Source organism: Streptosporangium sp. NPDC050855, from assembly GCF_044456585.1.
Taxonomy (GTDB): domain Bacteria; phylum Actinomycetota; class Actinomycetes; order Streptosporangiales; family Streptosporangiaceae; genus Streptosporangium; species Streptosporangium longisporum.
This window is the reverse complement of sequence record NZ_JBITFY010000003.1, coordinates 398,137-455,520: the sequence shown is the minus strand read 5'-3', so window position 1 is coordinate 455,520 and position 57,384 is coordinate 398,137. Positions and strand designations below refer to the sequence as shown.

The 57,384-nt window shown below is 73.5% G+C and carries 47 protein-coding genes (2 of these 47 cut by a window edge); 18 read left to right on the top strand and 29 right to left on the bottom strand.

What is annotated here, in order from left to right; translation table 11 throughout:
* The 4 genes in view from ACIBCT_RS10045 to ACIBCT_RS10030 are tightly spaced (at most 6 nt apart) and all read left to right on the top strand, a layout consistent with a single transcriptional unit that may run on beyond the window.
* On the top strand, positions 1–843 hold the 3' portion of the coding sequence (locus ACIBCT_RS10045) for an ABC transporter permease (protein ID WP_399187029.1). 141 nt of this gene lie to the left of the window's left edge; 843 of the gene's 984 nt are visible here — the last part of the coding sequence; its start codon lies off the left edge, out of view; the stop codon is at positions 841–843.
* 6 nt (positions 844–849) lie between these two features.
* Positions 850–1,767, top strand: coding sequence for an ABC transporter permease (locus tag ACIBCT_RS10040; protein ID WP_399187028.1), 918 nt, complete (start codon positions 850–852; stop codon positions 1,765–1,767).
* Positions 1,764–4,091: a dipeptide ABC transporter ATP-binding protein gene (locus ACIBCT_RS10035; RefSeq protein WP_399187027.1), complete on the top strand. Its 2,328-nt coding sequence runs from the start codon at positions 1,764–1,766 to the stop codon at positions 4,089–4,091. The genes ACIBCT_RS10040 and ACIBCT_RS10035 overlap by 4 nt, the downstream gene beginning before the upstream one ends.
* Positions 4,088–5,809: an ABC transporter family substrate-binding protein gene (locus ACIBCT_RS10030; RefSeq protein WP_399187026.1), complete on the top strand. Its 1,722-nt coding sequence runs from the start codon at positions 4,088–4,090 to the stop codon at positions 5,807–5,809. The genes ACIBCT_RS10035 and ACIBCT_RS10030 overlap by 4 nt, the downstream gene beginning before the upstream one ends.
* A gap of 4 nt (positions 5,810–5,813) precedes the next feature.
* On the opposite strand, the gene ACIBCT_RS10025 is transcribed toward ACIBCT_RS10030, so the two are convergent.
* From ACIBCT_RS10025 to ACIBCT_RS09995, 7 genes are all read right to left on the bottom strand, one after another.
* Positions 5,814–6,920: an AAA family ATPase gene (locus tag ACIBCT_RS10025; RefSeq protein WP_399187025.1), complete on the bottom strand. Its 1,107-nt coding sequence runs from the start codon at positions 6,918–6,920 to the stop codon at positions 5,814–5,816.
* Positions 6,917–7,594: a nicotinamide riboside transporter PnuC gene (gene pnuC, locus ACIBCT_RS10020; RefSeq protein WP_399187024.1), complete on the bottom strand. Its 678-nt coding sequence runs from the start codon at positions 7,592–7,594 to the stop codon at positions 6,917–6,919. The genes ACIBCT_RS10025 and pnuC overlap by 4 nt, the downstream gene beginning before the upstream one ends.
* Before the next feature lie 217 nt (positions 7,595–7,811).
* Positions 7,812–8,774: a biotin-dependent carboxyltransferase family protein gene (locus ACIBCT_RS10015; protein ID WP_399187023.1), complete on the bottom strand. Its 963-nt coding sequence runs from the start codon at positions 8,772–8,774 to the stop codon at positions 7,812–7,814.
* Positions 8,771–9,394: an allophanate hydrolase subunit 1 gene (locus ACIBCT_RS10010; protein WP_399187022.1), complete on the bottom strand. Its 624-nt coding sequence runs from the start codon at positions 9,392–9,394 to the stop codon at positions 8,771–8,773. The genes ACIBCT_RS10015 and ACIBCT_RS10010 overlap by 4 nt, the downstream gene beginning before the upstream one ends.
* A gap of 108 nt (positions 9,395–9,502) precedes the next feature.
* Positions 9,503–10,258, bottom strand: a complete 756-nt coding sequence (locus tag ACIBCT_RS10005; protein ID WP_399187021.1) for a LamB/YcsF family protein — start codon at positions 10,256–10,258, stop codon at positions 9,503–9,505.
* Between the two features lie 7 nt (positions 10,259–10,265).
* Positions 10,266–11,777, bottom strand: a complete 1,512-nt coding sequence (locus tag ACIBCT_RS10000) for a hypothetical protein (protein WP_399187170.1) — start codon at positions 11,775–11,777, stop codon at positions 10,266–10,268.
* A 208-nt stretch (positions 11,778–11,985) separates the two neighbouring features.
* Positions 11,986–12,228, bottom strand: a complete 243-nt coding sequence (locus tag ACIBCT_RS09995; protein WP_399187020.1) for a hypothetical protein — start codon at positions 12,226–12,228, stop codon at positions 11,986–11,988.
* A 544-nt stretch (positions 12,229–12,772) separates the two neighbouring features.
* Between ACIBCT_RS09995 and ACIBCT_RS09990 the strand changes: the two genes are divergently transcribed.
* Together ACIBCT_RS09990 and ACIBCT_RS09985 are read left to right on the top strand one after the other, a co-directional pair.
* Positions 12,773–14,866 carry a SpoIIE family protein phosphatase gene (locus ACIBCT_RS09990; RefSeq protein ID WP_399187019.1) on the top strand — a complete coding sequence of 698 codons (2,094 nt, stop codon included), beginning with the start codon at positions 12,773–12,775 and terminating at the stop codon, positions 14,864–14,866.
* Between the two features lie 243 nt (positions 14,867–15,109).
* The gene (locus tag ACIBCT_RS09985) at positions 15,110–16,783 is read left to right on the top strand and encodes an RNA polymerase sigma factor (protein WP_399187018.1); all 1,674 of its coding nucleotides are present in this window, start codon (positions 15,110–15,112) and stop codon (positions 16,781–16,783) included.
* A gap of 197 nt (positions 16,784–16,980) precedes the next feature.
* On the opposite strand, the gene ACIBCT_RS09980 is transcribed toward ACIBCT_RS09985, so the two are convergent.
* A complete protein-coding gene (locus ACIBCT_RS09980) occupies positions 16,981–17,724 on the bottom strand; it encodes a YaaA family protein (protein ID WP_399187017.1) in 744 nt (247 codons plus the stop codon).
* 46 nt (positions 17,725–17,770) lie between these two features.
* Here ACIBCT_RS09980 and ACIBCT_RS09975 point away from each other — a divergent pair, with 46 nt between their 5' ends.
* Positions 17,771–18,550 (top strand): GNAT family N-acetyltransferase, encoded by a 780-nt coding sequence (locus ACIBCT_RS09975; protein WP_399187016.1) that lies wholly within the window; start codon positions 17,771–17,773, stop codon positions 18,548–18,550.
* A 17-nt stretch (positions 18,551–18,567) separates the two neighbouring features.
* Here the strand turns inward: ACIBCT_RS09975 and ACIBCT_RS09970 are convergent, their stop codons facing one another.
* Positions 18,568–18,798, bottom strand: coding sequence for a hypothetical protein (locus ACIBCT_RS09970; protein ID WP_344896189.1), 231 nt, complete (start codon positions 18,796–18,798; stop codon positions 18,568–18,570).
* A 240-nt stretch (positions 18,799–19,038) separates the two neighbouring features.
* On the opposite strand from ACIBCT_RS09970, the gene ACIBCT_RS09965 reads away from it, so the two are divergent.
* On the top strand, positions 19,039–21,108 hold the full coding sequence (locus ACIBCT_RS09965; protein ID WP_399187015.1) for a type IIA DNA topoisomerase subunit B: 2,070 nt from the start codon (positions 19,039–19,041) through the stop codon (positions 21,106–21,108).
* Between the two features lie 290 nt (positions 21,109–21,398).
* Here the strand turns inward: ACIBCT_RS09965 and ACIBCT_RS09960 are convergent, their stop codons facing one another.
* Entirely contained in the window at positions 21,399–21,893 is a 495-nt protein-coding gene (locus ACIBCT_RS09960) for a beta-class carbonic anhydrase (protein ID WP_399187014.1), read from the bottom strand.
* A 167-nt stretch (positions 21,894–22,060) separates the two neighbouring features.
* On the opposite strand from ACIBCT_RS09960, the gene ACIBCT_RS09955 reads away from it, so the two are divergent.
* Both ACIBCT_RS09955 and ACIBCT_RS09950 read left to right on the top strand, forming a co-directional pair.
* The gene (locus ACIBCT_RS09955; RefSeq protein WP_399187013.1) at positions 22,061–22,378 is read left to right on the top strand and encodes a hypothetical protein; all 318 of its coding nucleotides are present in this window, start codon (positions 22,061–22,063) and stop codon (positions 22,376–22,378) included.
* A gap of 400 nt (positions 22,379–22,778) precedes the next feature.
* Positions 22,779–23,156 (top strand): VOC family protein, encoded by a 378-nt coding sequence (locus tag ACIBCT_RS09950; RefSeq protein WP_399187012.1) that lies wholly within the window; start codon positions 22,779–22,781, stop codon positions 23,154–23,156.
* A gap of 565 nt (positions 23,157–23,721) precedes the next feature.
* On the opposite strand, the gene ACIBCT_RS09945 is transcribed toward ACIBCT_RS09950, so the two are convergent.
* Positions 23,722–26,238 (bottom strand): DNA topoisomerase (ATP-hydrolyzing) subunit A, encoded by a 2,517-nt coding sequence (locus ACIBCT_RS09945; protein WP_399187011.1) that lies wholly within the window; start codon positions 26,236–26,238, stop codon positions 23,722–23,724.
* A gap of 328 nt (positions 26,239–26,566) precedes the next feature.
* Positions 26,567–27,175, bottom strand: a complete 609-nt coding sequence (locus tag ACIBCT_RS09940) for a GNAT family N-acetyltransferase (RefSeq protein WP_399187010.1) — start codon at positions 27,173–27,175, stop codon at positions 26,567–26,569.
* Between the two features lie 129 nt (positions 27,176–27,304).
* Here ACIBCT_RS09940 and ACIBCT_RS09935 point away from each other — a divergent pair, with 129 nt between their 5' ends.
* A complete protein-coding gene (locus ACIBCT_RS09935) occupies positions 27,305–29,374 on the top strand; it encodes a RecQ family ATP-dependent DNA helicase (protein WP_399187169.1) in 2,070 nt (689 codons plus the stop codon).
* A 17-nt stretch (positions 29,375–29,391) separates the two neighbouring features.
* Here ACIBCT_RS09935 and ACIBCT_RS09930 read toward each other — a convergent pair whose 3' ends face one another.
* Both ACIBCT_RS09930 and ACIBCT_RS09925 read right to left on the bottom strand, forming a co-directional pair.
* Positions 29,392–32,193: an ABC transporter substrate-binding protein gene (locus ACIBCT_RS09930; RefSeq protein WP_399187009.1), complete on the bottom strand. Its 2,802-nt coding sequence runs from the start codon at positions 32,191–32,193 to the stop codon at positions 29,392–29,394.
* 189 nt (positions 32,194–32,382) lie between these two features.
* A complete protein-coding gene (locus tag ACIBCT_RS09925; RefSeq protein WP_399187008.1) occupies positions 32,383–33,276 on the bottom strand; it encodes a carbohydrate kinase family protein in 894 nt (297 codons plus the stop codon).
* Between the two features lie 211 nt (positions 33,277–33,487).
* On the opposite strand from ACIBCT_RS09925, the gene ACIBCT_RS09920 reads away from it, so the two are divergent.
* A complete protein-coding gene (locus ACIBCT_RS09920; RefSeq protein WP_399187007.1) occupies positions 33,488–36,106 on the top strand; it encodes a GNAT family N-acetyltransferase in 2,619 nt (872 codons plus the stop codon).
* A gap of 19 nt (positions 36,107–36,125) precedes the next feature.
* On the opposite strand, the gene ACIBCT_RS09915 is transcribed toward ACIBCT_RS09920, so the two are convergent.
* Complete coding sequence (locus ACIBCT_RS09915) at positions 36,126–37,043, bottom strand: hypothetical protein (protein ID WP_399187006.1); 918 nt, start codon at positions 37,041–37,043, stop codon at positions 36,126–36,128.
* A 349-nt stretch (positions 37,044–37,392) separates the two neighbouring features.
* On the opposite strand from ACIBCT_RS09915, the gene ACIBCT_RS09910 reads away from it, so the two are divergent.
* From ACIBCT_RS09910 to ACIBCT_RS09900, 3 genes are read left to right on the top strand one after another with little or no spacing between them, the layout of a single operon-like run.
* Entirely contained in the window at positions 37,393–37,983 is a 591-nt protein-coding gene (locus tag ACIBCT_RS09910; protein ID WP_344896154.1) for a DUF5998 family protein, read from the top strand.
* Positions 37,980–39,095 (top strand): alkaline phosphatase family protein, encoded by a 1,116-nt coding sequence (locus ACIBCT_RS09905; protein ID WP_399187005.1) that lies wholly within the window; start codon positions 37,980–37,982, stop codon positions 39,093–39,095. The genes ACIBCT_RS09910 and ACIBCT_RS09905 overlap by 4 nt, the downstream gene beginning before the upstream one ends.
* A complete protein-coding gene (locus tag ACIBCT_RS09900) occupies positions 39,092–39,928 on the top strand; it encodes a sulfurtransferase (RefSeq protein ID WP_399187004.1) in 837 nt (278 codons plus the stop codon). The genes ACIBCT_RS09905 and ACIBCT_RS09900 overlap by 4 nt, the downstream gene beginning before the upstream one ends.
* On the opposite strand, the gene ACIBCT_RS09895 is transcribed toward ACIBCT_RS09900, so the two are convergent.
* From ACIBCT_RS09895 to ACIBCT_RS09880, 4 genes are read right to left on the bottom strand one after another with little or no spacing between them, the layout of a single operon-like run.
* Complete coding sequence (locus ACIBCT_RS09895) at positions 39,868–42,645, bottom strand: CHAT domain-containing protein (protein WP_399187003.1); 2,778 nt, start codon at positions 42,643–42,645, stop codon at positions 39,868–39,870. The genes ACIBCT_RS09900 and ACIBCT_RS09895 overlap by 61 nt on opposite strands.
* Positions 42,646–43,110 carry a hypothetical protein gene (locus tag ACIBCT_RS09890; RefSeq protein ID WP_399187002.1) on the bottom strand — a complete coding sequence of 155 codons (465 nt, stop codon included), beginning with the start codon at positions 43,108–43,110 and terminating at the stop codon, positions 42,646–42,648.
* Positions 43,107–43,700 (bottom strand): RNA polymerase sigma factor, encoded by a 594-nt coding sequence (locus ACIBCT_RS09885; protein ID WP_399187001.1) that lies wholly within the window; start codon positions 43,698–43,700, stop codon positions 43,107–43,109. Before ACIBCT_RS09885 ends, ACIBCT_RS09890 begins: the two co-directional genes overlap by 4 nt.
* A 34-nt stretch (positions 43,701–43,734) precedes the next feature.
* Positions 43,735–44,814 (bottom strand): S8 family peptidase, encoded by a 1,080-nt coding sequence (locus ACIBCT_RS09880; protein WP_399187000.1) that lies wholly within the window; start codon positions 44,812–44,814, stop codon positions 43,735–43,737.
* 206 nt (positions 44,815–45,020) lie between these two features.
* Between ACIBCT_RS09880 and ACIBCT_RS09875 the strand changes: the two genes are divergently transcribed.
* Positions 45,021–45,515 carry a DUF3145 domain-containing protein gene (locus tag ACIBCT_RS09875; RefSeq protein WP_344896133.1) on the top strand — a complete coding sequence of 165 codons (495 nt, stop codon included), beginning with the start codon at positions 45,021–45,023 and terminating at the stop codon, positions 45,513–45,515.
* Between the two features lie 218 nt (positions 45,516–45,733).
* Here ACIBCT_RS09875 and ACIBCT_RS09870 read toward each other — a convergent pair whose 3' ends face one another.
* From ACIBCT_RS09870 to ACIBCT_RS09825, 10 genes are all read right to left on the bottom strand, one after another.
* Positions 45,734–47,155, bottom strand: coding sequence for an acyl-CoA carboxylase subunit beta (locus ACIBCT_RS09870; protein ID WP_399186999.1), 1,422 nt, complete (start codon positions 47,153–47,155; stop codon positions 45,734–45,736).
* Positions 47,156–47,563: 408 nt separating this feature from the next.
* Positions 47,564–48,796, bottom strand: a complete 1,233-nt coding sequence (gene fabF, locus ACIBCT_RS09865) for a beta-ketoacyl-ACP synthase II (protein ID WP_399186997.1) — start codon at positions 48,794–48,796, stop codon at positions 47,564–47,566.
* A gap of 49 nt (positions 48,797–48,845) precedes the next feature.
* On the bottom strand, positions 48,846–49,085 hold the full coding sequence (locus ACIBCT_RS09860) for an acyl carrier protein (protein ID WP_344896124.1): 240 nt from the start codon (positions 49,083–49,085) through the stop codon (positions 48,846–48,848).
* Between the two features lie 63 nt (positions 49,086–49,148).
* The gene (locus ACIBCT_RS09855; RefSeq protein WP_344896121.1) at positions 49,149–50,105 is read right to left on the bottom strand and encodes a beta-ketoacyl-ACP synthase III; all 957 of its coding nucleotides are present in this window, start codon (positions 50,103–50,105) and stop codon (positions 49,149–49,151) included.
* 7 nt (positions 50,106–50,112) lie between these two features.
* Complete coding sequence (locus tag ACIBCT_RS09850) at positions 50,113–51,024, bottom strand: ACP S-malonyltransferase (protein ID WP_399186996.1); 912 nt, start codon at positions 51,022–51,024, stop codon at positions 50,113–50,115.
* A gap of 117 nt (positions 51,025–51,141) precedes the next feature.
* The gene (locus ACIBCT_RS09845) at positions 51,142–52,359 is read right to left on the bottom strand and encodes a PucR family transcriptional regulator (protein WP_399187168.1); all 1,218 of its coding nucleotides are present in this window, start codon (positions 52,357–52,359) and stop codon (positions 51,142–51,144) included.
* A 193-nt stretch (positions 52,360–52,552) separates the two neighbouring features.
* Positions 52,553–53,041 (bottom strand): DUF350 domain-containing protein, encoded by a 489-nt coding sequence (locus tag ACIBCT_RS09840; RefSeq protein WP_399186995.1) that lies wholly within the window; start codon positions 53,039–53,041, stop codon positions 52,553–52,555.
* A gap of 23 nt (positions 53,042–53,064) precedes the next feature.
* Complete coding sequence (locus tag ACIBCT_RS09835) at positions 53,065–54,225, bottom strand: glutathionylspermidine synthase family protein (protein ID WP_399186994.1); 1,161 nt, start codon at positions 54,223–54,225, stop codon at positions 53,065–53,067.
* 20 nt (positions 54,226–54,245) lie between these two features.
* Positions 54,246–54,593, bottom strand: a complete 348-nt coding sequence (locus ACIBCT_RS09830; protein ID WP_399186993.1) for a hypothetical protein — start codon at positions 54,591–54,593, stop codon at positions 54,246–54,248.
* Positions 54,594–54,878: 285 nt separating this feature from the next.
* Positions 54,879–55,412: a MarR family winged helix-turn-helix transcriptional regulator gene (locus tag ACIBCT_RS09825; RefSeq protein ID WP_399186992.1), complete on the bottom strand. Its 534-nt coding sequence runs from the start codon at positions 55,410–55,412 to the stop codon at positions 54,879–54,881.
* Positions 55,413–55,494: 82 nt separating this feature from the next.
* Between ACIBCT_RS09825 and ACIBCT_RS09820 the strand changes: the two genes are divergently transcribed.
* Both ACIBCT_RS09820 and ACIBCT_RS09815 read left to right on the top strand, forming a co-directional pair.
* On the top strand, positions 55,495–56,775 hold the full coding sequence (locus ACIBCT_RS09820; RefSeq protein WP_399187167.1) for an amidohydrolase family protein: 1,281 nt from the start codon (positions 55,495–55,497) through the stop codon (positions 56,773–56,775).
* Positions 56,776–56,850: 75 nt separating this feature from the next.
* Positions 56,851–57,384, top strand: partial view of a serine/threonine-protein kinase gene (locus tag ACIBCT_RS09815; protein WP_399186991.1) — the beginning only. It continues 1,347 nt past the right edge of the window; only the first 534 of its 1,881 coding nucleotides appear in the window; it begins with the start codon at positions 56,851–56,853; its stop codon lies off the right edge, out of view.

Genomic DNA, 57,384 nt, shown 5'->3' with positions numbered 1-57,384 from the left:
GTCGTCGACGCGCGCCTGTCCGACCTCAACCTGAACGACCGCGTCCCGCTCCTGGAGCGCTACCTGACCTGGGGCGGCGGTGTCGTCCGCGGCGACCTCGGCCGCAGCGTCACCGGCGGCTCGGTCGGGGAGGACCTCGGCCGCCGGATCGGCGTCACCCTGCGCCTGATCACGATAGGGCTGGTCCTCGGTAGCGTCACCGGCATCGCGATCGGCGCCTACGCCGCGGTCAGGCAGTACGGCGCCTTCGACCGGCTCTCGACCGGCCTGTCCTTCGGCGTGCTGGCGATCCCCACCGTGGTGCTCGCCAACATCCTGATCATCGCCGCGGTCCGGTTCAACGAGGCGGTCGGCGCCCAGGTCTTCCTGGTCAGCGGCGAGGCGACCCCCGGCCTGCAGGGCGGCCCGGCCGCGGCCCTGCTCGACCGGGCGCAGCACCTGGTGCTGCCCACCCTGTCGCTCTCGCTGAGCCTGGTCGCGATCTACAGCCGCTACCAGCGCAACATGATGCTGGACGTGCTCGGCGCCGACTTCGTCCGCACGGCCATGGCCAAGGGGCTCAGCCGCCGCGCCGCGCTGACCCGGCACGCGCTGCGCACCGCGCTCGTCCCCGCGGTCACCTACTTCGCCTTCACCTTCGGGACGCTGCTGGTCGGCACCACCTTCACCGAGAAGATCTTCGGCTGGCACGGCATGGGGGAGCGGCTGGTCGACTCGATCTCCACCAACGACGTCAACACCGTGGCCGCGATCAGCTGCCTCGCCGCGCTGGCCGTGCTGCTGGCCGCGCTGGCCTCCGACGTGCTGCACGCCGTCCTCGACCCGCGCGTCCGGGCGGGGTGAGCAGGGATGACCGTCGCCGACGAGGAGCTCGCCGAGCAGCGGGCCCGTGACACCGTCCGGGCGCCCGCGACCAGGCCGCGCCGGGTCGCCGGCCGCCTGCTGGCGAGGGGCCGGGGCCGGGCGGGCTGCGCGCTGCTCACGCTGATCTTCCTGCTGGCCTTCGCCGGCCCGTACCTCACCCGGTGGGGTTACACCGACAAGGACTTCACGGCCTTCCTCGCCCCGCCGTCGGCCGATCACTGGTGGGGGACCCTGCAGACCGGCGCCGACGTGTACGCGGTCACGCTCCGCGGCATGCAGAGGTCGCTGATCGTCGGCCTGCTCGCCGCGGTGGTCGGCACCGCGCTCGCCGCGGTGGTCGGCGCCTTCGCCGGGTACTTCGGCGGCTGGACCGACCGCTCGCTGACCTGGTTCACCGACCTGCTGCTGGTGCTGCCGGCCTTCCTGATCCTGGCGATCATGTCCCCGCTCTTCGCCGGGGGCCAGTGGCCGGTGTTCGTGCTGGTGCTCGCGCTCTTCCTGTGGATGGTCACCTCGAAGATCGTCCGGAGCATGACCGTCTCGCTCAGGGAACGGGAGTTCATCCAGGCGGCCAGGTTCATGGGCGTGCCGCCGACGACGATCATCTTCCGGCACGTCCTGCCCAACATGTCCTCACTGCTGGTCGTCGACGCCACGCTGAACGTCAGCGCCGCGATCCTCACCGAGACCTCCCTGTCCTACTTCGGCTTCGGCATCCAGCCCCCCGACGTCTCGCTGGGCGGCCTCATCGCCGACGGCGCCCGCACGGCCGTCTACGCGCCCTGGACGTTCTGGTTCTGCGCGGGCCTGCTGATCCTCACGGTGCTCGCGGTGAACCTGGTCGGCGACGCCCTGCGGGACGCGCTGGACCCGGCCTCGCACCGGGACGGGGGAACGCGATGACGACCGAACGCTCCGCGGGCTCCGCGGGCTCTACGGGCTCCGCGGGCTCCGCGCCCCCGTCGGGCCCCGCGAGCCCGGCGAACCCCGCGGGCTCCGCGGGCGCGCGGCCGTGGGCCGGGCCGATCGGCCACCGCGACCCCGGCTCCCTGCCCGGCTCCCTGCCCGGCCCGCTGCCCGGTCACGGCGGCCCGCCGCAGGCCCTGCCCGACCCCGTGCTGGAGGTGCGCGACCTGCACGTCACCTTCGGCACCGGCCCGGCCGCGGTGCGCGCCGTCCGGGGGATGGGGTACGCGGTCCGCCCGGGCGAGGTGCTGGGCGTCGTGGGCGAGTCCGGCTCCGGCAAGTCGGTCACCTCGCTGGCCGTGATGGGCCTGCTCCCGCGGCACGCCCGCGTCACCGGCTCGGTGCGGCTGCACGGCCGGGAGATCCTGGGCGCCCCGGAGCGGACGCTCACCGCCTTCCGGGGCCGGACGGTCTCGATGGTCTTCCAGGACCCGCTCTCCGCGCTCACCCCGGTCTACCGGGTCGGCGACCAGATCGCCGAGGCGATCCGCGTGCACCGGAGGGTCGGCGCCGCGCAGGCCGCCAGGCGCGCGGTCGAGCTGCTGGACCTGGTCGGCATCCCGGACGCCGCGCGCCGCTCCAGGGCGTTCCCGCACGAGTTCTCCGGCGGCATGCGCCAGCGCGTGGTGATCGCGATGGCGATCGCCAACGACCCCGACGTGATCCTCTGCGACGAGCCCACCACCGCGCTCGACGTGACCATCCAGGCGCAGGTGCTCGAGGTGCTCAGGACGGCGCAGCGGGAGACCGGCGCGGCGATCGTCGTCATCACCCACGACCTCGGGGTGGTGGCCGGGTTCGCCGACCGGGTCCTGGTCATGTACGCCGGGCGCCCGGTCGAGGTCGGCTCCGTGGAGGAGGTCTACCACCGCCCCCGCATGCCGTACACCATGGGCCTGCTCGGTTCGATCCCGCGCCTGGACGAGGGCCGGGAGCGGCCGCTGGTGCCCATCGCGGGAAGCCCCCCGTCACCGGCCGCGCTGCCCCCGGGCTGCCCGTTCGAGCCGCGCTGCCCGATCGCCGTGGCCGCCTGCGCCGAGGGCGAGCCCGAGGCGGTGCCGGTCGGTTCGCCGGATCACCTCGCCGCCTGCCTGCGCGCCGGCGAGATCGAGGAGACCGGCCGGACCCCGGCCCAGGTGTACGGTGTGCGCGACCCGGCGCGGCCCGCCGGGGAACGGCGGCGCCCGCGCGGCGAGCGCGAGGTGGTCCTGGCCGTCGAGGACCTGGTCAGGCACCACCCCCTGATGAAGGGGACGTTCCTGCGGCGCCGGGTCGGCACGGTCCGCGCGGTGGACGGCGTCGGCTTCGACGTCCGCGAGGGCGAGACCCTCGGCCTGGTCGGGGAGTCCGGCTGCGGCAAGACGACCACCCTGATGGAGATCCTGGAACTGGCCGCCCCGCAGCGGGGCCGGATCACGGTGCTGGGCCACGACACCTCCCGGATGACCGCCCGCGACCGGATGGCCGTCCGGCGCGACGTGCAGGTGGTCTTCCAGGACCCGATGGCCTCCCTCGACCCCAGGATGAGCGTGTACGACATCCTCGCCGAACCGCTGCGCACGCACGGGCGCCGCGACCCCGGGCCGAGGATCCGCGAGCTGCTCGACCTGGTCGGCCTGGAACCCTCCCACGCCGCCCGCTACCCGCAGGATCTGTCCGGAGGGCAGCGCCAGCGGGTGGGCATCGCCCGCGCCCTCGCGCTGGAGCCCCGGCTGGTCGTGCTGGACGAGCCGGTCTCGGCGCTGGACGTCTCGATCCAGGCGGGGGTGCTCAACCTGCTGGAGGAGCTGCGGGCCCGGCTGGGGCTGTCGTACCTGTTCGTGGCGCACGACCTGGCCGTGGTGCGGCACATCGCGGACCGGGTCGCGGTCATGTACCTGGGCGCGATCGTCGAGATCGGGCGGGTGGAGCGGGTCTACGACACGCCGCTGCATCCCTACACGCGGGCCCTGCTGTCGGCGATCCCGCTGCCGGACCCGCTTCTGGAACGTTCCAGGAGGAGGATCGTGCTCGACGGCGACCTTCCCGGCCCGGCCGATCCCCCCTCGGGCTGCCGCTTCCGCACCCGCTGCCCCCTGTTCCGGACCCTCGACGAGGCCGGCCGGGGACGCTGCGCGGGCGAGGAGCCGCCGATCCGGTCGCTGGGGGAGGACCACGGCGTCGCCTGCCACTTCGCCGAGAGGTCCGGTGACCTGCCCGCAGGGCCGGTCGCCCGGTCCCGCCCGTCCGCCCAGCCACAGGTCCCGGGAGGAACACAGTGACATCGATCCGGCGGCCGGACGCGTTCCCGGTGCCGCTGTCCCGCGCGGTCCTGGTCCTGGTCCTGCTGCTCCCGCCGATCCTGGCCGGCTGCGGCGACCGGGACGGAGCGCAGGGACGGCCCGCCTCCGCGGTCCGCGCCTACGACGTCAACCCGGTCGCCCGCGACCGGGTCGCCGACGGCGGCGTGCTCCGCTGGGGCCTGAACGAGTATCCGTCCAACTGGAACCTCAACCACGTCGACGGCAACCTGGCCACGGTCAAGAAGGTCGTGGACGCCCTAATGCCCTCGCCCTTCCGCTCGGACGCCAAGGGGCAGATCTCCCCGGACACCGACTACCTGACCCGGGCGAGGGTCACCTCCGCCGGGTCCCGGCAGGTCGTCACGCTGACCCTGGACCCGCGCGCCCGATGGTCCGACGGCACCCCCATCACCTGGGAGGACTACCGGGCCCAGTGGCAGGCGATGAGCGGCCGCGACGGCGAGTACCGGGTGGCGAGCACCACCGGCTACCAGGACATCGAGAAGGTGACCAGGGGCGAGGACGACCACCAGGTGGTGGTGACCTTCGCCAAGCCCTTCGGCGACTGGCAGTCGCTGTTCACCCCGCTCTACCCCCGCACCACCAACGCCACCCCGGGGGCGTTCAACGGCGCCTGGCTGAACCGGATCCCGGTGACGGCGGGCCCGTTCAGGTTCGTCTCGTTCGACCCGACCGCCAAGACCGTCACCCTGGCCAGGGACGACCGCTGGTGGGGGGACCGCGCCAAGCTGGACCGGATCATCTACCGCTCCCTGGAGAGCGACGCCCTGGTCGGCGCGTTCAGCAACGGCGAGCTCGACACCTTCGACATCGCACCGTCCGCCCCCGACTACGCCCGCGCCAAGGCCACCCCGGGCGCGATCGTCCGGCAGGCGGCCGGGCCGGACTTCCGGCACATCACGATGAACGGGGAGAGCGCCCTCCTGTCCGATGTCAGGGTCCGCCGGGCCGTCGCCATGGGCATCGACCGCCAGGCCATCGCCCAGTCCGACCTGCAGGGGCTCGACTGGCCGATCGTCCTGCTGAACAACCACTTCTTCATGAACACCCAGGAGGGCTACCGGGACAACGCCGGGGAGATCGGCCGCTACGACCCCGCCAGGGCGGCGCGGGAGCTGGACGCCGCGGGATGGCGGCTGGAGGGCCGGACCCGCAGGAAGGACGGCAGGGAGCTGACCCTGCGCTTCGTGCTGCCGTCCGGCCTGCAGCTCACCAAGTCCGAGGCCGAGCTCGTCCAGGACATGCTCGCCCGGATCGGCGTCGGGGTCACCCTGCAGTCGGTGCCCACCGACGACTACTTCACCAGGTACATCATCCCCGGCAACTACGACATCACCGCGTTCGCGTACGCGGGCACGCCCTTCCCCGTCTCCAGCGCCTACGGCCAGTACGCCGACGCCGTCCGGCGCGCCGACGGCACCCGACAGTGGAACGCCAACCTCGGCCGCATCGGCTCCCCGCGTATCGACGCCGCCATGAACAGGGCGACCGCGGACCTGGACGACGCCGAGGCCGTCGCCGACACCAACGCCGCCGACAGGCTCATCTGGCAGGCGGTCAACGTGGTGACGCTCTACCAGCGCCCGCAGAACGTCGCGGTCAAGGACACCCTGGCCAACTTCGGGGCCCGCGGGTTCCACAACCTGCGCTACCAGGACATCGGCTACCTCCGGTGAGGGGTCACGGTCCGAGGTCTCGGCCCCGCTCCAGCAGGGCGTCCACCGCCTCGACGGCCCGGGCCAGCCGGGCGGCGGGCGGGCCGGTGACGACCAGGTGCGGCATCCCTCCCGCGGCCAGCTCCTCGCGGAAACGGGCGTCCATCCGGTGCCGGATCGCCTCCCCGTCGCGCCAGCCGTCCTGCTCGAAGGGCACGTCCCGCACCGAGGTGAGGATCCACAGGTCGTGCCGGGCGCGGCGGTGCACGGCGATCACCTCGGGGGAGGGGACGCCGAGGTAGCGCTCGTGCCACAGGGCGGTGGTGAAGGCATCGGTGTCGCAGACCAGCAGCGGCGACCCCGTCCGGGCCGCGGCCTCCTCCCAGGCGAGCTGGCGCTCGGCGATGAGGGTGAACTCGGCCGGCTCCCAGCGCAGGTCGTCCAGCCACGGTTCGGGCAGCCCGCGGTCCTTGGCGCGGCGGCGGGCGCGGGCGAGCTTCTCCTCGGAGTACGTCCTGCCGTACTCGGGCACCCAGCGGGTCGCCGCCCACGGTCCGCCCCGGGCCGCGTAGTGGGCGGCCAGGGACCTGGCCAGCGTGGTGGTGCCGCTGGACTCCGCGCCGACGACCACGACGCGCCGTGCCAGGTGGGCGCGCACCGGCGCCGACAGATGCTCCCAGCAGGAGACCGGGTCGTTCCTGACCATCGTCCCGCTGACCGGGAACCGTTCCCGTCCGGCGTCGACGTCGACGGCCACGGCGCCGAACCGGCGGGCCAGCTCCGGCCCGTACGCCTCCGAGGAGAGGACCGCGTCGATCTGCGGCACCCGCCCGTGCGCCAGGGCCAGGGCGTGCCGGAACACCTCGACGTGCGCCGACCAGATCTCCGGGTCGTCGTAGTCGATCTCGACGTCGTCGACCACCGGGGCGATCGTCACGTGGGCCTGCGGGTGCGCCTCGCGCAGCCAGGCGGCGCGCAGCGCCAGCGGCAGGGTCTCCTCGGTCGAGGCGGCGACCACCACGCTCACCGACGCGCACCGCGCGGCGGCGGTGTCGATCAGGTGGTGGTGGCCGGCGTGCGGGGGGTAGAACTTGCCGATCACCAGCCCGTGGGCGAACTCCGGGCCGCTCACGGCCGCGCCACCCGCTCGTCCGGCGGCGCGGCGGGGGGCGTCGCCGACAGGGAGCGGGCCGCCAGGTCCGCGCGCCAGGCCAGCAGCCCGGCGACGCAGAGCCCCAGGAAGATCACGTACAGGGCCGCGGTCAGGTGCAGGCCCTTGTAGAGGTAGAGGGGGATGTAGATCACGTCGGCGGCGATCCACAGCCACCACGACTCGACCAGCTTGCGGCTCTGCCCGTAGGTGGCCAGCAGCGACAGGGCGGTGGTCAGGGCGTCCCAGAACGGCACGTCCGAGTCGGTCCTCGTGGACAGGACGGCGGTGAGCGCCGCGGTGAGCGCGATCCCGCACCCGGCCAGCACCGCCCATTCGCCGCGCCCGGTGCGGCGGACCGGGAGCGGGGTCCGCCCGGCCCCGCCGTAGAGCCACTGCCACCATCCGTACAGGCCGAGGACGACGTAGACGACCTGCAGGGCCGCGTCGGCGTAGAGTTCGACGGTCAGGAACACCGCGCCGAACAGGGTCACGCTGGCGACGCCGATCGGCCAGTTCCAGACGTTCTGGCGGACGACCAGCCAGACCGTGAGGACGCCGGTGACGAACCCCAGGAGCTCGGCCCAGCTGGTCGGGGTGGTGCCCAGGGTGAACGCCGGCCGCATCAGGGGGGCCAGTATCTCGGCGAGTGACATGCGATCTCCTCAATCGTCATAGTGACGATAACCGGTCCCGGAGCGGCCGGTGCCCCCGGGGTCCTGTGATTCCGGGGGGCCGGTGATTCCGGGTTCCGGTGATTCCGAGGCCCGGTGAGAACGCCCCGTCGCCACCCCGTCGTCACCCCGTCGCCGTCCCGTCACGGTGGCGTCGCCGGTCGCCCCCGGGCCGGGTCACGCGGGCGGGCCGGGCCGGTCAGACGAGGCGGAAGCGTACCCGGTCGCCGGGGCGGAGCTGGGCGGCCACGGCGAGATCGGCCGAGGTCAGGACCGCTATGACCGGGTAACCACCGGTGGGCGGGTGGTCGGCGAGGAAGACGATCGGCTGTCCGCTGGGCGGTACCTGGACCGACCCGGCCACCATGCCCTCACTGGGCAGCTCGCCCTGCCGGGCCCGTTCCAGCGGGGCCCCGCGCATCCGCACGCCGACCCTGTTGCTGTCCTGGCTGACCTCGTACGGCTCCGCGCAGAGGGCGGCCGTCGCGCCGGGGGCGAACCAGTCGTCCCGGGGACCCGGCAGGACCCGCAGGACGCCCGTGCCCGGCGGGGGCGAGGGCGGCGGGGGCGCGGCGTCCACGGTGATCGCGGCCAGGCCGGAGGCCGGTCCCAGCGGCAGGACGGTCCCGGCGCGGAGCGGGCCGGGGCCGAGCCCGGACAGGGAGTCGGTCGAGCGGCTCCCCATCGTGACGGGCGCGTCGATGCCGCCCCGGACGGCGACGTAGCTGCGCAGGCCGCTCTCGGGCGGCCCCACCCGCAGCCGCGCGCCCGCCGGGACCCAGAAGGGCGCGTACATCCCCTGCGGCACGACCCCGCCCGGCTCGCGCGTGAACCGGTTCGAGGGCTCGTGCCGGGGCTCGTGCGAGGACTCACGCGGGGGTTCGTGCGGGGGTTCGCGCGGGGGTTCGTGCGGGGAGAGGACCTCCAGCGGGCAGGGGGCGCCGGTCACGACGGCCCAGGCTCCGGTGACGAAGCGCAGCTCGGTCCCGCCGAAGGTCAGCTCGATCCCGGCCGCGTCCTCGGGGTTGCCGACCAGGCGGTTGGCCAGCCGCAGGGCCGGCCCGTCCGCGGCACCCGAGCGCGGCACCCCGAGATGGGCGTACCCGGGCCGCCCCAGATCCTGCACGGTGGCGTACGGCCCCGGCGCGATCACCTCGATCATGGTCCGTGAACCGCCTGGAAGCGCACCCGCGTCCCCGGCGTGAGCAGCGCGGGCGGGTCGGCGTCCACGTCCCACACGGCCGTGGCCGAGCGGCCCAGCAGCCGCCACCCGCCGGGGGAGGCCGAGGGGTAGACCGCCGAGTAGGGGCCGGCGATCGCCACCGACCCGGCGGGCACCGACGTGCGCGGGGTGTCCAGCCGGGACACGTGCAGCGCGGGGTCCAGCCCGGTGAGGTAGGCGAACCCCGGGGCGAAGCCCAGCCAGCCCACGGTCAGCTCCCGGCCGGTGTGCCGCTCGACCACCTCCCGCCGGGAGAGCCCGCTCAGCGCGGCCACCTCGTCGAGGTCGGCGCCGTCGTACACCACCGGAAGGGTCACGGCCGCCGGGCGGGCGGCGTCGCCCGCGTCCGCCCCGGCCGCCGCCTCCAGCAGACGGGCGAGCTCGTCGCGCAGCCGCGCCGGGTCGCCCCCCGGGGCGACGACCAGGACCGTGGCCGGGCCCGGCACGATCTCCGCCACCCGGGCCGGCCGGTCGGCGCGCAGCAGGGCGTCGAGGCGGTGGGAGACCTCCAGCGAGCCGGTCTCCACCAGCAGCGCGTGCTCCCCGGCCCGCCGGATCACCGGGCGTCCCCCGCCCCGGGCCCGCTCACGCGGGTCCCCGCACGTCCGCGTCTGTCGCGTCTGCCGCGCCTTCCGTGCCTTCCGTGCGACGGCCCCTCCGCGGGCCCCTCACGCGAAGGACCTCAACGTCACCCCGGCGTCCACCAGGCCGTCCCGTACGGCCCGGGCCAGCAGCACGGCGCCGGGGGTGTCGCCGTGCACGCAGATCGAGCGCGCCTGCACGGCGACCCGCGTGCCGTCCACCGCGTCGACCACCCCCTCGGTGGCCATCCGCACCGCCCGGCGGGCGACCGTGGCGGGGTCGTGCAGCACAGCGCCGGGGGAGCGGCGGGAGACCAGCGTGCCGGCCCCGGTGTAGGCGCGGTCGGCGAACGCCTCCACGACGGTGGTGACGCCCTCGCGGGCGGCGATCTCGTGGACGGCCGAGCCGGGCAGGGTCAGCACCGGCAGGCTCGCGTCGTGGTCGGCGACCGCGGCCACCACCGCCTCGGCCTGCTCGGGGTCGCGGCAGATCCGGTTGTACAGGGCGCCGTGCGGCTTGACGTAGGAGACCCGGCCGCCCATCGCCCTGGCGATGCCGTCGACCGCCGCGAGCTGGTACAGCACCTCGGCGCAGAGCTCCTCGGGGTCGACGTCCATCTCGCGGCGGCCGAACCCGGCCAGGTCCCGGTAGGAGACCTGGGCGCCGATCGCCACCCCCCGGTCGACCGCGGCCGCGCACGTGCGGCGGATGGTCAGCGGGTCACCGGCGTGGAAGCCGCAGGCCACGTTGGCGCTGGTCACCACCTCCAGCAGGGCCGCGTCGTCGCCCAGCCGCCAGATGCCGAAACCCTCGCCCAGGTCGGCGTTCAGATCGATGACCATGGTCCACCTACACCGGGGGCTCGTCGGGAATGTCGGCGATGTCGTCGAGGGCGATGGCCAGCTCCTCGGGGTCGTCGCCGATGCGCTCGGCGATCTCGATCAGCACGTGCAGCACGTCGTGCCGGTCGTGGCCCAGGTCGAGCAGCCGCTGCGCGGCCTCCCACAGCTGGGGCGGGTCGCCCTCCCACAGGCGGGCGGCGATCTCCTCGTGCCAGGCCAGGTGCTCGTCGTAGTCGTGCCTGTTGAGCTCGCCGGCGTGGTCGATGCCCAGCAGGATCCGCCGGTCGCCCTCGTCGGCCGGGTTGAGCAGGCCGAGCTTGATCTCGCCGTGCGTGCCCTGCAGGAAGGGGAACGCGAACACCCTCCTGGCCAGCGCCGACAGGTCGCCGTCGGGCAGCAGCCGCTCCAGCAGGTCGCGGTCGAGCCCGAAGGTCGTCGGGTCGCGGTAGGCCTCGGCGAACTTGCCGGTCGCCTCCCAGACCGCGTCGAGCGTGGCCCGCAGCCCCTCGTCGGGCAGGCCGGTCCTGGCGGCGGCGAACCGCGCCCAGGCCCCCAGCACGTGCGGCACCGCCTCCTGCTCGGCGCCGTTCAGCATCACCTTGCGCGGCAGCCAGTCGAGCAGGAACGTCTCGCACTTGGTCGGGCTCACCCGCAGCGGGCGGCCGAAGTCCTGGTCGCAGCCGTAGTCGATGATGTGGTCGGCACACCGGGAGGCCGCCGACGGGTCGGACAGGTGCTCGGCCGCGTCCGAGGAGAGGAACTCCGCGGCCAGCATGGCCCGGCGGTCGCGGCTGTAGGGGGCCTCGCTGTGCAGCGGGGCCGGCCGCTTGCGGCCGGGCGGCAGCGCCTTGATCCGGGCCCGCGCGAAGGCGTGGTAGGCGCTGTAGCTGTCGCTGACCGGCACCGCCGCCCTGCGGTGGCCGTACTCGGCGGTGGCCTTCATCGCCGACTCCAGCAGCGCCCTGGCCTGCTGTGGCTCGATCTCCTCGAACCTGAGCATCGGGTTGCCCTCGGACTCGGCCCGTACCTGCTCCAGCAGCTTGTCGACGTGTGAGGAGACCCAGGCGTCGCGGGCCATGCCGCGCATGTTGTAGTCGACGATCATCACCAGTGCGTGCCGGTCCTCGGCGCTGTCGGACCCCCGGTAGCCGAAGGTGCACACCACGGTGTCCTGGTCGCCGTAGGCGTCGCGGGAGACGAAGCAGCCGGTGGGCTTGACCACGCCCAGCCGGTCGGCCCAGCGCGGCCTGGCCACGTCGCGCTCCATGAGCGCCAGCGCGGCGCCCTCGGCCTTGGCGGCCTGGCGGGCCGTGCCGAGGTAGGCCAGCGTGATCAGCAGGGTGAGGGCGGCCGGTGAGCCCGCCTTGGCCGCGTAGTCGACCAGCCCCTCGCCGAGCACCTGCTCGGCGTCCCCGCGCTTCAGCCGCCGGCCCCACCAGGCCCCGACCATGTCGGAGACCATGAGCTCGGCGTCCAGCGGGCTGCGCACCGCGAGCAGCTCGCGGGCGGCGAGCAGCATCTCGGAGAAGACCGCTTCGGGGGACCGGCTCTCGCGAGGGTCTCGACGGTGTCGCCGGATCAAGCGGTCTCAGCCTCCCCCGTCGGCCAGGTGGGCCGGTGACGGACGCCGCCGCCCTGACCGACCCGCTCGCCTCGCTCGCTCACGCCCCGACCTTCTCGCATTCCCGGTCCAAACGGTGCGTAGAAGACGGCCGGGTCCCCCGATGCTACCGGGGACCGCGGGGCGGCGGCGCGGAGTTGACGAGGGCGAGCAGATGCTCGCGGGCGACGCGCTCGACGACCTCGGGGGTCGCCTCGATGCCCAGATGCTCGGCACAGGCGCGGACGTCGGCCACGCACCTGCCGATGGTCTCGGCGGGAACGGTCAGGAACTCGGCGGCCAGGTGAGAGGTCACCGGCTCGTGAGCGGGCATGGGCGACCCGGCGAAGCGGGCGGTGAGAACGGGCATGGCTGTCGCATTCCTCCCGGTTTCCGGGGGTCATCCCCCGGATGCGTCGGCGGGGACGTGCGTTCTCATTCCACAACTTATCTCGGCGGTGTCAACCCTCGCGGGCGTGATATGGAAAGCTTGCCCCGTGTCTTGACTGAATTCTGCAACAACGGAGTAAACGAGTCTCCCCGAAGGGGGAGCCGGATTGACGGCGAGTCAGTAGCCTGAACTCGCCCGTGAGGCCGACGGAGATGAGGTGGGGAGTTGCCGGGACGGTCCGGCCCGATCCTGCTAGGGTCCTGGCCGCAAACGTTCGACGTCGCAGCGGCGGCCGGCCGGCGCCCGCGCGGAGGCCCCCGCGCACGGGTGCGGGGATTCCGGTCGTCCCGGGGACGGCGTTCAGGGGGTGTGCCGACCGCATCCGGGGCGGGGCTTCCGTCCGCACCTGCCCATCGCCGATGATGTACTCCAGGATCCGGTCCCCCGGAGCCGCGCTACGCCAATTCGCAAGTTTGGAGATGTGCCTCGTGGGAGACCCTGGCACGCGACGGAGGTGCCGACCATGAGCGCCGAAACCTCCGTGCCCCGTTCCCGGGAGTCGGGTGTGGACATCTCAGACTCCGGCCTGTTGCAGGGCCTGCTGTCGCAGTCGCCGTTCGCCTTCGCGTTCTTCGACCCGGACGGCCGCTTCGAGCGCGTCGACGAGGTCTTCGCCGACGTGGTCGGCCTGCCCGCGGAACGGCTGGTCGGCCGGGCCCCGGCCGAGCTGCTCTCGGCCGACCTGACCGCCCTGATCGAGGCCTCGGTACGGGCCATCGTGGCCAAGGCCGAGGTCAGGCAGGACCAGCGGATCCGCGTCCGCAGCGCCGACGGCGAGCCCCGGCACTGGTCATTGACCTTCTCCCCGATCCACGACGGCTCCGGCGCGCTCCGGGCGATCTGCCTGGTCGGCGTCGACATCACCCGCAGCAGGCAGGTCGAGGAGGACCTCAGGCGCAGCGAGGAGCGCTACCGCTCGCTGGTCGAGGCCCAGTCCCAGCTGGTGTGGATCACCGCCCCCAACGGGACGGTGCGGGAGGACGCGCCGCAGTGGCGGGCGATCACCGGCCAGGGCCTGGAGGAGTACCTCACCCACGGCTGGCTGGAGGCCGTCCACCCCGACGACCGCCCGCAGACCGAGGAGGCGTGGCGCGAGGCCCTGCGCGGCCGGAGCATGTTCGAGTGGAGCTACCGGGTCCGCACCCGGGCCAGCGGCTACCGCTACTTCGAGGTGCGCGCCGTCCCGATCATCCGCCACAACCGGGTCGTCGAATGGGTGGGCGCCAACACCGACGTCACCCCGCAGCGCGAGGCCGAGGAGATGCGCGGCCGCCTGACCGACCAGCTCGGCGCCGCCGCGCTGCGGACCGCGCGCCTGCAGGGCGCCACGGCCATACTGGCCGAGGCGCTCACCGTCGAGCAGGTGGTCCAGGTCATCATCGACGTCGGGCGCACGGCTCTGGCGGCCGACCGGTCCGCGGTGGCGCTGCTCGACGTGGACCGGGCCGCGCTCAAGCTGGTCAACAGCGGGGGCATCCCCGAGGTCCCCGGCGCGCCCGGCGAGGAGATCCCGCTCTCCCACTCCAGCGTGATGACCATGGCGGTCAACAGCCGGCGGCCGGTCTTCGCCGAGTCGCCCGAGAGCCTGCGCTCCCAGTTGGTGGACGCGGGAGGCGACGACGAGGCCATCACGGGCTTCCTCGCCCACAGCGACGAGCGGGCCTGGGTGGGCCTGCCGCTGCTGGCGGCGGGCCGGGCGCTGGGCGCGCTGCGGTTCTCCTTCACCCGCCCGCAGAAGATCTCCCAGGAGGACGGCGTCTTCCTGGAGGCCCTCGCCGGGCAGTGCGCCCTGGCCGTGGAGCGGGCGACGCTGTTCGAGCGCGAGCACCGCACCGCCGAGACCCTCCAGCGCAGCCTGCTGCCCGACCGCCTGCCGGTGATCCCGGGGCTGGTCCTGGCCCAGCGGTTCCGCTCCGGCAGCCGCCACGTGCAGGTCGGCGGTGACTGGTACGACGCGTTCGTGCTCCAGGACGGCCGGGTCGCGGCCGTGGTCGGCGACGTCATGGGCAAGGGCGTCAAGGCCGCCGCAGGGATGGGCCGGATCCGCAACGCCATGCGGGCCCTGGCGCTGACCAATCCGCCGCCCGCGGCGGTCCTCACCGGCCTGGACCGGGTCTTCGAGGCGACCGAGGAGGAGGAGCAGGTCACGACCCTGGCCTACATGGTCGTCGAGCCCGGCACCGGGGAGGGCACGCTGGCGCTCGCCGGTCACCCGCCGCCCCTGCTGGTCTCCCCTCAGGGCGTTCCGCTGCTCTGCGACGGCGAGCCGGGCACGCCGCTGGGCTGGCCCACCAGCCGCAGGCAGTTCCGGTTCTGCGTCCCGCCGGGGCACACCGCCGTCCTGTACTCGGACGGCCTGGTGGAGAACCGCAAGCGCGGGCTGGATGCCGGGCTCGCTGATCTTTGCTCTGTTGTGACCGAAGCGCCACCCGAAGTCGTGGGAAGCCCCCACATGTTGCTGGATTTCCTCGTCGATCGCATGCTGTCTGGATATGAGCAGGATGACGACGTCACGGTGCTCGCGATCCACGTTCCCCCAGCCACGAAGAGTGACTGAATGAAACAGTCATAACGGTTGCTTTCGGGTATCGGTGCCTCGCTTCCGTACGCACTACTCTCTTGGTCGGCCTAGGGTGGAGGGCAACCGCCAGGAGGCGGCCGTATGGATCACGGTGTCATGCCACAATGCTGGACAGGTGCGTCGCGGCTCGCGCGGCCTCGGTAACCACGGCCAGGGGTGAAAAACCACTGGCCGGACATCTGGATCCATTCTCGTCACGCTTTCCTTCGAGAGGTGTTCGTGTCGCCTGCAAGTTCGACTCGCTCGAAGCCATCCGAGCTGAACGAGCCCGTCATTCAGCAGCTGATGGAGCGGGGGCGCTCGCAGGGGTTCCTCGAGTCCGAGGATGTCCGCAAGGCCGTCGAGGAAGCGGACATTCCGATGGCGCAGGTCGCTGGAATCCTGCGAAGCCTCAGCAAAGAGGGCATCACCGTACGGTTGACCGCCGAGGATTCCGCGGGTCCCAAGAAGCCCCGCACTCCCGCCAAGCGCCGCACCGCCCCTGCCGCCCCGGCCGTCAACAAGAAGACCAAGACCGCCGCGGCGGCGGCCAAGGAGCAGCCGGAGACCGTCACCGCGGTCGTCAGCGGCTCCGAGCCCGCGCCCGCCGCCAAGAGGCCGGTCCCCGCCCCGCCCAAGAAGGCCGCTCCCGCGGCCAAGAAGCCGGTGCCAGCCCCGCCGCCGAGGAAGGCCGCGTCCGCGGCCGCCGCCCCGGCGACCCCGGCGACCGCCGCTCCCAAGCCGCCCGCCGGTGACGACGACGAGGTCATCGACCTCGAGGACGTCGAGATCGAGGACTTCGACCTGGAGGCCGTGGCCGAGGTCGAGGTCGAGGTCGAGGTGGAAGCCGAGGCGGAGGTCGAGGTGGAAGCCGAGGCCGAGGCCGAGGCCGAGGTCGAGGAGGAGCCCAAGGTCGAGGCCGTCCAGGTGAACGAGGACGAGGTCCTCATCCTCACCGACGACGACGACGACGCCCCGGTTCCCCAGGTCGCGGCCGCCGGCGCCACCGCCGACCCGGTCAAGGACTACCTGAAGCAGATCGGCAAGGTCCCCCTGCTCAACGCCGAGCAGGAGGTCGAGCTCGCCAAGCGCATCGAGGCCGGCCTGTTCGCCGAGGAGCAGCTCGGCACCGACGGCGAGAAGCTGCCGGTGGACGTCCGGGCCGAGCTGGAGTGGATCGCCGAGGACGGCCGCCGGGCCAAGAACCACCTGCTGGAGGCCAACCTCCGCCTGGTGGTCTCGCTGGCCAAGCGCTACACCGGCCGCGGAATGCTCTTCCTGGACCTGATCCAGGAGGGCAACCTGGGCCTGATCCGCGCGGTCGAGAAGTTCGACTACACCAAGGGCTACAAGTTCTCCACGTACGCCACCTGGTGGATCCGGCAGGCGATCACCCGGGCCATGGCGGACCAGGCGCGGACCATCCGCATCCCGGTCCACATGGTCGAAGTGATCAACAAGCTGGCCCGCGTCCAGCGGCAGATGCTCCAGGACCTCGGGCGCGAGCCCACCCCGGAGGAGCTGGCCCGCGAGCTCGACATGACCCCCGAGAAGGTCGTCGAGGTCCAGAAGTACGGGCGTGAGCCGATCTCCCTGCACACCCCGCTGGGCGAGGAGGGCGACAGCGAGTTCGGAGACCTCATCGAGGACTCCGAGGCGATCGTCCCGGCAGACGCGGTCAGCTTCACGCTCCTGCAGGAGCAGCTCCACTCCGTTCTGGACACGCTGTCCGAGCGCGAGGCGGGCGTGGTCTCGATGCGCTTCGGCCTGACCGACGGTCAGCCGAAGACGCTGGACGAGATCGGCAAGGTCTACGGGGTGACGCGCGAGCGCATCCGGCAGATCGAGTCCAAGACCATGTCCAAGCTCCGCCACCCGTCCCGGTCGCAGGTCCTGCGCGACTACCTCGACTGAGGATCCGCCCGGCCACAGCAGGCCCGCGCCGTCCGGCGCGGGCCTTGCCGGTGTCGACGGGGGCTTGACGGTTCACCGGAACGACCCGGACTCCCGTCCCGCAGATGCGGCGGAGGCCGGGGGAGATCGTCCGGTGTCGAGGGATCGGGTCCACCGGGGGCGGGGGCCGGGGCGGGACGATCACACCATGACGACCGTCACACCATGACGTCGAGCGTCCACGACGACCGTCCGCCCGCGGGCGCCGCGCCCAGGGCGACGGAGTGCCCCAGATGGTCCAGCACCTTCGCGAGTTCCTGCGGGCTCTGCGGGTCGACGTCCCCCTCCAGCAGCGAGCGGGCGATCACGCCCCTGGTGGCCTTGGCCATGTGGCTGACCACCTTGCCCTGCCGGAGCACCCGTACCGCCACCGCCCTGGCACCGGGCCGCCAGGCCGTCACGTAGGTGCTGGACCGCAGATCCACCACCAGGCCGGGCTCGGCGTCGAGCAGCGGGGTGATCCGCGGGCGCCAGAAGGCGCCCAGCCCGCCGAGCGGGGGAAGCCGCACCCCCATGGAGAGCCGGTACGGCGGGACGCGGTCACCGATCCGCAGCACCCCCCACAGGCCGGAGAAGATCAGCAGGCTCTCCGACGCCCGGCCCGCCGCCTCGGGGGAGAGCGAGGCCAGGCCGAGGTTGTCGTAGAGCACCCCGGTGTAAAGGTCGGCCGCGGCCAGCGTGGGCGCGGTCCGCAGAAGCAGGTTCCTGCCGATCTCGGCGGCCGTCCCCGGAGACAGCCCGAGCACCTCAGCGGCCGAGTCCCTTTCGCACAGGGCGCCGAGCGCCTCCAGGACGTCCTCCCTGGCCGGGGTGAGAGCGGGGAAGCTCAGCCGGGACAACTCGAGGGCCGGGCCGTCGCCGTGCGAGGCCTTTCCCTCGGACGGAGGCAGCAGAATCAGCACGGTTGCCGAGCATAGTGCGGCGACCGGGGAGTTAGGATCCTTCATCATGATCGATGTGGGCTTCGACCGGCTGGTCGACCAGGCCTGGCCGGCGATCCACCGGGTGGACGCGGACGGCTGGGTGCTGCGCGCCTCGGGCGGGGTGACCAAGCGGGCGAACTCCGTGCTGCCGCTCGGTGAGCAGGACGATCTCCAGGCCGCCGTGGAGCGGGCCGAGGGGTTCTACGCCGACCGCGGCCTGCCGAGCGTCTTCTCGATCGGGGGCGGTGCCACACCGGGCCTGGACGCATTGCTCGGGGCACGCGGCTACCGGGTGGTGGACCCGACTCTGATCATGACGGCCGACCTGTCGGAGGAGGCGGGCGTGCCCGGCGGGAACGGGGTGTCCGAGGGGGCCGGGGCGGCCGCGGAGAAGACCGGCCCGTCCGCGGACGGGGTCGAGCTCACCGGGGAGCCCTCACGGGCCTGGCTGGACACCTGGTGGAGCGTGGACGGCAGGATCGGCGCCGACGGCCTGGAGACGGCCGCGCGCATCCTCACCGGGGTGCCCGCCACGTACGCCTCGCTGGGCCCGGGGGCCGTGGGGCGGGGCGTCGGGCAGGGCGGGTGGTTCGGGATCTACGCCATGGCCGTGCTGCCGGACGAGCGGCGCCGCGGACATGGGACGAGAGTGTTGCGTGCCCTGCTCTCGCACGCGCGAGGGCGGCGAGGGCAGGGCACACAGCGGGCATATTTAGTCGTGGTGGAGTCCAACACCGCTGCCAGGGCGCTGTACGAGCGTCATGGCTTCACGGTGACGGGCCGGTATCACTACCGGGTCCGATGATGACCCCATCCGTTGGATTATCGTTCGTCGTTGCCTGCCGGTGCCGGAGTGTCGCTGAGACGCGCGGACTCATCCTGGATGCTGGCGCCCTTGTCTCTCAGCACCGCCACGTGCTGACGCCCGTGGTGGGCGCAGAACAGCAGCTCCCCCCCTACGGGCAGGGTTGCGCGGATGTAAGCCTGGGCGCCACACCGGTCACAGCGGTCCGCAGCGGTCAGCTGCTTGGCGGGGGCGAGGGTTCCAGTCACGTATCGCCTTTCAGGTCATCCCCTGAGGTGGAGGATCTGGCGCAGTCACTTGAGAGAACATCTAACCCGATACGAACGTTCCCAACCGACCCCCTGCTACGCCCAGAGCAGAAAGTGACCGACAGTGACGATGATCACGCCGGATGTGACGACGGCGCCCTCCGGGAGGCGGACCTGTACCCGCTCCGGCGCGAAGAACGGTAAGCTGCGCACACGTGTTCGACAGACGGGGAGTGGGGCGTGACCGCAGTTAGCGCGGAGACGGGTTATACGGCCCGTCACCTGTCGGTGCTGGAGGGTCTGGAAGCCGTCCGCAAGCGTCCGGGCATGTACATCGGCTCCACCGACAGCCGCGGCCTCATGCACTGTCTCTGGGAGATCGTGGACAACGGGGTCGACGAGGCCCTGGCGGGTCACTGCACCCGCATCGAGGTCGAGCTGCACGCCGACGGCTCCATCGAGGTCCGTGACAACGGCCGTGGCATCCCCGTGGACGTCGAGCCCAAGAGCGGCCTGGCGGGCGTCGAGCTCGTCTACACGAAACTGCACGCGGGCGGGAAGTTCGGCGGCGGCTCCTACGGCGCCTCGGGCGGGCTGCACGGTGTCGGCGCCTCCGTCGTCAACGCCCTGTCCTCGCGGCTGGACGTCGAGGTCGACCGGGGCGGCAGGATCCACGAGATCAGCTTCCGCAGGGGCGTTCCCGGCGTCTTCGACGGCGACGGGCCCAAGGCCAAGTTCAAGAAGAAGTCCGGGCTCCGTGACGGCGGGCCCGCCGCCAGGAACGTCACCGGGACCCGGGTGCGCTTCTGGGTGGACCACCAGATCTTCCTCCCCGAGGCCGAGGTCTCCCTCGACGAGATCCACGTCCGCCTCCGCCAGACCGCCTTCCTGGTGCCGGGCCTGACCCTGTCCGTGCGCGACAGCCGCGGTGAGGAGCCCGTCGAGGAGGAGTTCCGCTTCGACGGCGGGATCTCGGAGTTCACCGAGTTCCTCGCCCGCGACGAGGCCGTCTGCGACGTGCTCCGCCTGCAGGGGACCGGTCACTTCCACGAGACCGTCCCGGTCCTCGACGACCTGGGGCACATGACCCCGACCGAGGTCCAGCGCGAGCTGACCGTGGACGTGGCGGTGCGCTGGGGCAAGGGCTACGACAGCACCGTCCGCTCCTTCGTCAACGTGATCGCCACCCCCAAGGGCGGCACCCACGTCAACGGTTTCGAGCGCGCGCTCGTCCGTACCCTGAACGAGCAGCTGCGTGAGACCCGGCTGCTCAAGAACGGCGACGCCCCGGTCACCCGGGAGGACATCATGGAGGGGCTCACCGCGGTGGTGACCGTCCGGGTGCCCGAGCCGCAGTTCGAGGGCCAGACCAAGGAGGTCCTGGGCACCTCGGCGGCCTCCCGGATCGTGGCCCACGTCGTCTCGCGCGAGCTCAAGGAACTGCTCACCAACCCCTCGCGCACCGCCAAGCCGCAGCTCCGCGCGGTCCTGGAGAAGATCGTCGCGGCGGCCAAGGCCCGCATCGCCGCCCGCGAGCACCGTGACAACCAGCGCCGCAAGACCGCCCTGGAGAACTCGGCGCTCCCGGCCAAGCTGGTCGACTGCCGCAGCGACGAGGTGGACCGCAGCGAGCTGTTCATCGTGGAGGGCGACTCGGCCCTGGGCACCGCCCGGGCGGCCCGTGACTCGGAGTTCCAGGCGCTGCTGCCGATCCGGGGCAAGATCCTGAACGTGCAGAAGGCCTCCGTCGCGGACATGCTCAAGAACGCCGAGTGCGCCGCGATCATCCAGGTCATCGGCGCGGGATCCGGCCGCTCCTTCGACATCGAGGCCGCCCGGTACGGCAAGGTCATCCTGATGGCCGACGCCGACGTCGACGGCGCGCACATCCGCTGCCTGCTGCTGACCCTGTTCCACCGCTACATGAGGCCGATGGTCGAGGCCGGACGGGTCTTCGCGGCCGTGCCGCCGCTGCACCGGATCGAGGTCACCAACCCCGGCCGCGGGGACAAGTACGTCTACTGCTACTCCGACGCCGAACTGCACCGGGTGCTGCGCGGCCTGGAGAAGCGGGGCAAGCGCTGGAAGGACCCGGTCCAGCGGTACAAGGGCCTGGGCGAGATGGACGCCGACCAGCTGGCCGAGACGACCATGGAGCCGCGTCACCGCACGCTGCGCCGGGTGCGCATCGAGGACATCGAGGAGGCCGAGCGCATCTTCGCGCTCCTCATGGGCAGCGACGTGGCCCCGCGCCGGGAGTTCATCGTGAGCAGTGCCGCCGAGGTCGACCGCGACCACATCGACGCCTAGTTCCCGGCGCCCCCGGGCGCGGTGATCCGTTACCCGGCCCGTACGGCCGTGGCACCGCTCGCGACGGTGCGGGCCGCGACGTCCTCGATCGGACGGCGCACGGCCCGGACCGCCGTGCCGTGCCGTGCCATGGCGTGGCGTGGCGCCGGCTCATGTCACGCACGGGGGCGTTGCAGTGAGGGCCCGGCGCCTCGTGCCAGGGGCCGGTGCCTTGTCCCGTGGTTCGGTGCCTTGTCCCAGGGCCCGGTGTCTCGTCCCGGGGTCCGGGACGAGACACCGGGCCCTGAGGCTCAGATGTCGACCGGAAGCAGCTTCCCGGTGCGCACGTCGTAGACCGCGCCGCCCACCGGCATGCCCGGCGGGAGGAACGGGCTGGTCCTGATCCGGGTCAGGTCGTGACGCAGCGCGGCGTCCTGGTCGGGGACGGTGTGGAAGTCCAGGCTGCGGGTGTCGACCCCGCGCCGGGCGGCGATCGCGTGCACCTCCTCGTCGGTGACCTTGGTCATGCCGCAGTCGGTGTGCGGCATGACCAGCACCCGCTCCACTGCGAGCAGGTTGACGGCCAGGACGAGCGTGCGCAGGACGTCGTCGGTCACCCGGGCCCCGGCGTTACGGAGGATCTTGGCGTCGCCGCGCTTGAGGCCGAACACGCCCAGCGGGTCGATCCGAGAGTCCATGCAGGTGACCACGGCAAGGCCGCGCGCGGCCCTGCCGGTCAGCTCGGAGTCGGTGAACGTGGCGGAGAAATCCTCGTTGGCGGCCAGCAGGTCGTCGAAGGCACTCACGTACGCATCCCTCGGTCGGTGGAAGTCAGTAGATCAATGATGCTTCATGCCCGTTTCAGGATTGTTTCCGGGCCTGTATCGAGTGAGGACTTGACCAAGATCCTGCCATGCTCCGTCGCTTTCGGTGATGATGTCGTCACCCGACGTCCGACAGGTGTGGAGAGGCAATGAGCAGGACCGAATCGCTGGCCGACTATCTCCGTGACCAGGGCAGGCGCAAGCTGGACCGGGTCGAGGCCAGGGACGGGGGGCGCAACGCACGCTCGGCGCTGGCCCTGCTCGACGCGGCCGTCTACACCCGTTCCCTGCAGGAGGACGATCCGTTCGTACGGCTTCTGGCGGAGGCGGGGTGCTTCGGCCCCGATGGGGACGGTGACTTCAGCCCGACGGACCGGGTCGCCAAGGTCGTCCGCTTCTGGGAGTCGGGGGAGCCATGGCAGCTGCTGATGGCGATCCGGTTCGCGCTCCAGGGCGCGCTGACCTGAGGCCGGCGCCGTGCCCGGGCCGACGTCGCCCCCTGGGCCCGCACCGGTCACGGGGACGCGCCACCGGTCACGAGGTGCGATGCCGGTCATGAGGGTGCGGTGCCGGTCATGAGGGTGCGGTGCCGGTTTCACGGGGACGCGGTGCCGGTTACGAGGGTGTGGCACCGGTCACGGAGACACGGCGTCGGTCACGGAGGCACGGCACCGCTCATGGGGGTGCGACACCGGGTTTGAGGCGGCGCGCCGGGGAAACACGGATCGAGGTCACGGCCCTGACGTGCCGGAGCGCCCGGTGCCTGTCGGGGCCGGCCGGGGTCCGCCGGAGCCGGGGGCGAACATCGGCCGGGGTCCTCCGGTGGCACCATCGGACACCCCGTCGATGCCGAGATCAGGAGGAAGAGTGAGCATCGCGCAATTCAGGTCGATCGTTCTGGACTGCCCGGACCCCAAGCGGCTGGCCGACTTCTACGTCGCCCTGCTGGGCTGGAAGGTCGACAGCAGCAGGGACGACTGGGTGGTGGCCACCGGCGACGGCCCCGGACGGCTCTGCTTCCAGCTCGCCCCCGACCACCGGCCGCCCGACTGGCCGGGCAACGAGAGGCCGCAGCAGTTCCACCTTGACCTGACCGTCGAGGACCTCGACGAGGCCGAGAAGGTCGCCCTGGAGCTGGGAGCGGTCAAGCACTCGCACCAGCCGGCCGAGGAGGAGGGCGGGGAGGGGGATTTCCGGGTCTTTCTCGACCCCGCCGGGCATCCGTTCTGCTTCTGCGTGGACTGACCGTCCTGGGGGATCTCAGGGCCTCCCAGGGCGGTCCTGTGCCGCCCCCGGGGCCTTTCCGGCGCCGATTTCCGCTCGAGACCCGCACCGGGCGGCGGGTCCTGAACGGGCACGGATCGAAGGGGCCTTCCGACGTGACCCGGAAGGCTCGTCCTTCGGCGGGACCGGAAGGCTCGTTCCTCGGTGACCCGGCCGAGCAGGTCTGGCTCGAACAGGCCGGAAGGCCCGTCCTTCGGAGGCACCGAGGTCTGTCCCCGGGACGTCCTGGAACCGGCACGTACCGGGAAAGGTCCTCGGTGGCCCGGCCGAGCAGGTCTGGCTCGAACAGGTGGGGAGGTCCGCTTCGGCAGGGCCGGAAGGCCCGCCCTCCGCCAGGACCGGGAGGTGACCTCCCGGCAAGAGCCGGGAGGTCGCCTTCGGCGAGGTCTCCCACAGGGCCGGAGGATCACTCCCCGGCCGGAGTGGGCGGGGCGCCGGGCCGGATCGGCCCGTACCCGTGAACCGGGTCACACCCCGCCCGGAGCGGGCGGCGCCGGACCAGGTCGGTCCGGACCTGCCGGTCGGGTCACTCCCCGGGCGGAGCGGGCGGGACGGAGTGCCTCCCGCCGGACTCCCGGGACGCCCGGGGCCCGCCGGCGCCCAGGGCACCGCCCACGGCCGAGACGGTATGGGTGAGCCGGAGCCCGGAACCGTCGCGGCGGCCGAGCTCCTCGGGAAGCGGCACGGGCTTGCCCACGGCCGACGCGGCGCGGACCGGGGCCGGGCCCGCCCAGGCGAGCAGCAGCACGTCCTCGCCCTTGAGGAAGCGCTGGACGCGGACGCCGCCGGTGCCCCGGCCCTTGGCCGGGTACTCGGCGAAGTCGGAGATCTTGGCGCCGCCGACCTGGGTGCCGGGCAGCGCGGTCGACGAACCGGCGATCGTCACCACCCGTGACTCGCGGGTGGGGTCGACCGCTCCGAACCAGATCACCGTGGCGCCGCCGTCCAGCCGGACCCCGGCCATGCCGCCCGCCGGACGGCCCTGCGGCCGGACGACCGAGGCGGGATAACGCAGCAGCTGGGCGTCGGAGGTGATGAAGACCAGGTCGTCCTCCTCGCTGGTCAGCTCCACCGCCCCGACGACGCTGTCGCCCTCCTTGAGGCCGATGACCTCGAAGTCGTCGCGGTTGGCCGGATAGTCGGGCACGACCCTCTTCACCACGCCCTGAGCCGTGCCCAGCGCCAGGCCGGGCCCGTCGGGGTCGAGCGAGCCGAGACCGACGACCGTCTCACCGGGGTTGAAGGTGACGTACTCCGCGACCGGGTGACCGCCCGACAGCGAGGGCGGGTTGTCCGAGCGGGGCAGGGTGGGCAGGTCGACCACCTGGACCCGGATCATCCGCCCCTGGTTGGTGACCACGCCCACCTCGCCCCTGACCGTGCTCCGCACGACGGAGAGCAGCACGTCGTGGGCCGAGCGGTCGCCGTCGGCCGCCAGCGGGGAGGCGTCGTGCGTGCGGGCCAGCAGGCCGGTGGAGGAGAACAGCACCAGGCACGGGTCGTCGGCCACCTCCAGCGGGGCCGAGACGTTCCTGGCCATCCCCGACGCCTCCAGCAGCACCGTGCGGCGGGGGGTGCCGTAGGTCTTGGAGACCTGGGCCAGCTCGTCGGAGACCACCTTGCGCAGCCTGTCGTCGGAGGACAGGATCGCGGTCAGCTCGGCGATCTCGTCGCGCAGCGTCTCGCTCTCCCGGTCCAGCTCCAGCTTGTCGTAGCGGGTCAGCCGGCGCAGCGGGGTGTCCAGGATGTAGTTGGCCTGGATCTCGGAGAGGTCGAAGACCTCCCGCAGGCGCTCGCGGGCCTGGGCGGAGTCGTCGGAGGAGCGGATGACCTGGATGACCTCGTCGATGTTGAGCAGGGCCACGATGAGGCCCTCGACGAGGTGCAGGCGCTCCTCGCGCCGGCGCCTGCGGTACAGCGAGCGGCGGCGGACCACGTCGATGCGGTGGTCGACGTAGACCTGCAGCAGCTCGCGCAGGCCCAGCGTGCGCGGCTGGCCGTCCACCAGCGCGACGTTGTTGATGCCGAAGGTCTCCTCCATCGGCGTGAGCCGGTAGAGCTCCTCCAGCACGGCCTCGGGGATGAAGCCGTTCTTGATCTCGATGACCAGGCTCAGGCCCTTGTGGCGGTCGCTGAGGTCCTTGAGGTCGGAGATGCCCTGGAGCTTCTTGGCGGTGACCAGCTCCCGGATCTTGGTGACCACCCGCTCGGGGCCGACGTTGAAGGGCAGCTCGGTGACGACGATGCCCTTGCGCCGGGCGCTGACCTGCTCGACGGAGCACTTGGCGCGCATCCGGAACGTGCCCCGGCCCTTGGCGTACGCGTCCCGGACGCCGTCCAGGCCGATGATCGTGCCGCCGGTGGGCAGGTCGGGGCCTGGTACGAAGCGCATCAGGTCGTCGAGCGTCGCCTCCGGCTTCTTGATCAGGTGCCGGGCGGCGGCGATCACCTCGACGAGGTTGTGCGGCGCCATGTTGGTGGCCATCCCGACCGCGATGCCGGTCGCCCCGTTGACCAGCAGGTTGGGGAAGGCCGAGGGCATGACCGTGGGCTCGGTCTCCTGGCCGTCGTAGTTGGGCTTGAAGTCGACGGTGTCCTCGTCGATCGACTGCACCATGGCCATGGCCGCCGAGGCCAGCCGGGCCTCGGTGTAGCGCATCGCGGCGGGCAGGTCGTCCGGGGAGCCGAAGTTGCCGTGGCCGTCGATGAGCGGCAGGCGCATCGAGAAGGGCTGGGCCATCCGGACCAGCGCGTCGTAGATGGCGGTGTCGCCGTGCGGGTGGAGCTTGCCCATCACGTCGCCGACGACGCGGGAGGACTTCACGTGACCCCGGTCGGGCCGCAGGCCCATCTCGCTCATCGAGTAGAGGATGCGCCGCTGGACCGGCTTGAGGCCGTCCCTGGCATCGGGCAGCGCACGCTGGTAGATGACCGAATATGCGTATTCGAGGAAGCTGGTGCGCATCTCGGTGGAAACGTCGATGTCGACGATCCGCTCCTCGAAGCCCTCGTCGGTCGGGGGTGTGGTCGTCCGTCGAGCCATCTGTTTTCCTGCGCGTGCGCCCCGGCGGTCAGGCCGAGGGGGAGGCGCATCCTCCTTCTGTCATCGTGGGCGAAGCGTTGGCGCCGGGTCCCGGGGAACACCGGGCCGGAGTGTCCGGCGGAGGACCGGCGACGGGGGCGACCGGACATCGTACCGAGACTCGATACCATACCCACGCCGTCCGACACTTCCGGGCCCCGTCCGGCCCGTGGCGCGGCCCGTCGCCCTCCCGCGCGGCCCGGGGACGCTCGGGGATCACCGTGATCATGGGTACGGGCGCGGGCCCCGGGGCCGCGGACCGTCGTCGTTCCGCCCGCTCCCGCGCACCTCAGGGACCGCCCGGAGCACAAGAGGCGCCGGGGACGCCGGAGCGGGGCCCCGCCCCGGGCCAGGGACCGGGCGGCGGGGCGCCCTCGTACTCGTCCCCGGGCACGTTCACCCGCGTGTCGTAGAGCCTGAAACCGCGGGCGAGGTAGTTGGCGAGCGCCGCGGGGCCGTCGAGCGAGCAGGTGTGCAGCCACACCCTGCGGGTCGGCTCCCGCCCCGGCCACCGGTCGGCCAGGTCCCAGGCGCGGGCCGTGCCGGCCGCCAGCAGGTGCCCGCCGAGACCCTTGCCGATCGCCCAGGGCAGCAGCCCGAAGCAGGTGATCTCGACGGTGGCGTCGTCCTGCGCGGCGAGTTCGACGTAGCCCGCGGGGGAGCCGCGGTGGTGGGCCACCCAGATCTCCACGCCCTCCAGCCAGCGCGCCCACTCCGCCCAGGTCCAGGGCAGCCGCTCGGTCCAGTGCCAGTCCCCGCCGACCGCCGTGTAGAGGAACCGGCCGAACTCGGGGGAGGGCGACTCGGCGCGTACGACGTCGACCTCGATCGACGGCGGTCTCGCGGGCCGCAGGTCCGACGGCGAGGTCTGCTCGAGGTAGCGGGTGGTGACGTCCATGGTGGATGCATCAAACCATGACGGGGAACCGGCCGGGTCCCGTGCCCTCCCCGCCTTCCCCGCCGCGCCGGAGCCGGGAGAAAACAGTCGGTCGGACCTGGTACCAATGACCGGGTGAGCGAAGAGCTGATGCTGCGCGAAGAGGCCGAGGAGCGGCTGCGGGCGCTCGCCGGGGAGCACGCCCGGCTGCGCGAGGACCAGTGGGCGGCCATCAAGGCCCTGGTCATGGATCGTCGGCGGGTCCTCGTGGTGCAGCGCACCGGCTGGGGCAAGTCGGCGGTCTACTTCATCGCGACCGCGCTCCTGCGCGAGCTGGGCGAGGGACCGACCGTGATCGTGTCACCGCTGCTGGCCCTGATGCGCAACCAGATCGCCGCGGCCGAACGCGCCGGGATCAACGCGGTCACGGTCAACTCGGCCAACCCCGAGGAGTGGGAGCAGGTCTACACCCAGGTCGCCGAGGGCGAGGTGGACGTGCTGCTGGTCAGTCCCGAGCGGCTCAACAACCCCGACTTCCGCGACCACGTGCTGCCCGAGCTGGCCGAGAGCGCGGGCCTGATCGTGGTCGACGAGGCGCACTGCATCTCCGACTGGGGTCACGACTTCCGCCCCGACTACCGGCGGCTGCGCACCCTGTTCGAGGAGCTCACCGAGGGCGTGCCGATCCTGGCGACCACCGCCACCGCCAACGCCAGGGTGACCCGCGACGTCGCCGAGCAGATGGGCGAGGAGACGCTCGTGCTGCGCGGTGCGCTGGAGCGCGACAGCCTGCACCTGGGGGTCGTGCGCCTGCGCGGCGCCGAGCAGCGCCTGGCCTGGCTGGCCCACACCCTGCACGAGCTGCCCGGCTCCGGCATCGTCTACACGCTCACCGTGGCCGCCGCCCAGGAGATCGCCGCCTACCTGCGCGAGCAGGGCCACGAGGTGATCGCCTACTCCGGGCAGACCGAGCAGGCCGAGCGGCTCGCCGCCGAGCAGGCGCTGCTCGACAACAAGATCAAGGCCCTGGTCGCCACCTCCGCCCTGGGCATGGGCTACGACAAGCCCGACCTCGGCTTCGTCGTCCACGTCGGCGCCCCCCAGTCCCCGGTCGCCTACTACCAGCAGGTCGGGCGCGCCGGGCGCGGGGTCGAGCGGGCCGAGGTGATCCTGCTGCCCGGCGCGGAGGACCGCGACATCTGGGCCTACTTCGCCTCGCTGGCCTTCCCGCCCGAGCCGGTCGTCCGGTCCGTGCTGGCCGCGCTGGAGGAGGGCGGCGTGATGTCCACCGCGGCCCTGGAGAACCGGGTGGACCTCAGCCGGAGCCGCCTGGAGACCATGCTGAAGGTCCTCGACGTCGACGGCGCGGTCCGCCGGGTCAAGGGCGGCTGGGAGTCGACCGGCGAACCCTGGGGGTACGACGCCCCGCGTTACGCCCGGGTCGCGGCCGAGCGCGAGGCCGAGCAGCGGGCCATGCTGGAGTACATCGAGACCACCGGCTGCCGCGAGGAGTTCCTGCGCCGCCGCCTGGACGACGACACCGCCTCCCCGTGCGGGCGCTGCGACAACTGCACCGGCGCGCACCGCAGCGCCGAGGTCGACGAGCAGGCCGTACGGGCCGCCGCCGACCGGCTGCAGCGGCCCGGGGTGGAGGTCGAGGCCCGCAGGCAGTGGCCGACCGGCCTGACCGACCTCAAGGGCAGGATCAAGCCGGAGCTGGGCGCCGAACCCGGCCGGGCGCTGGGCAGGCTCACCGACATCGGCTGGGGCAACCGGCTGCGCGCCCTGCTCGCCGAGGGAGCCCCGGACGGGCCGGTCCCCGACGACGTCTTCGCGGCCGTGGTCACGGTGCTCTCCTCCTGGCAGTGGGAGTCGCGCCCGGTCGGCGTGGTCGCGGTGCCCTCGTCGAGCCGTCCGCTGCTCGTGCGGAGCCTGGCCGAGCGGGTGGCGCAGGTGGGACGGCTGACCTACCTGGGAGACCTCGGCTACCGGTCGGGCCCGCCCGGACGGCAGTTCAACAGCGCCCAGCGCGTCCAGGCCGTCCGGGGCACCCTGGCGATGCCCGCGGCGCTGGGCGCGGCCGTCGCCTCGGCGGGCGGCCCCGTCCTGCTCGTCGACGACCTGGTCGACACCGGCTGGACGATGACCCTGGGCGCCGCGATGCTCCGCCACGCCGGGGCCCCGGCCGTGCTGCCCCTGGCCCTGGCGGTCACCAGCTAACGCCCCGCCCCCGAGGGCTAGGAGACGCCCATGTTCAGGTAGTCGTAGTCCTGGAAGATGTCGCTGACGTGCACGTTGGTCAGGCGGCCGCTGCGCAGCAGGACGTGCGTCTCCCACTGGACGGGCAGGATGACGGCCTGTTCCATCACGGCCCGGTCGACCTGGGACCACAGGTCCTCGCGGCGGGCGGCGTCGGTCTCGACGTAGGCGCGGTCCAGCAGGCGGTCCACCTCGGGCAGCCGCACGCTCACGTTGAACGACCCCCCGTCTTCGATCTCGCGGCTGTCCACGATGTACGACAGGTAGTCGCGTCCCTCGGGCCAGTCGGGGTTCCAGCGCATCATCACCAGGCCGATCGCCTCCCTTCTCAGCTCGGCCGGGTTGCCGCCGTGGTCGTCGAGGTAGTCCTCCTCTGGGAACCCCCGCAGGGCCAGCCGGATGCCGACCCGCTCCAGCGACCGCCTGAGCCGGTCGGCGGCCTCGGGCTCACCCAGCCGGTCCGTCCGGTAGCCGATCCTGGCCGTGAAGCCTCCGGGCCTGCCGCACGCGGCCAGGTGCCCCCGGGCGCTCTCCAGGTCGCCGCCACCGGTCTGGTAGAGGTTCAGCGGCCGGTACCCGGAGACGCCGGGGGCGAGCAGGCCGGTGGCGATCCTGCCGGAGCGCAGCCCGGTGCCGAAGGCGTCGCGCAGCGACACCCGGTCGGCCGCCGCGAACACCGCCCTGCGGCACGACACGTTGTCGAAGGGGGGCACCTCGGGGTTGAGCGCGATGAACCGCAGCTGGTTCACCGTGGCCACGTCGGAGCGTGCCCGCAGGTCGGGCCGTGCGGCGATCCGGTCGGCCAGCCCCACATCGGCCCTGGCGGCGAGGTCCAGGTCCACGTCCTCGGAGACGAGCCTGCTGTCGATGGTGTCCTGGTCCAGGCCGAAGTCGATCTCGTAGCGGTCGGGGAGCGCCCGGCGGTGCGGATCGGTCGCGGCCGACCAGCGCGGGTTGCGGACCAGGACGAGCCGCCTGCCCTCGCGAAGGGTGCCGAACCGGTACGGGCCCGAGGAGAGCACCCGGCTCCCGTACTTCTGGCGGGTGTCCTTGGAGGGCGGGACCGGCATGGTCTGCGGGCTCTGGACGACGTGGTCGAAGGTGGGGTACGGCCTGAGCAGGTGGAAGACGATCGTCCTGTCGTCGGGTGTCTCGATCGCGGATGAGGTGTCGGCGCCGGGCGACCGGTAGGGGCCGCGGTAGCCCTCCGGCAGGTCGAGCAGGGACCTGAAGTGGTGCGGCCCCTCGTCGAGGACGTCCCTGTCCAGGGTGCGGAGCACCGCGTGCTTGACGTCCGCCGAGACGATCGGCGTCCCGTCCTCGTACCTGAGGCCCTCGCGGAGCCGGTAGGTCCACGTGCGGGAGTCGTCGGCGGGGACGCCCGGCCCCTCGGCCAGGTCGCCCACCGGCTCCCGGCCCGCACGGCCGGGAGCGGGCCGGTACATCGTCAGCGACCGTCCGTAGAGCCGCATGACGTTCCACAGCGAGACGTAGTAGCTGTTGCCCGGGTCCAGGGAGTCGGGGGTGAACGAGGCCGCCATCCGGATCGTCCCGCCCCGTTTCGCCGAGGGGGCGGCGATGGACGTCAGGGCCGCGTCGGGCCCGGTCCGCGCGGCCCCCGCGACGGCCTGTCCCGAGGGCGGCCCGGAGCCGGAGCCGCCGGTGGTCCTCGGCCAGAGCGCGACGACCAGCGCGCACGCCGTCACGACCGCCGCGCCCGCGGTCAGGACGCGACGGTGGCGTCTCAGCCCGCCGAGGGGAGAGGTCCTGAACCCCCAGGACGGCGCCGGCGACGACGGTAACGACGGGGACGGTGACGGTGACGGTGACGGCAGGAACGGTGACGACGGGGACGGTGACGGGGGCACCGGGGACGGCGGCACGGAGGACGACGGCACGGGGGACGACGGTGACGAAGGCGGCGGGGCGTCACGGACCTCGGGCCGGGACGCCGGGCCGGGCACGGAGGCGCCGCCCGGGTTCAGCAGCGCGTCCAGCACCTCGCCGGAGGTCGGACGCTCCCGGGGGTCCTTGGCGAAGGCGGCGTGCAGCAACGGGCGCAGCGACTCCGGCACCCCGGACAGATCAGGGGTGCCGGACAGGATCGCGTGCATCACCACCGGCAGGTCGCCCGAACCGAACGGTGACCGTCCGGTCGCCGCGAACACCATGGTCCCGGCCCAGGCGAACACGTCGCCCGCCATGCCCACGTCCTGGCCGTGGAAGTGCTCGGGGGCCATGTAGGCCGGTGTGCCGATCACGCCGCTGGTCACGCTCTGCCCGGCGTCCAGCGCCCTGGCTATGCCGAAGTCGATGACGCGCGGGCCGTCGGGCCCCAGCAGGACGTTGCTCGGCTTGAGGTCGCGGTGCACGATCCCGGCACGGTGGATCGCGACCAGCGCGGTGGCGGTGGCGACGGCCAGCCTGAGCAGCGCGTGCTCCGCGCGCGGGCCGTCCCGCAGCACCGCCTGATGCAGCGACTCGCCGTCCACGTACTCGCTGAGGATGTACGGCCGGGCGCCGACGGTGTCGACCTCCAGCACGCGGGCGGTGCAGAACTGGGCGACCCTGCGGGTGGCCTCGGCCTCCCGCCGGAAACGCCGCTGGGCCGCGGGGTCGTCGGCGAGCTTGGCGTGCAGCACCTTGAGGGCGACGCGCTCTCCCGAGGGCGTCAGCGCGAGGTAGACGACGCCCTGGCCGCCCTCCCCGAGGAAGCCGACCAGCCGATGCTCGCCGATCCGCTCGGGGTCACCCTGCCGCAGGGGGAGCGGCTCCGGCATGCCGTCACTCCAGGGGTCGCGATGAACGTGACCCGACCACGATATTGAATCGATCCGCTCACAGGGAGGGCTTGGCGATCCTCGCGACGCCCGAACGCCTCATGCCCCCCGTACCGCGGGACGGGGTGTCCACGCCCTGGGGACCCGACGACCGCATCGGCCCGGCCGGACGGGACGGACGCAGCCGGCTCAGAGGCGGGGACGGGCGCCCAGGTGCGAGATGGCCCGGGAGGCCAGGTGACACCCGTCGGCCAGCGCCTCGGCCGGGGGCTTGCCACCGAGCCAGGCGGGCAGGAAACCCGCGGTGAAGGCGTCGCCCGCGCCGGTGCCGTCGACCACGCGCTCGACGGCCTCGGCCGGAGCCGTGACCGGGTCGGGACGGTTGTTGCCGAACCACAGGGCGCCCTCGTCGTTGAGCTTGACGACCACCTGCGGGAACCACGCGGTGAGCACCTTGGCGGCGGCGGCCGGGTCGTCGCGGCCGGTGAGGACCTTGGCCTGGTCGGCGTTGGCGAACAGCAGCTTGGCGTTCTGCGTCCACTCCAGGAACGGCTCGGCGCCGGTGCGCTCCAGCGGCGCCGACGAGGAGCAGTCCACCGAGACGGACATCCCCGCGCGGCGGGCCAGCTCCAGGGCCGCGAGACCGGCCTCGCGCGACCCCTCGTTGATGAGGGTGTAGCCCGACAGGTGCAGGTGACCGCCCTGGGAGAACAGGTCGCGGGGCAGGTCCTCGGGGGACAGGGCCGCGTTCGCACCGGGGTCGGAGAGCATGGTGCGCTCGCCCTTGTGGGTGACGAGCACCACGCAGGTGCCGGTGGGACGCTCGGGATCCATGACGAGGCGGGCGTCGACGCCGTACCCCATCAGCTCCATGTCGCGGTTGCGGCCCGTGATGTCGGCGCCGCGCCGTCCGATGAAGGCGACCTCGGTGCCCTCGACGGCGAGCCAGGAGGCGATGTTGGCACCCGACCCGCCACCGTGCATGGTGACGATCGCCGGTGTGTCACTCGCCCTGGCCAGCGGGTAGCGAGCCCGGGCGACCGCGTCGGTCATGAGATCGCCCACCACGACCACCCGCGTCATGATGTCACCACCTTGCTGCCTTCGATGCCGACATGCCTCTATACGTGCCTTGAGCCGTACCGCTGGCCGTGCCTCCGGCCGCCAAAAACCTAACAGCTTCCGGCCAGCGTGTGGGGCCTTGACCGAACACCGGACCAGAGTCGATGCACAAGCGTTGCGTGAATCCCCCCGGCCGGTCCGATGCGTGGGATGCACGTCTACTCTCGGGACTGTGGAGGCTGCTCAGTATCCCGCTCACTGGGAGGCGGACGTCGTCCTGTCGGACGGCGGCACCGCCCACGTACGCCCGATTCGGCCCGCCGACGCCGACCGGTTGCGTTCCTTCTACGGCCGGCTGTCCGACGAGTCGATCTACTTCCGCTTCTTCGGTCCCCGGCCGCGGTTGTCGGACCGGGAGATCACCTGGTTCACCAACGTCGACTACGTGGACCGGGTGGCGCTGATCGCCACGATCGGCACCGAGATGGTGGCGGTCATCCGCTACGACCGGATCGAACCCGGCGAGGCCGAGGTCGCCTTCCTCGTCGAGGACGCCCATCAGGGTCGCGGGGTCGCCTCGGTGCTCCTGGAGCACCTGGCCGCGACCGCCAGGGAACACGGGATCGGCCGCTTCGTCGCCGACGTGCTGCCCGCCAACCAGAAGATGATGGGGGTGCTCAAGCAGGCCGGCTACACCGCGCAGAGCCGCTTCGCCGACGGCGTGGTCCGGATGACCCTCGACCTCACCCCGACCGAGACCGCCCAGGAGGTGACCGCCTCCCGCGAGCACCGCGCCGAGTCCCGCTCGATCGAGCGGCTGCTCTCGCCGGGCTCGGTGGCCGTCGTGGGAGCCGGGCGCGAACCGGGCGGCGTCGGCCAGACCGTGCTGCGCAACCTGCTCGGCGCCGACTTCACCGGGCCGGTCTACCCCGTGCACCGCGAGGCACGGGCCGTGGCGGGGGTGCGCGCCTACCCGAGCGTGACGGCCATCGACGGGGAGGTGGACCTCGCCGTGCTCGCCGTACCCGCCGACGGGGTCATCGACGTGGTCAAGGAGTGCGCGGAGAAGGGCGTGCGCGGGCTGATCGTGGTCTCCTCCGGGTTCGGCGAGACCGGCCCGGAGGGACGGGAACGGCAGGACGAGCTGGTGCGCATCGCCCGCGCCTACGGCCTGCGGGTCGTCGGCCCCAACTGCCTGGGCATCGCCAACACCGATCCGGCCGTACGGCTGAACGCCACCCTGGCCGCCACCGTCCCCGGGCGGGGCCGGGTCGGTTTCTTCAGCCAGTCGGGCGCCCTGGGCACCGCGCTGCTGCAGCGGGTGGCGCAGCGGGGCATGGGCATCTCCTCGTTCGTCTCCGCGGGCAACCGGGCCGACGTGTCCGGCAACGACCTGCTGCAGTACTGGGAGGAGGACCCGAACACCGACGTGATCCTGCTCTACCTGGAGTCGCTGGGAAACCCCCGCAAGTTCGCGCGCCTGGCACGGCGCATCTCGCGCCGCAAGCCGATCGTCGTCGTCAAGAGCGGCGGCACCACCCAGGGCGTCCCCTCCGGCCACGCGGCCCCCGTCCTCGGCCTGCCCGACACCGCGCTCAGCGCCCTGTTCGAGCAGGCGGGCGTGATCAGGGTCGACGACCTGATCCAGCAGTTCGACGTGGCGCAGCTGCTGGCCTACCAGCCGCTGCCCACCGGGCCCAGGGTCGGCCTGGTCAGCAACTCCGACGCGATGGCCCTGCTGGCGGCCGACGCCTGCGTCCGGATGGGCCTGGAACCGCTGCCCCCGGTCAACCTGGGCGCGCGGGGCTGCGCCGCGGAGTTCGGCGAGGCCCTGGCCTCGGTGCTTCCCGAGGTGGACGCGGTGGTCGCGATCTACATGCCGCCCATCCCCGGCAACGCCGCGCAGGTCGCGGCCGAGCTGCTGCGGGTCTCGCGCGGCTCCGGCAAGCCGGTGCTGGCCACGTTCGAGGGCAAGATCGGCATGCTCGAGGGGCTGCGGGTCGGCACCGTCCCCGAGCGGGGCTCGATCCCCTCGTACGCGGCACCGGAGGAGGCGGTGCGCGCGCTCGCCCACGCGGTGCGGCACGCGCGCTGGCTGGAGCAGCCGGCGGGGGTGTTCGAGGAGCCCGAGGGCGTCGACACCGCCGCGGCCCGGGAACTCGTGCACGCCGCGCTGGGCGAGGCCCCGGCCGAGATCGACGCCTCGGAGCTGCTGGCGTGCTACGGGGTGGAGGTATGGCCGTCACAGACGGTGGGGTCGCCGCAGGAGGCCGTCGACGCCGCCGAGAGGCTCGGCTGGCCGGTCGTGCTGAAGGCCGCCGGTCCCGAGGCGGCCAAACGCGCCGGGACCGTACGCCTGGGGCTGGCCGGTCCCGACGGGGTGCGCGACGCCTACGCCGACCTGACGCGCCAGCTCGAACCCGAGTCGGTGCTCGCGGTGCAGCGGATGGCGCCCCAGCCCGCGGTACCGACCGTGGCCGGTGTGATGGAGGACCCCGCCTTCGGCGCGGTGGTCTCCTTCGGGCTCGGCGAGGTCACCGCCCGGCTGCTCCACGACGAGGCGTACCGGCTGGCCCCGCTGACCCGCGAGGACGCGGCGGCCCTGGTGCGGTCGCCGCGCGCCGCGCCCCTGCTGCTCGGCGAGTACGGCTACCCGCCGGTCGCGGTGGAGGCCCTGGAGGAGCTGCTGATCCGCCTCGGGCGGCTGGCGGACGACCTCCCGGAGGTGGCGCGGCTGACCCTGGACCCGGTGCTGGTGGGGGAGAGCGAGGTGATCGTGCTGGGCGCCCGCGCCGTGCTCCGCAGCCACCGGGGCCCGCGTCCCGACGACGGCCCCCGCAGACTGGGCTGACCCGGCCGCCGGGACCGCGTCACGACGTCCCGGCGGGCAGGACCTGGACGCTGCAGGCCACCGTGCCGGACACATTGCCGGCCGGGCCGATGGACGCGGTGCCGGACACGCCGGTGGACACGGCGCCGGACAAGGCGCCGGACGCGGTGCCGGGCAAGGCGCCGGACGCGGGGGTGAGGCCGGTCCCCGGGGGCGGCCCGCTCTGGACGGCCCTGCCGGTGGCGGTCAGCGTGCCCGAGGCGTCCGGTGCCACGGCCACCTCGACCGTGATCCGGGGAAGCTGGAACCCCGGCCCGGCCCGGCCGGTCGTGCCGCAGCCCAGGCGCCGGTCCGTGATGCGGCACGTCCAGCCCGTGCCCCGCGCCCGCACCGGGGTCAGGCCCTCCGGGAAGTGGTAGGTGACCCCGGTCGGTCGGGTGATGCCCGGGGAGAGGCGCCCCGCCGTGACGTCGATGGAGAAGACCCCGGCGCCGCCCGCCTCGAACGGGCCGTCGTGGACGGTGGTCAGGACCAGGTCCCCGAACAGGCCCTCCACGGAGACGGGGGACACGGCGCCCGTCACCCCGGCCGCGCCCGTCGCGCCCGTCGCGCCCGTCGCACCTGCCCTCCCCGCCACGACGCCCGTCGCTCCTGTCGCTCCCGTCGTGCCCATCGCCATCGCCGGGCTCACCGCTCCGGCCACGCCCACCACGCCCACCACGCCCGCCACGCCCGCCACGCCCGCCACGCCCGTCGCGGCGAGCACCAGCCCGGCCAGCCGCAGGGCACCCGTGAGCCACGGCGCCCCGGAAGGACGCGCGGACCCGGCGGGACCCGTGGCGCCACCGGGACGCGGGAGGCGCACGGGACGCGTGAGGCCGCCTCGCGGTGTCGTACCGGGCGTGCTCCCGGGCCTGCTCCCGGAGCGGTGGCGCGGACCCGGACGGTCATCGGTCATCTCTCGTCCTCTGGTTCAGGGACACCGTCACCTCGGGGCGGCCAGAGGGACCTCCCACGGGGGACAGGCGTTCCGCGGATGAAGCGGGCGAACGCGCCGGGCCGGCCGTCGCCGGGCCCGGGACGGCACGCGGCGCCGCCACCGCTCCCGGTAACCGTTAAAAGATCACGTCAAACCGGCCGGATGGAAAAGTCACGGCAGGGACGGGCCACGGCGGCACCGGCCCCGTCGGGACGGGGATCTCCACGGCCCCGGGGAGGCCGGCCGGACCGGATCACGATTTGCACCACCCGGTGAAGGTCACCCGCTCCCGGTGAAAGCGCCGCCCCGGACAGGGCAGGATGGACCCATGAGGGAAACCCGACTCCCGTCCGCCGGCCTGCGAGACGCCATCGACCGCAGTGGCTACTATCCCGACCTGGTCACCGACGCGGTCGAGTCCGCGCTCGGCAAGGAGCAGGTGGACGCCTACGTCGTGCACCACGAGGCCACCTTCGACCCGGCCATGGAGGTGCGCAGGCACGTCACCGTTCTGGTGCTCTCACCCACCCGGCTGCTCGTCTGCCACACCGACGAGCACCCGCCCGTGGAGGGGGTGTCGGCGTCCCACGCCTCCACCACCACCGAGGCCGTGCGCCTCAGCCGGATCCAGTCGGTCGCGGTCACCCGGGTCGTCCCCGACCCCGCCTCCTACGTGCCGGGCGTACCGCCCACCGAGGTCACGCTGACCATCGGCTGGGGGGCCATCTCCCACGTCGACCTGGAGCCGGCGACCTGCGGCGACGACAACTGCGAGGCCGATCACGGATACACCGGCGCCATCACGGCCGACGACCTCTCCCTGCGGGTGAGCGAGGCGGCCGACGGACCAGAGGCCGTCTCCCACGTGCTGGCATTCGCCAAGGCACTGTCGGAGGCCACGGCCCGTACCGCCTCGTGAACCCGCTCATCCCGGCGTACGGGACGGCCTCGCTCGCGGACCTGTCCCGCTCGCTGCTCGCCGTGGTCGGGATGGACGACGACAACCCGCTGGAGCTCGCCCCGGCCGAGCGGGTCCTGCTCTTCCTGGTGGACGGCATGGGCGCCGAGCTGCTCCGCGCCCACCCGCAGGTCGCGCCGTTCCTGTCGTCCCGGGCGGGCAGGACGATCACCGCGGGCTTTCCCTCCACGACCGTGACCAGCCTGAGCAGCCTCGGCACCGGCCTGTCGCCGGGCGAGCACGGCATGCTCGGCTGCCAGCTGGCCGTCCCCGGCACCGGTCACCTGTTCAACTGCCTGCGCTGGACCGCCCCGGGCCCCCCGATCGATCCCGGCGAGTGGCAGCCGGCCCCGACGGTCTACCAGCGCGCCGCCGCCGCGGGCGTCTCGGTCGGCTACGTCGGCCCGGCCAAGTTCGAGACCACCGGCCTGAACCGGGCGGTCTACCGCGGGGTCCGCTTCACCGGGGCCGACGAGGTCGACGAGCGGATCGCCGGGGTGCGCCGCGCGCTGGCCGAGCCCCGCGCCCACGTCACGGTCTACTACGGCGACCTCGACTCCACCGGCCACCTGACCGGCTGGGGCTCCGCGGAATGGCTCGACCAGCTCGCCCTGGTGGACCGGATGGCCGAGCGGCTCGCCGAGACGCTCCCGCCCGGCTCGGCGATGTACGTCACCGCCGACCACGGCATGGTCAACATCGACGAGCGGATCGACGTCGACGCCCTGCCCGCGCTGCGCGAGGGCGTCGCCCTGCTCGGCGGTGAGGCCAGGGCCCGCCACGTCTACACCGCTCCCGGCGCGTCCTCGGCGGTCCTGGACGCCTGGCGTGAGACCCTCGCCGGGAAGGCGTGGGTGGCCTCCCGGACCGAGGCGGTCGACTCGGGCTGGTTCGGCCCGAGGATCCGTCCCGAGTGGCTGCCCAGGATCGGCGACGTGCTGGCCGTCCCGTACACGGACTGCGCCATCGTCTCCACGGCGACCGAGCCGAAGGAGGCGTCCTTCGTCGGCTGCCACGGCTCGCTGACCCCCGCCGAACAGCACGTCCCCCTCCTGGAGGTGAGCACCCGATGAGCCCGCTGATCACCGCCGCGGAGCTGGCCGGCCTGTCCGGCGCGACCGTCCTCGACGTGCGCTGGAGACTCGGCGGCGCGCCCGGTGCCGCCGGCGTCGACGACTACCGCGCCGGGCACATCCCCGGCGCGGTCTTCTGCGACCTGGAGACCGACCTCGCCGGCCCGCCCGTGCTGGAGGCCGGGACGCCCGGGGGCCGCCACCCGCTGCCCTCGGCCGCCTCCTTCCAGGAGGCGATGCGGCGGCTCGGCGTGTCCGGCTCCCGTCCCGTCGTCGTCTACGACGAGGCCGACTCCACCGCCGCGGCCCGCGCCTGGTGGACGCTGCGCCACTTCGGCCACCCCGACGTCCGCGTCCTCGACGGCGGCCTGCGCGCCTGGGTCGCCGCGGGATCGCCGCTCTCCACCGAGGAGCCCGTCCCCGAGCCCGGCGACTTCGAGGCCCGGCCCGGAGGCATGCCGGTGCTCGACGCCGGCCAGGCCGCCCGGCTCGCCGCCGACGGGGTCCTGCTGGACGCCCGCGCCGCCGAACGGTACCGCGGCGAGGTCGAGCCGATGGACCCGGTCGCCGGGCACATCCCGGACGCGGTCAGCGCCCCCACCGCCGAGAACGTCGAGCCCTCGGGCCGCTTCCACCGGCCCGCCTTCCTGCGGGAACGGTTCAACACCCTGGGCGTCGTGCCCGGCGTGGAGGTGGGCGCCTACTGCGGCTCCGGCGTGACCGCGGCGCACCAGGTGCTGGCCCTGGAGGTGGCCGGCGTGCCGGCCGCGCTCTACGTCGGGTCGTGGTCGGACTGGGTGACCGACCCGGCGCGGCCGGTCGCCACCGGCTGATCCCCGTACCCGAAGCAGACGAAGCCCGCCACGCCCGACGTCGCGCTCGCGACGGCCAGCGCCCGCGCGGGCGGGTCACCGGCGGCCAGCGCGGTGTGGAAGGCCGTCATCAGCGTCAGCGTCTCGGTGTCGCGGACCGGCACCAGGCTGGCGACCACGCACCGCGACCCCAGCGACAGGAACGTGCCGGCCAGCCCCAGCGGCGCCCCGTCGGCCGGTGCGTGGGCCATTCCCGCGTCGCACGCCGACAGCACCACCAGGGCGGGCGGGGTGCGCAACCGCAACAGGTCGTACGCCATCAGCGGGCCGTCGTCGAGGTCGATGCTCGACAGCAGCGGCCCGCGGGGGGAGAACATCCCGTGCGCGGCCAGGTGCGCCACGTCCGCCCCCTCCAGCGCGGCCAGCACGTCCGCCCGGCGTGCCGCCACCCGTTCCGTCCCCGGGTGGCGGTCGCCGACCATGGCGGCCTCGGCCCCGGCGCACCGCAGGCCGGGACCGGCCACCGCCACGACCCGCCCCCGCCGCCCGTGCCCTCCGCCCGGCTCCCCGGGAGCTTCCCGTCCGTTTCCCGCGCCCGGCTCCCCGGGCCCTCTCCGCCTGTTTCGCGTGCCCGGCTCACCGCGTCCTTCCCGGCCGTCTCCCGTGCCCGGCTCCCCGCGTCCGGCGAGCCAGGCGGCGGCGCTGGCCGCCACGGTCACCGGCCGGCCGGCGTTCGACGGCAGCAGCGGCCAGGGCAGGGTGTGCAGGGTCCCGGTCGGGACGACCACCAGCGGCCGGTCGCCGAGCAGATCGCGCAGCGGGCGCAGCAGCAGTCGCTCCAGCTCGGCCGCGTCCGCCCCCTCCGTACCGGGGAGCGCGGCCCGGCCGTCGCGCAGGTGCGTTCTGCGCAGCCCGTAGCGGAGGCGGACGGTGGCCTCGGCGACGGCCGCGAACGGCCCGAGGCGGCGCAGCGCCAGCCGGTCCCGGGTGACCGCGACGGCGACGAGCTCGCCCCGGTGGCGGACGAACTCCACCAGCGACGTCCGTCCCAGCCCCGCCCGCAGCGCGGACAGGCCGGGTGCGAGCGGCCGGCCGGAGCCCCCGGTGACCGCCCGCCACCGCTCGGCCCAGGCCAGGACCGCGCGGGCGTGACCGGTCCGCAGGGCCAGCTCCAGCCCGAACGCGGCCAGTGGCTCGCCCGCCCTGACCGCGTGCGCGCGCAGCATCGGGTCCTCCAGCGCCCTGGTGTCCGCCCCGACCTCGGCCAGACCGGCCAGCACCGCGGCGAACGCCCCCCGCCGGTCACCCGCCAGGGCGCGGCGCAGCGCCGTCGCCTGACGGGCGACCACCCCGCGGCCCGCGCGGGCCAGCGGCGCCAGCTGCTCCTCGGCGGCCGGCCGGTCGCCCAGCTTCAGCGAGACCTCCGCGGCGGTGAGCCTGAGCGCCGCCGAGGCGTCGTCGTGCCCCGCGGCGCCCAGGTCGTCCGCGCAGCCGAGCATCTCCCCGGGCAGGTCCGGGGAGGGCGGGCCCAGGGCGAGCCGGGCCCGCAGCGCGATCTCGGTGGCGAGCGGCACCAGGACCGTCCGGCCCTGCGCGGCCAGCTCGCGGGCGGCCGCCCCGGCGCTCTCGGCGGCCCCGCGCGGATCGCCGGTGCGCAGCTCGACCCTGGCGAGCAGCAGCCGGGCCTCCGCCAGGGCCACCCCGGCACCGGCCGCCGCCAGCTCGGGGACGGCCGCCTCCAGCAGCACCCGCGCCTCGCCGGGCAGGTGGGCGGCGACCAGCGCCTCGGCCAGGTCGCAGCGGACCGTCGCGAGCCGCTCCGGGTAGCCGAGCAGCACGGCCTCGGCGCGCCGGTAGGCGGTGAACGCGGCCGGCAGGTCGCCGCGCCGCGCGGCCAGGAACGGCAGGTTGCCCTCGGCCAGGGCGAGCAGGTGCTCCAGGCCCGCGTCCCGGGCCAGTTCCGCGCACCGGCTCAGGTCGGCCTCGGCGGCGGCGAACTCCCCGAGGAAGACGCGGGCGAGCCCGCGGTTCAGCATCGCGCCGGCCAGGAACCTGACGTCGCCGCCGAGGACGGTCACGGCCCGGTCGCAGTGGGCGACGGCCTCGCGGTAGCGGCCGAGCCGCGCCAGCGCCACCGCCCGGTGCACCCCGAGCTTGCCCAGCTCGGCACCGGTCAGGCCGGGCTCGGCGTCGGCGGCGACGGCCAGCGCCTGCTCCGGGTGGCCCAGTTCCGTGCGGACGTGGACCAGCGAGAGCCGGGCCTGGGCCGCCCGGTGCGCCAGCCCCGCCGCCAGGGCCACCCGTACGGCCCTGCGCAGCCGTTCCTCGGCGAACGGCAGGTCACCCAGCTCGCGCGCGGCCACGGCGAGCGCCCGGTGCGCCACCGCCTCGGCCTCGCAGTGCGGGCAGCCCTTGACCCGCCTTCCCGGCCCGTCCGGCCCGCTTGATCCGCTCGATCCATCCGATCCGTCCGCCTCGCCCGATCCACCCGCCTCGCCCGATCCGCCCGCCTCGTCCGGGGCGGCCGTTCCCGGGCAGAGGTCCGGAAGCGAGGCGAGCACGGCATGGGCGAGGGCGAGCGCGCCGGCCGGGTCGCTGCCCGAGAGGTCGACCGCGCGCTCGGCCGCGGCGAGCGCATCACCGTCGGTCACGCGCTCGGCGGCGAGGGCCTCGTGATCGGCTGCGCTCCCCGTGCTCCCCGTGCTCCCCGTCGCGGCGAGCGTCTCGTCGGGGCCCACCTACGGGCGGATCCGGGTCCAGCTGGTGACCACCGGTGCGCGGCCCGGCAGGTGGCAGACCACGCTGAACCAGCCGGGCGGCAGGCCGGTGACCGCGAACCGGCCCGTCGGGGACGGCGTACGCGACTCGGTCAGGTGCAGCGTGCGGATCTCCACCAGCGCGCCCTGTTCGGGGCAGGGGGAGATCTGGCCCGCCAGATCGACCAGGCCGTCCAGGGAGCCGACCTCCAGCTCCACCGTGAGCCCGGCCGCGGTGAACCTCAGCAGCCGCGGACGCTCGGCGGACCGCACCCCGCGCGGCGCGGGCGTGGCGGCCGGTCGGGCCGTGGCGGCGCCGGGCAGCCGCAGGCCGAAGGCCGCGCGGGCCGCGGCCGTCACCCGCTCGGGCACCGGGTCGCTGCCCGAGGCCAGGCGCAGGGCGGCTATCAGGGACTCGTCGTCGATCGGCGTGGGATGCCGCGTCACGGTGTCGCCTCCCGGGCGGTGAGCATGGTGCGCAGACGGTTCAGGCAGCGGCCCCGGGTGGGCCCGTAGCTGCCGGTGGGCATGCCCAGGCGCCCGGCCAGCTGGTGGACGCCCGCGTCGGGGGCCGAGGCCATCAGCCGGAACAGCGAGCGGCACGGCTCGTGCATCTCGTCGACGGCCTGCCACAGACGGCGGCCCTCGTCGGCGGTGAGCACGGCCAGCGCCGGGTCGGCGTGGGCGGTGCCGTCCGGCGCGGTGAGCGGGAGCCCGTCGTCCGGATGCTCGGCCACCGGCCGCTCGGCCCGGTGCCTGCGGCTCAGCAGGGACGCCTCGCGCTTGGCCGTGGTCAGCAGCCAGTACCCGAGGCGGTCCGGGTCACGGATGGTGTGCAGGCTCTCCAGCAACCTCAGCCAGGTGCCCTGGACCGCGTCGGCGGCGTCGGCCGGGCCCAGGTCGTAGGCGCGCACGGCCGACCAGAGAGGACCGCTGAACCGCGCGACCAGGGCGTCCCAGGCCTCCTGGCCGCCCGCCAGGACGTCGTCGGTCGCGTGCTGGTCCCTCACCGGCGTCTCCAGGGTCACGTAGAACACCGAGGGTGTTCGAGTGATGACTTCGGGTGAGACTTTAGCCGGGCATGGGCACGACCACACCGGAATCCGGAATCCGTCGGCACTCCGCGCCCTCCAGCAGGTACGCGGCGGCCTGCCGGGGGGATCGTTCCACGGTCGCCGCGGCGATCGCCCCGCTCACCAGGGCGGTGGCGAAGGAGGTCCCGCTCCAGCGGGCGTAGCCGTCGAAGGGCGGGTGGTCCAGGAAGGCGCTGGACAGCCACTCTCCCGGGGCGCAGGCGTCCACCCAGGGGCCGTGGCCGGAGAACGGCGCCCTGGCCTGTCCGGTCGCGTCCAGCGCCGCGACGGCGATCACCCCGGGCGAGGCGGCCGGCCAGAAGGGGCGGTCGGAGGCGGTGTTGCCCGCGCACGCCACCGTGACCGTGCCGGCCGGGCCGCCGGCCAGGTCCTCCAATGCGGCCTCCACCAGCGGGGAGGGGCCGTCGTCGAAGGTGTGCGTGCCGAAGGAGAGGTTGAGCACTCCGGGTGGGTCGGCCCTGAGCCGGCCCAGGACGTGCAGCAGCCCGGCCTCGTCCCCGACGCCGTGGCCGTCCAGCATCCGGATCGGCCGCAGGCGCGCCCCCGGGGCCGACCGCAGGATCAGCCCGGCGATGAACGTGCCGTGCCCGGCCTGGGGGTCCGGCAGGCCGTCGCCGTCACCGTCGGTCACCTCGTCGCCCTCCCGCCCGCGTCGCAGGAACCACGGGCTCCGCTCCCACCAGGGGTGCTCGGTCAGGCCGGTGTCGGGCAGGGCCACGGTCACGGAGCCCGCCCCCGGCCCGTCCGGGGCGGGTCCGGGCGCCGGGAGGGCGGCGTGGGGAAAGGGGCGTGAGGCCGGTCCGCCGAAGTAGAGCGGCTGGCCCGTCACGATGTGGTTGGGGGAGGCCCGCACCCCTCGCGCCCGTACCGACGCCACCAGGTCGCAGACGTCCACGCCCCGGGAGAGCCGCACCCGGTAGACCCCGCCGGTCTCGGTGACGGCCTCGGCCCAGCGGGCGGTGGCCGCCAGGCCCGAGGCGTCGGTCAGCAGCTGGCCCTTCCTGATCAGAGCGGGCGAACCGGGGATGGGTTCGACCCGTTCGATGCCGGTATCCATCTGGTCCTCCGGAAACGATCGCCGAGTGGCGGGGTTCTCTTCATTCCCGGGAAAGTCACGGTCAAGTGCCCACGCCGCAACATCTCGGTATGACCCCCCTCTGGTGCGAGGTCGCGACCGACGGTAGTCTCTCCTTCAGTCACTTGTGATCATCCTGGAACGAGGCCGTTGGGGAAGGCGCACCTCGTACCGAAACGGGAGGTCCGGTGTCTGCTCGTGGCGTGCTGTACGTCCACTCGACTCAGCCTGCGCTGTGCCCGCATATCGAATGGGCGGTCGCAGGCGTTCTTGGCGTACCCGTAGACCTGACCTGGACTCCACAGCCCGCCGCGCCCGGCCACGTGCGCGCGCAGGCCGAGTGGGAGGCCCGTGTGGGGACCGCGGCGGCCATCACCTCGTCGCTGATGGGCTGGCAGCGCATACGTTTCGAGGTCACCGAGGACGCCTCACCGGGTGCCGACGGGTCCCGGCACGCCTACACCCCCTCGCTGGGAGCCTTCACGGCGGTGATCGGCGCCTCCGGGGACATCCTGATCCCCGAGGACCGGCTGCGCTCGGCCATGCTGATGGCCCGCCAGGGCCGGGTGGTGCTGGAGGAGGAGCTGGACCGCATGCTGGGCAAGCAGTGGGACGCCGAGCTGGAGTCCTTCCGGTACGCCGGGGAGGGCGCCCCGGTGCGCTGGCTGCACGCCGCCGTCTGACCGTCCCCCCTCGCTCCCACCGCGCCTGAAGGACCGGCGTTCGCCGAGAGACCGCCTCCCCGGCTCCGGACGGACCGTCCCTCGGCTTCGGACGGACCGTCCCTCGGCTTCGGCGGAAAACGAGCGAGCCCCCGCCGGTCAGGCCGGCGAGGGCTCGTCGAGCATTTGAATCGTCCCGGTCAATCCTGATCGATCCGGGTCCGCCTGGTCCGGGCGGCTCAGAGGGGGATGTTGCCGTGGGCGCCCCGGGCGGGGGTCGCCTGGGCCAGCACCCTGGCGATGGCGCCGCGGGTCCGGTCGGGGGTGATGACCTCGTCGATCACCCCGAGCTCCAGTGCCCGCTTCAGGCCCCCGGCCTGGATCTCGTGCTCCTCGGCGAGCCTGGTCTCCAGGTCGGCGCGCTCGTGTTGGGGGGCGGCGGCCAGCTCGCGGCGCTTGAGGACGCGCACGGCGGCGACCGCGCCCATCACCGCGATCTGGGTCGTCGGCCAGCCGAACACCCTGGTCGCGCCCAGCGACCGGGAGTTCATCGCGATGTAGGCGCCGCCGTAGGCCTTCCGGGTCATCAGCGTGATCCTGGGCACCGACGCCTCGGCGAAGGCGTGCAGCAGCTTGGCGCCGCGCCGTACCACGCCGTCGTGCTCCTGCCCGACGCCCGGCAGGTAGCCGGGCACGTCCACCAGGACGACCAGCGGCACCCCGAAGGCATCGCACATCCGGACGAACCGTGCGGCCTTCTCCGCCGAGGTGGAGTCGAGGCAGCCGCCCAGCCGCAGCGGGTTGTTGGCCACCACGCCCACCGTCCGGCCTCCCAGCCGGCCCAGCGTGGTGACGACGTTGGGCGCCCACCGGGCGTGCAGTTCCACACCAGGCTCGTCGAGCAGGCCCGTCACCAGCGGCTTCACGTCGTAGGCGCGGCGCACGTTCTCCGGCAGCAGCCCCGAGAAGTCGACCTCCTCGACCTCGTCCCGCACCCGGCCCTGGTGGCCCAGCAGCACCGCCAGGCGCCGGGCCTGCAGGTAGGCGTCGGCCTCGGTCTTGGTGACCACGTGCACGACGCCGCTGCGCCTGCCGTGCGGCTCGGGCCCGCCCAGGGCTGCCATGTCGATCTGCTCGCCGGTGACGCTGCGGACCACGTCGGGGCCGGTGACGAAGATACGGCCCTCGTCGGCCAGGATCACGATGTCGGTCAGCGCGGGCCCGTACGCGGCCCCACCGGCGGCCGGGCCGACGACCACCGACAGCTGCGGGACCACGCCGGAGGCGCGGGTCATCGCGGCGAAGACGCGGCCGACCGCGTGCAACGACTCGACGCCCTCGGCCAGGCGGGCGCCACCGGAGTGCCACACGCCGACGATCGGGACCCGCTCGCGGACCGCGACGTCGTAGGCGTGCACGATGTGCTCGCACCCCTCGCTGCCCATCGCGCCGCCCTGGACGCGGGGGTCGCTGACGAACGCGACGACCGGTACCCCCTCGACCCGGCCCGTCGCGGCCAGCATGCCGCTCCGGTCGACCGGTGAGATCAACCGCACCGACCCCTCGTCGAGCAGGGCCGACAGGCGCACCTGGGGATCGCGGGGATCGGCGGGCCGCCGCTCGGCGTCCTCGCCCACCACACCGTCGTCGAGCACGGTCATCACTTACCTCCAGCATGGAGATCCCGGACGTCGGTCCTGGGCGGGAAACGCGGCGCGCCGCCGCACGATGGTGGTGGGGTTCCGGCCTGCCGGAGCCGGGCCGCAGGACCCCGCGCCGGGCCGGTGGCACGCGGGGCCCGTGCGGGCCGTGCAGACCGACCGCGAGGCCCGTCAGGCCCGGGGGCCCGTGCAGACCCTGAGGCCGTGCAGACCGTTGAGGCCCGTGCAGGTCCGGGACCCGTGCAGACCCTGAGCCCGTGCCGGGGCCGCCTTCCCGCCCCTGCCGCCGTGACCGCGGCGAGGGCCCCGGGCGAGGGTTCCGGGCGGGAGCCGGGCGGCGGGATCCGGCCCGTGAGGGCCGGGACCACCCGGCTCGCGCCGCGGAGGAGGAGAGGTCGGAGCTCCCCGTCAGACGCTGGTGAAGGCCACGGCGACGTCGTGCCCGCCGAACCCGAAGGAGTTGTTGATCGCGGCGATCTGGCCGCCGGGCAGGGCGCGCGGCTCGCCGCGCACGATGTCGACCTCGACGCCGTCGTCCAGGTCGTCCAGGTTGATCGTTCCAGGCGCGCGCCGCTCGTGCAGCGCCAGGACGGTGAAGACGGACTCGATGCCGCCGGCACCGCCGAGCAGGTGCCCGGTCATCGACTTGGTGCCGCTGACCAGGGGGTGGCTCCCGATGACCTCCTTGATCGCGACCGTCTCCACCACGTCGCCCGCGGGGGTGGAGGTGGCGTGCGCGTTCACGTGCTTGATGTCGGCCCCGGTGAGACCGGAGTTCTCCAGGGCGCGGCGCATGGCCAGCATGACCCCGGCGCCGCTCGGCTCGGGCTGCGCGATGTGGTGGGCGTCGGCCGAGTACCCGACCCCGGCGGCGACCGCGTAGATCGTGGCGCCGCGGGCGCGGGCGTGCTCCTCGGACTCCAGCACGACGATGCCGGCCCCCTCGCCCAGGACGAAGCCGTCACGGCCCTTGTCCCACGGACGGGAGGCGCGCTCGGGCTCGTCGTTGCGGGTGGACATGGCGCGCATGGCAGCGAAGGAGCCGATGTTCAGCGGGTGGATGGCCGCCTCGGTGCCGCCGGCCACGACCACGTCGGCCCGGCCCGAGCGGATCATCTCGATGGCGTACCCGATCGACTCGGCGCCGGTGGCGCAGGCGCTGACGGTGGCGTGGACGCCGGCGCGGGCGCCGACCTCGATGCCGATCCAGCCCGCCGCGCCGTTCGGCATCAGCATGGGCACGGTGTACGGCGAGAGCCGCTGCCAGCCCTTCTCCTTGAAGACGTCGTAGGCGGCGAGGATCGTGGTGATGCCCCCGATGCCGCTGCCCACGACGACGCCGAGCCGCTCGGGGTCGACCTTCTCGATCGCGGCGTGTGCCCAGGCCTCGCGGGCCGCGACCAGCGCGAACTGCTCGGCCCGGTCCAGCCGCCGCGACTCGGGCCGGGGCAGCACCTCGGTCGGGTCGACGGCCGCGAAGGCGGCGAACTTCACCGGGACGGAGTCGACCCAGTCCTCGGTGACGGTGCGAACCCCGGACCGACCGGCGAGGAGCGCCGACCAGGTCGAGGCGACGTCTCCACCGAGGGGCGTGGTCGCGCCGAGCCCGGTGACGACGACACGTACCTGGTCTGTACTCACGGTCTGCGCTCCTTGTGTATCGCTGGTCTGAGAGGAATGCCGGAACGTCTCAGTTCTGGATGAAGTTGATGACGTCCTTGACGGTCTTGAGGTGCTTGAGCTGGTCGTCGGGGATCTCGACGCCGAACTCGTCCTGGGCGGCGACGGCGATCTCCACCATGGAGAGCGAGTCGATGTCGAGGTCGTCGACGAAGCTCTTCTCCGGGGTGACCTCGGTGGCCGGGATCCCGGTGATCTCGTTGACGATCTTGCCGATGCCGGCGAGGATCTCCTGCTCGGTGAGAGCCATGTCTGGTGTTCTCCTTGGTTCGTCGTCTTCTGGTTTCCCGTACGGCGGAGCCGTGCGGAAGCTCTAGGGGATCTCGATGATCTGGCCCGCGTAGGTCAGGCCCGCGCCGAAGCCCAGCAGCAGGGCGAGGCCGCCCGAGGGGACCTCGCCGCGCTCGATCATCCTGGACAGGGCCAGCGGGATCGAGGCGGCCGAGGTGTTCCCGGCCAGCACGATGTCCTTGGCGATGACGGCGTTGTCGGCGCCGAGCTTGCGGGCGATGGTCTCGATGATGCGCAGGTTGGCCTGGTGCGGCACGAACGCGGCCAGGTCGGCCGGATCGACCCCGGCGCGGTCGCAGATCTCCCTGGCCACCGGGTGCAGCGCGGTGGTCGCCCAGCGGAACACGGTCTGGCCCTCCTGGTGCAGGAAGGAGTCCCGGTCCTTGATGATGATCGCGTCGTACTTGTCGCCGGCGCTGCCCCAGACCACCGGGCCGATCCCCGGGGTGTCGGAGGGGCCGACGACCGCCGCGCCCGCGCCGTCGGCGAAGATCACCGCGGTGGCCCGGTCGGTCCAGTCGATCCACTGGGAGAGCTTCTCGGTACCGACCACGAGCACGTGGGTGGCCGAGCCCGCGCGGATCGCGTCGTTGGCGACCGCGAGGGCGTAGCAGAAGCCCGAGCAGGCGGTGTTGACGTCGAACGCGCCGGGGGAGTCGATGCCCAACCGGGTGGCGACCCGGCCGGCGGCGTTGGGGATCTGCGTCTCCAGGGTGCAGGTGGCGACGATCACCAGGTCGATGTCGTCCGCCGACAGGCCGCTGTTGGCCAGGGCCTTGCCTCCGGCCTGCACGGCCAGGTCGATCTCGGACTCCCCGTCCGGGGCGATCCGGCGCTCCTTGATGCCGACCCGGCTCTGGATCCAGGCGTCGTCGGTCGCCATGGTGGCCGACAGGTCGTCGTTGGTGACCACCTGGGAGGGCTGATAGTGACCGAACGCCAGGATCCTCGCGCCCGGCACGCTCTGGGAGATCTTCATGCGTCGATCACCGCTCCTCATTCGATCCCAGGGCGGCTCGCGCGGCCTCCAGATCGTCGGGGGTCTTCAGGGCGACGGCCGTCACCCCGCGCAGAGCACGCTTGGCCAGTCCGGTCAGCGTGCCGCCGGGGACGAGTTCGATCATGGTGGTGACGCCGCGGCCGGCCATGCCCGCCATGCAGGCGTCCCAGCGCACCGGGCTGGCGACCTGGGCGACCAGGCGCTGCAGGAACTCGGCGCCGCTGGAGACCGCCTCGCCGTCGCGGTTGGACAGCAGCGTCACGGCCGGGTCGGCGGGGACCAGGTCGGCGGCGGCCTCGCGCAGCCGGTCGACCGCGGAGGCCATGTGCTCGGTGTGGAAGGCCCCGGCGACCGCGAGCGGGATGACCCGGGCACGGGCGGGCGGCCCGGCCTTGAACGCGGCCAGCTGCTCCAGCGTGCCCCCGGCCACGATCTGCCCGGCGCCGTTGACGTTGGCGGCGGTGAGCCCTGCCGCGGCGATGGCCGCGAGCACCTCCTCCTCGACCCCGCCCAGCACGGCGGACATGCCGGTCTCGGTGACGGACGCGGCCTTGGCCATGGCCCGGCCGCGCTCGCGCACCAGGACGAGGGCCTGCTCGGGGGTGAGCACCCCGGCCAGCGCGGCGGCGGTGAACTCGCCCACGCTGTGCCCGGCGACGATGTCGGGCGAGGCGCCGAGGACCTCGGCGACGGCCAGCCCGGCGGCCACGAGGAGTGGCTGGGCGACGGCGGTGTCACGGATCTCGTCCGCGTCCGCGGTGGTCCCGTAGGCGATGAGGTCAAGGCCGATCAGATCGGACCAGGCGGTCAGCCGGTCGGCCAGACCCGGGAGTTCGAGCCATGGACCGAGGAATCCTGGGGTCTGGGCGCCTTGGCCCGGAGCGACGATGACGAGCACGAAATCCAGCCTGCCCTGTAGGAGTCCACTACCCGGATGGGGATCCGGACGAAGTTTGTCCCTACATTTTTGTAGGGGATCTACAACGGGACTTTCTTAAAGATTAACTACACACCACTAGATCACGGTCGTTTCGGACAGCCGTCCAAGGATCAGCCCGACCTGGAGGGTGAAGGCGGAACGACCCTCGGTCGGCTGGTACCCGGTCAATTCAGTGATCTTACGCAGACGGTAGCGCACCGTGTTCGGATGGACGAACAGCAGCCGGGCCGTCGCCTCCAGGGACGTGCCCTGCTCCAGGTAGGTGGCCAGGGTGTCCAGCAGCGGCGTGCCGATCAGCGGCAGGTAGACGTTCTCGATCAGCTGCGCCCTGGCGTCGCCGTCGCCGTCGATGGCCCGCTCGGCCAGCAGGTCCTCGGCGTGCACCGGCCGGGGGGCGTCCGGCCACCCGGCCGCGGCCCGCAGCCCGGCCATCGCGGCCCGCGCCGACCTGGCGGCCGAGTGCAGGTCGGCCACCTCGGGGCCGATCACGATCGGGCCGGGGCCGAAGCGCGGCACCACGTGCCTGGCCGCCGCGGCGACGCTGTCCGCCCCGCCGACGATCACGATCAGCCGGTCGCCCTGCACGCCGGCCAGCATGTCCAGCCCCGACCTGCGGCCCCGCTCGCGCAGCGCGTCGATCACCGCCTGCGGGTCGTCGCCGGGCGTCTGGCCCGCCAGCACCACGACGGGCGCGGAGGTCCAGCCGAGCGCCGCGGCCCAGGAGTGCAGGCCGTCGTCGACCTCCCCCCTGACCAGGGCGTCCACGATCAGGGCCTCCAGCCGGGCGTCCCAGGCCCCCCGCGCCTCGGCCTCCCTGGCGTACACCTGCGCGGCGGCGAACGCGACGTCGCGGGTGTAGCGGAGCATCGCCTGCTGGAGCTGGTCCTCCCCGCCGGGCGCGGCCAGCTCCCCGGACTGCGCCTCGACCACCTCGACCACGATCCGCACGATGTCGACGGTCTGCTGCAGCGAGATGGACCGCTTCAGCTCCCGGGGCGCGGTGCCGAAGAACTCGATGCTGGGGGTGGGGCGGCCCTCGCCGGCGTGCTGGAACCACTCCACGAACGCGGCGATCCCGGCCTGGGCGACCAGCCCGACCCAGGAGCGGTCCTCGGCCGACAGGGCGCGGAACCACATGAGCCGGTCGTCCATCCGGGACATGGCGGCCGTGCCCAGCGTGCCCATGGCCCGCTCCAGCCGCCGCGTGGTGTCCTGCCGGACCCGGTCGGACTCGGGATCCCTCCCGCTCTCCGCGGCCGCGGCGTCACCGTGTCCCGCCGCCCGCCGTGCCATCCGCTCCGCCGCCTGCCTGCTCCGCTCCCTCACGTCACCAAGGGTGCCAGGTCGAGCGGGATGCGTCGGCCGTGGTCCCGGACAACGCGCGGCCCTCCCCGTTGTAGGCCGCTGCGCCGTCCCGCTCCCCGGAGGCCGGCCGCCGCCCCCGCGCGCGGCGGGAACGGCGCGGGCCGGGCCCGGGGCGCCGGGCTCAGACGACCGCGACGGCGGTGATCAGCCCGATGGCCAGGTGGGTGACCGCCAGCAGGCGGGCGCCGGGCTGCAGCTCCGGCTCGGAGACCAGCTGCCGTACGGAGATGCCCACGACCTTGTCGAAGACGATCATCCCGATCGTCTGCATCGCGATGCCGAGCAGGCCGAAGACCGCGGTGGCGAGCAGGCCCTCGTGCAGGGCCCCGCCGGAGGACCAGATGGAGGCCGCCACGATCAGCCCCACCGCGGCCAGCCCCGAGCTGGTGAGCAGGGTGGCGTTGGGGTTGCGGGCCTCCTTGATCAGGTGGCTCAGCTTGCCCGGGATGGCCAGGTCGATCACGTAGAAACCGATGATCAGCAGGATCACCCCCAGGACGGCGTAGGCGGCGATCGCGAGCGCGCCGCGCCCGAGGTTCTCCAGGAGCGAGAACGTCTCGCCGCCCGCGGGGGACGGGGACGTCAGGACCAGCGCGACAGTGGGACTCATGTGTCGTTATCTCTTTTCGGAACTCAGAGCTCGATGCGGTGCGGGACGAATGACGACGTGTCGTCGGTGATGAACCCCGAGGTCTCGCGGATGCCGAGACCTGCGGCCTCATCATGGACGACCCAGGCGCCGAGTACCGGACGCCACCCGTCGAAGACGGGAAGCGCCTGGAACTCCTGGTGGACGTGACCCTCGGCGCCGTAGCCGCCCTGGGTCTCCAGGTGTTCGGCGGGGGTGACGATCCGCATGTTCGCGCCCTCCCGGCCCAGCAACGGCTTGGAGATGTACGAGGACATGCCGCGGGGACCGTCGAGGTAGGCGGGCAGCAGGTTCGGGTGCCCCGGGTACAGCTCCCAGAGCACCGCGAGCAGCGCCTTGTTCGACAGCAGCATCTTCCACAGCGGCTCGATCCAGGTCATCGAGACCTGCTGGCGCACCGCCTGCATGCCGAACGGGTCGGCGATCGCCCACTCCCACGGGTACAGCTTGCACAGGGTGCGGATCACCCTGCGCTCCATGTCGACGAAGCGCAGGTTGAGGCCGTCCCAGCCGATGTCCTCCATGGCGACCGCGACGGTGGCCAGCCCGGCCTGGTCGGCGGTCTCCTGGAGGTAGGCCAGCGTCATCGCCTCCTCGCCCGAGGTGTCCATGTTGGTCCAGGCGAAGTGCGCGGGCCCGGTGGGCAGGCCGGCCGCGATCTGCTGCCACCGGGCGATGAGACGCTCGTGGACGGAGTTCCACTGGTCGTCGTCGGGGTAGCGGTCGCGCAGCCAGAACCACTGCACGACCGAGCTCTCCAGCAGGCTGGTGGGGGTGTCGGCGTTGTACTCCAGCAGTTTGGCCGGGCCGGTCCCGTCGTAGCGCAGGTCGAACCGGCCGAACAGGTGCGGGTCGTTGCGCTCCCAGGAGGCCGCGATCTCCGGCCCCACCCACTCCGGGAGCGCGAAGTCGGCGTAGCGGCCCTTGGCGACGACGTGCTCCACGGCGTGCAGGCACATCCGGTGCAGTTCCTCGACCTGGTTCTCCAGGTCCAGGACCTCGTCCATGGAGAAGACGTACTGGACGGACTCGTCCCAGTAGGGACGGTCCAGGCCCTCGGGGTGGGCCGAGCGATGGTAGGCCAGGCCCTGGCTCTCGATGATGCTCTCCCAGCCGTCGCGGGGGAGCGAGGTCTCGCGTCTCATCTGCCGCTCACCGCGCGGACTCAGCTCCCGCCCGAGCTACGGCCGCCGAAGCCGCCGCGCTGGATCACGGTGCCCTTGGGGGAGGTGATCCTGACGTCCGCCGGGCGGACGGTGGTGCCCTGCCGGATGCGCACGCCGCTCCTGACGCCGCCGTAGTACCAGCCGTAGGCGCCCCGCGACCCGTAGTAGGTGCGGTCGTCGTCGCAGTAGTCCTCGTCCACGACCGCGTACGTGCCGTCGGGCAGGCGGCTGTTCATGTCGACGCACTCGGCGCCGACCTCCTCGTAGTCGTTCTGCGCCGAGCAGTAGCCGATCAGCAGCAGTGAGACGACGCCGATCCCGGTCAGGGTGACCACCTTGGAGGCCATGCCCTTGGAGGACTTGGCGGGTGGTCTGGGCGGAGGATTGCCTCCTGCCGCCAAGGGGTGTTTCGGTGGTCCGGACATCGAGCTCCAATGAGATGTGTCGCCATAGGCTACCGATGGTGTTTTGTCTGTTCAACAGCGCTATCCATCTTTGATGGTACGTATCCCCTGTGACGGCGCGCGGCACGGCGGTCGCGCGTCGTGCGGGCCCTCCTCCGTGACGGCGCGGGACACGGGTGGCCGCGCGTCGTGCGGTCCCGGCCGCGTGCCGCGCGGCGGGCGGCCCGGTCAGGCGCGGCGGGCGGGGCCGGGCCGGTCCCCGAGGGCGAGGAGCACCTCGCGCAGCAGGTCGGCCAGGGCCCGCGCGGTCTCGTCCGGAACCCCGGCCAGCAGGTCGGCGTGCGCCTCGCCGGTGGCCAGGGCCAGCTCCTCGGCGCGTCGTACCCCCTGGGACGTCAGCCGCACCCACGAGCTCCGGCCGTCGTCGGGGTCGGGCTCGCGCTCGACCAGCCCGGCCGCGGTGAGCCGCTGCAGGATGTTGCTCGTCCCCCCGGTGGTGAGGGAGGAGCGCGAGGCGAGCCTGCTGGGCTTCAGCCGGTAGGGTGCCCCGGCCCGGCGCAGCGTGGCCAGCACGTCGAACTCGGCGTACGTCAGGCCGTACCCGCCGAGCACGGCCTGGGTGACCTCCTCGACCAGGGACTTCAGCCGGCCGGCGCGCTTGACGATCTCCAGCTGCACGGTGGCGGCCTCGGGCAGCTCCGCCCGCCAGCCGTCCATCATCTCGTCGACGCGGTCACGCCGCGCCGCCTCCCGTGCGCCCATGGGGTTGAGGGTACCTCCTCGTGTTGATAGCTTTCCTAAAAGCTTTTTAGGTTGCTTTCTGAACGGAGAGATTGTCGTGCGAATGATCGTCACCGGCGCGACCGTGATCGACACCGATCCGCGGCCGCGCGTCCTGGAGGGGGCCGACGTGCTGGTGGAGGAGGGGGTGATCGCCGCGGTCGGGCGCGGCCTCGGCGCCGGGGCCGGGGCCGCCGGGGCCGCCGAGGTGATCGACGCGGCCGGTGGGATCCTGCTGCCCGGTTTCGTCGACACCCACCGGCACGTGTGGCAGAGCGCGCTGCGCTCGGTCGCGGCCGACGTCACCCTCGGCGGCTATCTCGACCTCGTGCTGGGCAGGCTCGCCCCCGCGTTCCGCCCCGAGGACGTCCACGCGGCGAACCTGTGGGGCGCCCTGGAGGCGCTCGACGCGGGCGTCACCACGCTGTACGACTGGTCGCACGTCCAGCTCACCCCGGCCCACACCGACGCCGCCCTCGACGCCCTGCGCGAGGCCGGGATCCGTGCCGTGTTCGGCTACGCCCACCCCGCGCCCGCCGACGGCGCGCGCCGCGAGGACGAGGTACGCCGGGTCGCCGCGCTCACCGCCGGAACGGACCTGATCACCCCCGCCCTGGCCGCGTGGGGACCGGTCTACGGCTCCGTCGGCGCCGCGCGGGCCGACTGGCGGCTGGCCCGCGAGCTGGGCCTGCCGATCAGCCTGCACGCGACCGGGACCGGCGCGGTCGAGCGGCTGCACGCCGAGGCCCTGCTCGGGCCCGACGTCATGGTCGTGCACGGCAACGGCTTCTCCGACGAGGCGATGGGACTCCTGGCCGGCAGCGGCGCCACCGCCTCGGTCACCCCGGTCGTGGAGGCGCAGATGGGACACGGATACCCGGAGTCCGGCAGGTTCCGCGACGCCGGCGTCCCGGTCGGGCTGGGCGTCGACACCGTGACCGACGCGCCGGGCGACATGTTCACCGTGATGCGGGCCGCGTTCGCCGTCGAACGCCTGCGCGGCGGCTCGCCGTCCGCCGCCGACATGCTGAGGATGGCCACGCTCGGCGGCGCAGAGGCCCTCGGCATGGCGGACCGGATCGGGTCGCTGCGGCCGGGCGCGCAGGCCGACCTGGTGATCCTGCGGACCGGCTCCCTGAGCCTTTCGCCGGTCCACGACCCGATCGGCGCGGTGGTGACCGCAGCGGGCCCCGGCGACGTGGACACCGTGATCGTCGCGGGCCGCGTCGTGAAGCGCGCCGGCCGCCTGCTGCACCCCGGCCTGCCCGGAGCCCTGGATCTCGTCTCCCGCTCCGCCGCCCACCTCGCCCGCACCGCCGGGCTCGCCACGGCGGCCGTGCGCTGATCCCCCGCTCCCGCCGGGCCCCGGCGCCCGCCCCCGCACGCCGACGCCGGTCCGGGACGACCGGCCGGATGTGTAATGTTCTGGCAAAGCGCGCTGAACGAGGGGTCCGCGGTGCCGGAGATTAGACCGTTGCGGCCGGGGGATCCGCCGCGGCTGGGGGAGTACTCGCTCAAGGGCAGGCTGGGGGAGGGCGGGCAGGGGGTCGTCTACCTGGGGGAGTCCGACGGGGGCGAGCGTGCCGCCGTCAAGCTGCTGCACGTGCGCTTCACCGGGCAGGAGCACGCGCGCTCCCGTTTCGCCCGGGAGCTGGCGGCGGCCCGCAGGGTGGCGCCCTTCTGCACCGCCAGGGTGCTCGACGCCGACCTCGACGGCGAGACCCCCTACATCGCCAGCGAGCTGATCGAGGGCCCCTCGCTGCGCGAGGTCGTCGAGCGCGACGGGCCGCTGTCGGGGGAGGCGCTCGAACGGCTGGCCGTCGGCACCGCCACCGCGCTGGCCGCGATCCACCACGCCGGCATCGCGCACCGCGACTTCAAGCCCGACAACGTCCTGCTCGCCGGTGACGGCCCCAGGGTCGTCGACTTCGGCATCGCGAAGATCATCGACGAG

What these genes read in the sequence shown, in the direction of transcription:
- ACIBCT_RS09955 (WP_399187013.1), top strand. Translation starts at nt 22,061, where the DNA reads ATGAGCAGGACCGAATCGCTGGCCGACTATCTCCGTGACCAGGGCAGG.
- ACIBCT_RS10015 (WP_399187023.1), bottom strand. Translation starts at nt 8,774, where the DNA reads ATGATCGAGGTGATCGCGCCGGGGCCGTACGCCACCGTGCAGGATCTG.
- ACIBCT_RS09910 (WP_344896154.1), top strand. Translation starts at nt 37,393, where the DNA reads ATGAGGGAAACCCGACTCCCGTCCGCCGGCCTGCGAGACGCCATCGAC.
- pnuC (WP_399187024.1), bottom strand. Translation starts at nt 7,594, where the DNA reads ATGTCACTCGCCGAGATACTGGCCCCCCTGATGCGGCCGGCGTTCACC.
- ACIBCT_RS09845 (WP_399187168.1), bottom strand. Translation starts at nt 52,359, where the DNA reads ATGGCACGGCGGGCGGCGGGACACGGTGACGCCGCGGCCGCGGAGAGC.
- ACIBCT_RS09940 (WP_399187010.1), bottom strand. Translation starts at nt 27,175, where the DNA reads ATGGACGTCACCACCCGCTACCTCGAGCAGACCTCGCCGTCGGACCTG.
- ACIBCT_RS09825 (WP_399186992.1), bottom strand. Translation starts at nt 55,412, where the DNA reads ATGGGCGCACGGGAGGCGGCGCGGCGTGACCGCGTCGACGAGATGATG.
- ACIBCT_RS10000 (WP_399187170.1), bottom strand. Translation starts at nt 11,777, where the DNA reads ATGCTGCTCGCCGCCCGCGAGCTGCTCGCGGTGCGCAGCCCGCTGGAC.
- ACIBCT_RS09915 (WP_399187006.1), bottom strand. Translation starts at nt 37,043, where the DNA reads ATGACCGATGACCGTCCGGGTCCGCGCCACCGCTCCGGGAGCAGGCCC.
- ACIBCT_RS09820 (WP_399187167.1), top strand. Translation starts at nt 55,495, where the DNA reads ATGATCGTCACCGGCGCGACCGTGATCGACACCGATCCGCGGCCGCGC.
- ACIBCT_RS09995 (WP_399187020.1), bottom strand. Translation starts at nt 12,228, where the DNA reads ATGCCCGTTCTCACCGCCCGCTTCGCCGGGTCGCCCATGCCCGCTCAC.
- ACIBCT_RS09855 (WP_344896121.1), bottom strand. Translation starts at nt 50,105, where the DNA reads ATGAAGATCTCCCAGAGCGTGCCGGGCGCGAGGATCCTGGCGTTCGGT.
- ACIBCT_RS09860 (WP_344896124.1), bottom strand. Translation starts at nt 49,085, where the DNA reads ATGGCTCTCACCGAGCAGGAGATCCTCGCCGGCATCGGCAAGATCGTC.
- ACIBCT_RS09935 (WP_399187169.1), top strand. Translation starts at nt 27,305, where the DNA reads ATGCTGCGCGAAGAGGCCGAGGAGCGGCTGCGGGCGCTCGCCGGGGAG.
- ACIBCT_RS09900 (WP_399187004.1), top strand. Translation starts at nt 39,092, where the DNA reads ATGAGCCCGCTGATCACCGCCGCGGAGCTGGCCGGCCTGTCCGGCGCG.
- ACIBCT_RS09880 (WP_399187000.1), bottom strand. Translation starts at nt 44,814, where the DNA reads ATGGATACCGGCATCGAACGGGTCGAACCCATCCCCGGTTCGCCCGCT.
- ACIBCT_RS10035 (WP_399187027.1), top strand. Translation starts at nt 1,764, where the DNA reads ATGACGACCGAACGCTCCGCGGGCTCCGCGGGCTCTACGGGCTCCGCG.
- ACIBCT_RS10005 (WP_399187021.1), bottom strand. Translation starts at nt 10,258, where the DNA reads ATGGTCATCGATCTGAACGCCGACCTGGGCGAGGGTTTCGGCATCTGG.
- ACIBCT_RS09830 (WP_399186993.1), bottom strand. Translation starts at nt 54,593, where the DNA reads ATGGCCTCCAAGGTGGTCACCCTGACCGGGATCGGCGTCGTCTCACTG.
- ACIBCT_RS09925 (WP_399187008.1), bottom strand. Translation starts at nt 33,276, where the DNA reads ATGACGCGGGTGGTCGTGGTGGGCGATCTCATGACCGACGCGGTCGCC.
- ACIBCT_RS09870 (WP_399186999.1), bottom strand. Translation starts at nt 47,155, where the DNA reads ATGACCGTGCTCGACGACGGTGTGGTGGGCGAGGACGCCGAGCGGCGG.
- ACIBCT_RS09840 (WP_399186995.1), bottom strand. Translation starts at nt 53,041, where the DNA reads ATGAGTCCCACTGTCGCGCTGGTCCTGACGTCCCCGTCCCCCGCGGGC.
- ACIBCT_RS10040 (WP_399187028.1), top strand. Translation starts at nt 850, where the DNA reads ATGACCGTCGCCGACGAGGAGCTCGCCGAGCAGCGGGCCCGTGACACC.
- ACIBCT_RS09930 (WP_399187009.1), bottom strand. Translation starts at nt 32,193, where the DNA reads ATGCCGGAGCCGCTCCCCCTGCGGCAGGGTGACCCCGAGCGGATCGGC.
- ACIBCT_RS09945 (WP_399187011.1), bottom strand. Translation starts at nt 26,238, where the DNA reads ATGGCTCGACGGACGACCACACCCCCGACCGACGAGGGCTTCGAGGAG.
- ACIBCT_RS09990 (WP_399187019.1), top strand. Translation starts at nt 12,773, where the DNA reads ATGAGCGCCGAAACCTCCGTGCCCCGTTCCCGGGAGTCGGGTGTGGAC.
- ACIBCT_RS09835 (WP_399186994.1), bottom strand. Translation starts at nt 54,225, where the DNA reads ATGAGACGCGAGACCTCGCTCCCCCGCGACGGCTGGGAGAGCATCATC.
- ACIBCT_RS09975 (WP_399187016.1), top strand. Translation starts at nt 17,771, where the DNA reads ATGATCGATGTGGGCTTCGACCGGCTGGTCGACCAGGCCTGGCCGGCG.